The organism is Streptomyces sp. CA-111067 (genome assembly GCF_050956065.1).
Lineage (GTDB): Bacteria > Actinomycetota > Actinomycetes > Streptomycetales > Streptomycetaceae > Actinacidiphila.
Map to the genome: position 1 here is coordinate 5,549,753 of NZ_CP192103.1, position 55,589 is coordinate 5,605,341.

59 protein-coding genes and 1 pseudogene (1 of these 60 cut by a window edge) are annotated in these 55,589 nt (G+C 69.5%); 49 read left to right on the forward strand and 11 right to left on the reverse strand.

The features are described 5' to 3' along the window. Window positions 1-278: 278 nt before the first annotated feature. The 11 genes from rplJ to ACQPW6_RS24470 all read left to right on the forward strand — a co-directional run bounded on the left by rplJ (window position 279) and on the right by ACQPW6_RS24470 (window position 17,184). Complete coding sequence (gene rplJ / locus ACQPW6_RS24420; protein WP_433891816.1) at window positions 279-815, forward strand: 50S ribosomal protein L10; 537 nt, start codon at window positions 279-281, stop codon at window positions 813-815. 109 nt (window positions 816-924) lie between these two features. Next, the gene (rplL, locus tag ACQPW6_RS24425; protein WP_433891817.1) at window positions 925-1,308 is read left to right on the forward strand and encodes a 50S ribosomal protein L7/L12; all 384 of its coding nucleotides are present in this window, start codon (window positions 925-927) and stop codon (window positions 1,306-1,308) included. Window positions 1,309-1,940: 632 nt separating this feature from the next. Beyond that, a complete protein-coding gene (gene rpoB / locus ACQPW6_RS24430) occupies window positions 1,941-5,426 on the forward strand; it encodes a DNA-directed RNA polymerase subunit beta (RefSeq protein ID WP_433891818.1) in 3,486 nt (1,161 codons plus the stop codon). 124 nt (window positions 5,427-5,550) lie between these two features. Continuing rightward, entirely contained in the window at window positions 5,551-9,450 is a 3,900-nt protein-coding gene (locus tag ACQPW6_RS24435; RefSeq protein ID WP_433891819.1) for a DNA-directed RNA polymerase subunit beta', read from the forward strand. Window positions 9,451-9,524: 74 nt separating this feature from the next. Next, entirely contained in the window at window positions 9,525-10,022 is a 498-nt protein-coding gene (locus tag ACQPW6_RS24440; protein WP_433891820.1) for a DUF1707 and DUF4190 domain-containing protein, read from the forward strand. A gap of 247 nt (window positions 10,023-10,269) precedes the next feature. Next, window positions 10,270-10,641, forward strand: a complete 372-nt coding sequence (gene rpsL / locus ACQPW6_RS24445) for a 30S ribosomal protein S12 (protein ID WP_014144289.1) — start codon at window positions 10,270-10,272, stop codon at window positions 10,639-10,641. 2 nt (window positions 10,642-10,643) lie between these two features. Next, on the forward strand, window positions 10,644-11,114 hold the full coding sequence (rpsG, locus tag ACQPW6_RS24450; protein ID WP_037912356.1) for a 30S ribosomal protein S7: 471 nt from the start codon (window positions 10,644-10,646) through the stop codon (window positions 11,112-11,114). A 39-nt stretch (window positions 11,115-11,153) separates the two neighbouring features. Next, window positions 11,154-13,283: an elongation factor G gene (fusA, locus tag ACQPW6_RS24455; RefSeq protein WP_433891821.1), complete on the forward strand. Its 2,130-nt coding sequence runs from the start codon at window positions 11,154-11,156 to the stop codon at window positions 13,281-13,283. A gap of 82 nt (window positions 13,284-13,365) precedes the next feature. Further along, on the forward strand, window positions 13,366-14,559 hold the full coding sequence (tuf, locus tag ACQPW6_RS24460) for an elongation factor Tu (protein ID WP_433891822.1): 1,194 nt from the start codon (window positions 13,366-13,368) through the stop codon (window positions 14,557-14,559). A 307-nt stretch (window positions 14,560-14,866) separates the two neighbouring features. After that, window positions 14,867-16,084 carry an MFS transporter gene (locus ACQPW6_RS24465; RefSeq protein WP_433891823.1) on the forward strand — a complete coding sequence of 406 codons (1,218 nt, stop codon included), beginning with the start codon at window positions 14,867-14,869 and terminating at the stop codon, window positions 16,082-16,084. Then, window positions 16,081-17,184 (forward strand): TolB family protein, encoded by a 1,104-nt coding sequence (locus ACQPW6_RS24470; RefSeq protein WP_433891824.1) that lies wholly within the window; start codon window positions 16,081-16,083, stop codon window positions 17,182-17,184. Before ACQPW6_RS24465 ends, ACQPW6_RS24470 begins: the two co-directional genes overlap by 4 nt. 16 nt (window positions 17,185-17,200) lie before the next feature. Here the strand turns inward: ACQPW6_RS24470 and ACQPW6_RS24475 are convergent, their stop codons facing one another. The 3 genes from ACQPW6_RS24475 to ACQPW6_RS24485 all read right to left on the reverse strand — a co-directional run bounded on the left by ACQPW6_RS24475 (window position 17,201) and on the right by ACQPW6_RS24485 (window position 21,612). Then, a complete protein-coding gene (locus tag ACQPW6_RS24475; RefSeq protein ID WP_433891825.1) occupies window positions 17,201-18,802 on the reverse strand; it encodes a N,N-dimethylformamidase beta subunit family domain-containing protein in 1,602 nt (533 codons plus the stop codon). Window positions 18,803-18,892: 90 nt separating this feature from the next. Further along, on the reverse strand, window positions 18,893-20,911 hold the full coding sequence (locus tag ACQPW6_RS24480) for a DUF6297 family protein (RefSeq protein ID WP_433891826.1): 2,019 nt from the start codon (window positions 20,909-20,911) through the stop codon (window positions 18,893-18,895). Continuing rightward, window positions 20,908-21,612: an ABC transporter ATP-binding protein gene (locus ACQPW6_RS24485; protein WP_433891827.1), complete on the reverse strand. Its 705-nt coding sequence runs from the start codon at window positions 21,610-21,612 to the stop codon at window positions 20,908-20,910. Before ACQPW6_RS24485 ends, ACQPW6_RS24480 begins: the two co-directional genes overlap by 4 nt. A gap of 463 nt (window positions 21,613-22,075) precedes the next feature. Between ACQPW6_RS24485 and rpsJ the strand changes: the two genes are divergently transcribed. The 31 genes and pseudogenes from rpsJ to rplQ all read left to right on the forward strand — a co-directional run bounded on the left by rpsJ (window position 22,076) and on the right by rplQ (window position 39,204). Beyond that, window positions 22,076-22,384: a 30S ribosomal protein S10 gene (gene rpsJ, locus ACQPW6_RS24490; protein WP_014144312.1), complete on the forward strand. Its 309-nt coding sequence runs from the start codon at window positions 22,076-22,078 to the stop codon at window positions 22,382-22,384. Window positions 22,385-22,398: 14 nt separating this feature from the next. Beyond that, the gene (gene rplC, locus ACQPW6_RS24495) at window positions 22,399-23,043 is read left to right on the forward strand and encodes a 50S ribosomal protein L3 (RefSeq protein ID WP_433891828.1); all 645 of its coding nucleotides are present in this window, start codon (window positions 22,399-22,401) and stop codon (window positions 23,041-23,043) included. Window positions 23,044-23,048: 5 nt separating this feature from the next. After that, window positions 23,049-23,711 carry a 50S ribosomal protein L4 gene (gene rplD, locus ACQPW6_RS24500; RefSeq protein WP_433891830.1) on the forward strand — a complete coding sequence of 221 codons (663 nt, stop codon included), beginning with the start codon at window positions 23,049-23,051 and terminating at the stop codon, window positions 23,709-23,711. Window positions 23,712-23,758: 47 nt separating this feature from the next. Then, window positions 23,759-24,061: pseudogene (gene rplW, locus ACQPW6_RS24505) on the forward strand (50S ribosomal protein L23); the annotation flags it as partial. A 47-nt stretch (window positions 24,062-24,108) separates the two neighbouring features. Then, complete coding sequence (gene rplB, locus ACQPW6_RS24510; RefSeq protein WP_433891831.1) at window positions 24,109-24,945, forward strand: 50S ribosomal protein L2; 837 nt, start codon at window positions 24,109-24,111, stop codon at window positions 24,943-24,945. Between the two features lie 12 nt (window positions 24,946-24,957). Next, complete coding sequence (gene rpsS, locus ACQPW6_RS24515) at window positions 24,958-25,239, forward strand: 30S ribosomal protein S19 (protein ID WP_365377388.1); 282 nt, start codon at window positions 24,958-24,960, stop codon at window positions 25,237-25,239. A gap of 50 nt (window positions 25,240-25,289) precedes the next feature. After that, window positions 25,290-25,637: a 50S ribosomal protein L22 gene (rplV, locus tag ACQPW6_RS24520; protein WP_433891832.1), complete on the forward strand. Its 348-nt coding sequence runs from the start codon at window positions 25,290-25,292 to the stop codon at window positions 25,635-25,637. Further along, window positions 25,637-26,485 carry a 30S ribosomal protein S3 gene (gene rpsC, locus ACQPW6_RS24525; RefSeq protein WP_433891833.1) on the forward strand — a complete coding sequence of 283 codons (849 nt, stop codon included), beginning with the start codon at window positions 25,637-25,639 and terminating at the stop codon, window positions 26,483-26,485. Before rplV ends, rpsC begins: the two co-directional genes overlap by 1 nt. Before the next feature lie 5 nt (window positions 26,486-26,490). After that, window positions 26,491-26,910, forward strand: coding sequence for a 50S ribosomal protein L16 (gene rplP / locus ACQPW6_RS24530; protein WP_433891834.1), 420 nt, complete (start codon window positions 26,491-26,493; stop codon window positions 26,908-26,910). Then, a complete protein-coding gene (gene rpmC / locus ACQPW6_RS24535) occupies window positions 26,910-27,143 on the forward strand; it encodes a 50S ribosomal protein L29 (RefSeq protein WP_433891835.1) in 234 nt (77 codons plus the stop codon). The genes rplP and rpmC overlap by 1 nt, the downstream gene beginning before the upstream one ends. Further along, window positions 27,143-27,430, forward strand: coding sequence for a 30S ribosomal protein S17 (gene rpsQ / locus ACQPW6_RS24540; RefSeq protein WP_433891836.1), 288 nt, complete (start codon window positions 27,143-27,145; stop codon window positions 27,428-27,430). Before rpmC ends, rpsQ begins: the two co-directional genes overlap by 1 nt. Before the next feature lie 121 nt (window positions 27,431-27,551). After that, entirely contained in the window at window positions 27,552-27,920 is a 369-nt protein-coding gene (gene rplN, locus ACQPW6_RS24545; RefSeq protein ID WP_103886911.1) for a 50S ribosomal protein L14, read from the forward strand. Window positions 27,921-27,923: 3 nt separating this feature from the next. Then, a complete protein-coding gene (gene rplX / locus ACQPW6_RS24550; RefSeq protein WP_433891837.1) occupies window positions 27,924-28,247 on the forward strand; it encodes a 50S ribosomal protein L24 in 324 nt (107 codons plus the stop codon). Further along, entirely contained in the window at window positions 28,247-28,819 is a 573-nt protein-coding gene (gene rplE / locus ACQPW6_RS24555) for a 50S ribosomal protein L5 (RefSeq protein ID WP_433891838.1), read from the forward strand. Before rplX ends, rplE begins: the two co-directional genes overlap by 1 nt. 2 nt (window positions 28,820-28,821) lie before the next feature. Next, window positions 28,822-29,007: a type Z 30S ribosomal protein S14 gene (locus tag ACQPW6_RS24560; RefSeq protein WP_030890724.1), complete on the forward strand. Its 186-nt coding sequence runs from the start codon at window positions 28,822-28,824 to the stop codon at window positions 29,005-29,007. A 143-nt stretch (window positions 29,008-29,150) separates the two neighbouring features. Beyond that, window positions 29,151-29,549 (forward strand): 30S ribosomal protein S8, encoded by a 399-nt coding sequence (gene rpsH / locus ACQPW6_RS24565; RefSeq protein WP_033177924.1) that lies wholly within the window; start codon window positions 29,151-29,153, stop codon window positions 29,547-29,549. A 21-nt stretch (window positions 29,550-29,570) separates the two neighbouring features. After that, a complete protein-coding gene (gene rplF, locus ACQPW6_RS24570) occupies window positions 29,571-30,110 on the forward strand; it encodes a 50S ribosomal protein L6 (protein WP_433891839.1) in 540 nt (179 codons plus the stop codon). Between the two features lie 2 nt (window positions 30,111-30,112). Further along, window positions 30,113-30,496 (forward strand): 50S ribosomal protein L18, encoded by a 384-nt coding sequence (gene rplR / locus ACQPW6_RS24575; protein ID WP_433891840.1) that lies wholly within the window; start codon window positions 30,113-30,115, stop codon window positions 30,494-30,496. Between the two features lie 41 nt (window positions 30,497-30,537). Continuing rightward, window positions 30,538-31,143, forward strand: a complete 606-nt coding sequence (gene rpsE / locus ACQPW6_RS24580) for a 30S ribosomal protein S5 (RefSeq protein ID WP_093713222.1) — start codon at window positions 30,538-30,540, stop codon at window positions 31,141-31,143. Beyond that, on the forward strand, window positions 31,143-31,325 hold the full coding sequence (gene rpmD / locus ACQPW6_RS24585; protein ID WP_030890715.1) for a 50S ribosomal protein L30: 183 nt from the start codon (window positions 31,143-31,145) through the stop codon (window positions 31,323-31,325). Before rpsE ends, rpmD begins: the two co-directional genes overlap by 1 nt. A gap of 1 nt (window position 31,326) precedes the next feature. Beyond that, a complete protein-coding gene (gene rplO, locus ACQPW6_RS24590; RefSeq protein WP_433891841.1) occupies window positions 31,327-31,779 on the forward strand; it encodes a 50S ribosomal protein L15 in 453 nt (150 codons plus the stop codon). A 267-nt stretch (window positions 31,780-32,046) separates the two neighbouring features. After that, window positions 32,047-33,363: a preprotein translocase subunit SecY gene (gene secY, locus ACQPW6_RS24595; protein WP_433891842.1), complete on the forward strand. Its 1,317-nt coding sequence runs from the start codon at window positions 32,047-32,049 to the stop codon at window positions 33,361-33,363. Next, window positions 33,363-34,040 carry an adenylate kinase gene (locus ACQPW6_RS24600; RefSeq protein WP_433891843.1) on the forward strand — a complete coding sequence of 226 codons (678 nt, stop codon included), beginning with the start codon at window positions 33,363-33,365 and terminating at the stop codon, window positions 34,038-34,040. The genes secY and ACQPW6_RS24600 overlap by 1 nt, the downstream gene beginning before the upstream one ends. Before the next feature lie 151 nt (window positions 34,041-34,191). After that, window positions 34,192-35,028: a type I methionyl aminopeptidase gene (gene map, locus ACQPW6_RS24605; RefSeq protein ID WP_433891844.1), complete on the forward strand. Its 837-nt coding sequence runs from the start codon at window positions 34,192-34,194 to the stop codon at window positions 35,026-35,028. Between the two features lie 175 nt (window positions 35,029-35,203). Further along, on the forward strand, window positions 35,204-35,425 hold the full coding sequence (gene infA / locus ACQPW6_RS24610; protein WP_003956442.1) for a translation initiation factor IF-1: 222 nt from the start codon (window positions 35,204-35,206) through the stop codon (window positions 35,423-35,425). A gap of 29 nt (window positions 35,426-35,454) precedes the next feature. Then, a complete protein-coding gene (gene rpmJ / locus ACQPW6_RS24615; protein WP_003956441.1) occupies window positions 35,455-35,568 on the forward strand; it encodes a 50S ribosomal protein L36 in 114 nt (37 codons plus the stop codon). Window positions 35,569-35,768: 200 nt separating this feature from the next. After that, on the forward strand, window positions 35,769-36,149 hold the full coding sequence (gene rpsM / locus ACQPW6_RS24620; RefSeq protein ID WP_433891845.1) for a 30S ribosomal protein S13: 381 nt from the start codon (window positions 35,769-35,771) through the stop codon (window positions 36,147-36,149). A 66-nt stretch (window positions 36,150-36,215) separates the two neighbouring features. Next, on the forward strand, window positions 36,216-36,620 hold the full coding sequence (gene rpsK / locus ACQPW6_RS24625; RefSeq protein ID WP_006376016.1) for a 30S ribosomal protein S11: 405 nt from the start codon (window positions 36,216-36,218) through the stop codon (window positions 36,618-36,620). Between the two features lie 26 nt (window positions 36,621-36,646). After that, complete coding sequence (gene rpsD, locus ACQPW6_RS24630; protein WP_433891846.1) at window positions 36,647-37,273, forward strand: 30S ribosomal protein S4; 627 nt, start codon at window positions 36,647-36,649, stop codon at window positions 37,271-37,273. 115 nt (window positions 37,274-37,388) lie between these two features. Further along, window positions 37,389-38,411: a DNA-directed RNA polymerase subunit alpha gene (locus ACQPW6_RS24635; RefSeq protein ID WP_433891847.1), complete on the forward strand. Its 1,023-nt coding sequence runs from the start codon at window positions 37,389-37,391 to the stop codon at window positions 38,409-38,411. 259 nt (window positions 38,412-38,670) lie between these two features. Further along, complete coding sequence (rplQ, locus tag ACQPW6_RS24640; RefSeq protein ID WP_433891848.1) at window positions 38,671-39,204, forward strand: 50S ribosomal protein L17; 534 nt, start codon at window positions 38,671-38,673, stop codon at window positions 39,202-39,204. 60 nt (window positions 39,205-39,264) lie between these two features. Here rplQ and ACQPW6_RS24645 read toward each other — a convergent pair whose 3' ends face one another. Genes ACQPW6_RS24645 through ACQPW6_RS24655 form a run of 3 tightly spaced genes read right to left on the reverse strand, consistent with a single transcriptional unit; the run spans window position 39,265 to window position 42,498 of the window. Beyond that, window positions 39,265-40,233, reverse strand: a complete 969-nt coding sequence (locus ACQPW6_RS24645) for a hypothetical protein (protein ID WP_433891849.1) — start codon at window positions 40,231-40,233, stop codon at window positions 39,265-39,267. Further along, the gene (locus tag ACQPW6_RS24650) at window positions 40,214-41,311 is read right to left on the reverse strand and encodes a DUF3696 domain-containing protein (protein WP_433891850.1); all 1,098 of its coding nucleotides are present in this window, start codon (window positions 41,309-41,311) and stop codon (window positions 40,214-40,216) included. Before ACQPW6_RS24650 ends, ACQPW6_RS24645 begins: the two co-directional genes overlap by 20 nt. Then, a complete protein-coding gene (locus ACQPW6_RS24655) occupies window positions 41,308-42,498 on the reverse strand; it encodes a DUF262 domain-containing protein (protein ID WP_433891851.1) in 1,191 nt (396 codons plus the stop codon). The genes ACQPW6_RS24650 and ACQPW6_RS24655 overlap by 4 nt, the downstream gene beginning before the upstream one ends. 76 nt (window positions 42,499-42,574) lie before the next feature. Between ACQPW6_RS24655 and truA the strand changes: the two genes are divergently transcribed. Then, complete coding sequence (truA, locus tag ACQPW6_RS24660) at window positions 42,575-43,432, forward strand: tRNA pseudouridine(38-40) synthase TruA (protein ID WP_433891852.1); 858 nt, start codon at window positions 42,575-42,577, stop codon at window positions 43,430-43,432. 14 nt (window positions 43,433-43,446) lie between these two features. Here the strand turns inward: truA and ACQPW6_RS24665 are convergent, their stop codons facing one another. Then, entirely contained in the window at window positions 43,447-45,585 is a 2,139-nt protein-coding gene (locus tag ACQPW6_RS24665) for a hypothetical protein (protein ID WP_433891853.1), read from the reverse strand. A gap of 87 nt (window positions 45,586-45,672) precedes the next feature. Between ACQPW6_RS24665 and ACQPW6_RS24670 the strand changes: the two genes are divergently transcribed. The 4 genes from ACQPW6_RS24670 to glmM all read left to right on the forward strand — a co-directional run bounded on the left by ACQPW6_RS24670 (window position 45,673) and on the right by glmM (window position 50,115). Then, window positions 45,673-47,295: an ABC-F family ATP-binding cassette domain-containing protein gene (locus ACQPW6_RS24670; protein WP_433891854.1), complete on the forward strand. Its 1,623-nt coding sequence runs from the start codon at window positions 45,673-45,675 to the stop codon at window positions 47,293-47,295. A 266-nt stretch (window positions 47,296-47,561) separates the two neighbouring features. Then, a complete protein-coding gene (gene rplM / locus ACQPW6_RS24675) occupies window positions 47,562-48,005 on the forward strand; it encodes a 50S ribosomal protein L13 (protein ID WP_433891855.1) in 444 nt (147 codons plus the stop codon). Window positions 48,006-48,044: 39 nt separating this feature from the next. Continuing rightward, window positions 48,045-48,560: a 30S ribosomal protein S9 gene (rpsI, locus tag ACQPW6_RS24680; protein WP_433891856.1), complete on the forward strand. Its 516-nt coding sequence runs from the start codon at window positions 48,045-48,047 to the stop codon at window positions 48,558-48,560. Between the two features lie 196 nt (window positions 48,561-48,756). Continuing rightward, a complete protein-coding gene (gene glmM, locus ACQPW6_RS24685; protein ID WP_433891857.1) occupies window positions 48,757-50,115 on the forward strand; it encodes a phosphoglucosamine mutase in 1,359 nt (452 codons plus the stop codon). Here the strand turns inward: glmM and ACQPW6_RS24690 are convergent. Beyond that, on the reverse strand, window positions 50,096-51,103 hold the full coding sequence (locus tag ACQPW6_RS24690) for a DUF389 domain-containing protein (protein ID WP_433891858.1): 1,008 nt from the start codon (window positions 51,101-51,103) through the stop codon (window positions 50,096-50,098). The two genes, glmM and ACQPW6_RS24690, sit on opposite strands and share 20 nt — an antisense overlap. Before the next feature lie 62 nt (window positions 51,104-51,165). Next, window positions 51,166-52,116 (reverse strand): type I pantothenate kinase, encoded by a 951-nt coding sequence (coaA, locus tag ACQPW6_RS24695; protein ID WP_433894642.1) that lies wholly within the window; start codon window positions 52,114-52,116, stop codon window positions 51,166-51,168. Window positions 52,117-52,287: 171 nt separating this feature from the next. Here coaA and ACQPW6_RS24700 point away from each other — a divergent pair, with 171 nt between their 5' ends. Then, entirely contained in the window at window positions 52,288-52,656 is a 369-nt protein-coding gene (locus ACQPW6_RS24700; RefSeq protein WP_433891859.1) for a holo-ACP synthase, read from the forward strand. Window positions 52,657-53,065: 409 nt separating this feature from the next. Beyond that, window positions 53,066-54,526 (forward strand): NAD(P)H-hydrate dehydratase, encoded by a 1,461-nt coding sequence (locus tag ACQPW6_RS24705; protein WP_433891860.1) that lies wholly within the window; start codon window positions 53,066-53,068, stop codon window positions 54,524-54,526. Between the two features lie 343 nt (window positions 54,527-54,869). Here ACQPW6_RS24705 and ACQPW6_RS24710 read toward each other — a convergent pair whose 3' ends face one another. Continuing rightward, a complete protein-coding gene (locus ACQPW6_RS24710) occupies window positions 54,870-55,328 on the reverse strand; it encodes a MarR family winged helix-turn-helix transcriptional regulator (RefSeq protein WP_433891861.1) in 459 nt (152 codons plus the stop codon). Next, window positions 55,325-55,589 carry the 3' portion of an EVE domain-containing protein gene (locus ACQPW6_RS24715; RefSeq protein WP_433891862.1) on the reverse strand. Its footprint extends 158 nt past the window's final position, so only the last 265 of its 423 coding nucleotides appear in the window; the start codon falls outside the window, past its right edge — the gene reads right to left on this strand; the stop codon is at window positions 55,325-55,327. Before ACQPW6_RS24715 ends, ACQPW6_RS24710 begins: the two co-directional genes overlap by 4 nt.

The following is a 55,589-nucleotide window of genomic DNA, read 5'->3' on the forward strand; positions in this document are numbered from 1 at the left end:
AGGCGATTTGGCAGCCGGGGCACCCCTCCCGTACTCTCGTCGAGAAGCCAAAGACCGCTGGTCGTTGCCGTGCCCGGAAACGGGTTCGGTGGCCGAAGGATCCGCTAGCTGCGGACGACCCGCGCAGGTGATCGTGGATGAACTCCGGATGCCGGGAGCCTTACGCCGGTGCCGTCGAGTCACGCCCCGTGCGCCTGCGCCGGGGCGTTCGTTTTTCGCCAAGCCAAGTCCCCTTCATTCCGTGCGGTCCGCAATCACCCGGAAGGAGGCCGAGACTCATGGCGAGGCCCGACAAGGCTGCCGCGGTGGCCGAGTTGACGGACCAGTTCCGCTCCTCGAACGCCGCGATGCTGACCGAGTACCGCGGTCTCACCGTGGCGCAGCTCAAGACGCTGCGCCGTTCGCTCGGTGAGAACGTCCAGTACGCCGTGGTGAAGAACACGCTGACCAAGATCGCGGCCAACGAGGCCGGGATCAGCACGCTCGACGACCTGTTCGCGGGTCCGTCGGCTGTCGCCTTCGTGACCGGTGACCCGGTCCAGGCGGCGAAGGGTCTGCGCGACTTCGCCAAGGACAACCCCGACCTCATCATCAAGGGCGGTGTCCTTGACGGTAAGGCGCTGTCCGCCGATGAGATCAAGAAGCTCGCGGACCTCGAGTCCCGTGAGGTTCTGCTCGCCAAGCTGGCGGGCGCCATGAAGGCCAAGCAGTCCCAGGCTGCCGCGCTCTTCCAGGCGCTGCCCTCGAAGTTCGTCCGCACCGCGGAGGCGCTTCGGGCCAAGAAGGAAGCCGACGAGCAGGGCGGTGCCGAGTAATTCGGCTCGCACTTTGACCGCCGCCGCCGGCGTCGGTCGGCGCGGGCCACGTACGCCCGCCGACACGTAGACACACGGCACCAGCCGGATTAGTGGAAGGACCGCCATCATGGCGAAGCTCAGCCAGGACGAGCTGCTTGAGCAGTTCGAGTCCCTCACCCTCATCGAGCTCTCCGAGTTCGTGAAGGCGTTCGAGGCGAAGTTCGACGTCACCGCCGCCGCCCCGGTCGCCGTCGCCGGCGGTGCCGGCCCGGCCGCCGTCGCGGACGCCCCGGAGGAGCAGGACGAGTTCGACGTCATCCTCACGGGTGCCGGCGACAAGAAGATCCAGGTCATCAAGGTCGTGCGTGAGCTGACCTCGCTGGGTCTGAAGGAAGCCAAGGACCTGGTGGACGGCGCCCCCAAGCCCGTCCTGGAGAAGGTCACGAAGGAGGCCGCCGAGAAGGCCAAGGAGTCCCTCGCGGCCGCCGGCGCCGGCGTCGAGGTCAAGTAACACCTCGCCCGAGCACCACGAGCACCACAGCACCACCCAGCTCCACAGCAGTACCCCCCCGGGATCACTCCCGGACAGCTCCACCTGCCGCAGGCGGTCACCCTTTCGGGTGGCCGCCTGCTGCCGTTCCCGCCCCGACGCGCGCCGTTTCCCCGCCCGTGGCCGCCTCGCCGGATAAGGTGATCCCTCCTGCTCCAGCCGGGCCCCCGGGCCGCGCCGGACGGGGCGCTGTACGGATCTCCGCGAGGCTGGGGCCTTGACGTATGGCACGCGGCGCGCAATTCTCAGGACGCGTCGCGAGTTCGATCCGGGTCGGATGTGTGGATCGGCGGGGATGCGGGAATGCATGGCAATGCACAGCGCAGCAGGGCGCGGGTCAGGTTCCGAGGCTGGACCCGCACGACGGGCGAGGGGGCGATGATTCGGTACTCCGAATCTCTGCTCTGGACATCAGTGTGCCGAGTGGCTACACTGACCCTTTGCGCTGCCTGTTAGCTGCTGCCTGGCCCGTCACCAGGAGCATGCCCACGTCTGAGCACTGCTGAAGAGGCCCGTCATCAGGGTCTTCTTCGCCCGCTCAGGGGCGGACCGGTACGCGCGTAGTGAGTCCGAGCCCTCGGAAGGACCCCCTCTTGGCCGCCTCGCGCAACGCCTCGACTGCCAATTCGAACAACGGCGCCAGCACCGCACCGCTGCGCATCTCATTCGCGAAGATCCGTGAACCCCTCGAAGTTCCGAACCTCCTCGCGCTCCAGACCGAGAGCTTTGACTGGCTGCTCGGCAACGCCGCGTGGAAGGCCCGCGTCGAGGCGGCCCTGGAGAGTGGGCAGAACGTCCCCAGGAAGTCCGGTCTGGAGGAGATCTTCGAGGAGATCTCCCCGATCGAGGACTTCTCCGGGTCGATGTCGCTCACTTTCCGTGACCACCGATTCGAGCCTCCGAAGAACTCGCTCGACGAGTGCAAGGAGCGGGACTTCACCTACGGCGCCCCGCTCTTCGTCACCGCCGAGTTCACCAACAACGAGACCGGCGAGATCAAGTCCCAGACGGTCTTCATGGGCGACTTCCCGCTGATGACCAGCAAGGGCACCTTCTGCATCAACGGCACCGAGCGTGTCGTCGTGTCGCAGCTGGTCCGCTCGCCCGGTGTCTACTTCGACAGCCAGATCGACAAGACCTCCGACAAGGACATCTTCTCCTCCAAGATCATCCCGTCCCGGGGTGCCTGGCTGGAGATGGAGATCGACAAGCGCGACATGGTCGGTGTCCGCATCGACCGCAAGCGCAAGCAGTCGGTCACCGTGCTGCTCAAGGCACTCGGCTGGAGCACCGAGCAGATCCTCGAGGAGTTCGGCGAGTACGAGTCGATGCGCGCCACCCTGGAGAAGGACCACACCCAGGGTCAGGACGACGCGCTGCTGGACATCTACCGCAAGCTGCGTCCGGGCGAGCCGCCGACCAAGGAGGCCGCCCAGACCCTGCTGGAGAACCTCTACTTCAACCCCAAGCGCTACGACCTGGCCAAGGTCGGCCGCTACAAGGTCAACAAGAAGCTGGGCAGCGACGCCCCGCTGGACGCCGGGGTGCTCACCACCGACGACATCCTGGCCACCATCAAGTACCTGGTGAAGCTGCACGCCGGCGAGACCGAGACCCAGGGTGCCAGCGGCGCGACGATGGTCGTCGAGGTCGACGACATCGACCACTTCGGCAACCGCCGCCTGCGCAACGTCGGCGAGCTGATCCAGAACCAGGTGCGTACCGGCCTGGCCCGGATGGAGCGCGTCGTCCGCGAGCGGATGACCACCCAGGACGTCGAGGCGATCACGCCGCAGACCCTGATCAACATCCGGCCGGTCGTCGCCTCCATCAAGGAGTTCTTCGGCACCAGCCAGCTGTCGCAGTTCATGGACCAGACGAACCCGCTGTCGGGCCTGACCCACAAGCGCCGGCTGAACTCGCTGGGCCCCGGTGGTCTGTCCCGTGAGCGGGCCGGCTTCGAGGTCCGTGACGTGCACCCCTCGCACTACGGCCGGATGTGCCCGATCGAGACCCCCGAGGGTCCCAACATCGGTCTGATCGGCTCGCTGGCCTCCTACGGCCGGATCAACGCGTTCGGCTTCGTCGAGACCCCGTACCGCAAGGTCGTCGACGGCGTCGTCACCGACGACGTGGACTACCTGACCGCCGACGAGGAGGACCGCTTCGTCATCGCGCAGGCCAACGCGCCGCTGACCGAGGACCTGCGGTACGCCGAGTCCCGCGTGCTGGTCCGCCGCCGCGGCGGGGAGATCGACTACATCCCCGGCGACGACGTGGACTACATGGACGTCTCGCCGCGCCAGATGGTGTCGGTCGCCACCGCGATGATCCCGTTCCTGGAGCACGACGACGCCAACCGCGCGCTCATGGGATCGAACATGATGCGGCAGGCCGTACCGCTGATCAAGTCCGAGGCGCCGCTGGTCGGCACCGGCATGGAGTACCGCTGCGCGGTCGACGCCGGTGACGTGATCAAGGCCGAGAAGGACGGCGTGGTCCAGGAGGTCTCCGCCGACTACGTCACGGTGACCAACGACGACGGCACGTACACCACCTACCGGGTGGCCAAGTTCTCCCGCTCCAACCAGGGCACCTCCTTCAACCAGAAGGTCGTCGTCAACGAGGGCGACCGGGTGATCGTCAACCAGGTGCTGGTGGACGGGCCGTCCACCGACGAGGGCGAGATGGCCCTCGGCAAGAACCTCCTGGTGGCGTTCATGCCCTGGGAGGGCCACAACTACGAAGACGCGATCATCCTCAGCCAGCGGCTGGTCCAGGACGACGTCCTCTCCTCGATCCACATCGAGGAGCACGAGGTCGACGCCCGGGACACCAAGCTGGGCCCGGAGGAGATCACCCGGGACATCCCCAACGTCTCCGAGGAGGTCCTCGCCGACCTCGACGAGCGCGGGATCATCCGGATCGGCGCCGACGTGGTGGCCGGCGACATCCTGGTCGGCAAGGTCACGCCCAAGGGCGAGACCGAGCTGACCCCGGAGGAGCGGCTGCTGCGCGCGATCTTCGGCGAGAAGGCCCGTGAGGTCCGCGACACCTCGCTGAAGGTGCCGCACGGCGAGGTCGGCAAGGTCATCGGCGTCCGCGTCTTCGACCGCGAGGAGGGCGACGAGCTGCCGCCCGGTGTCAACCAGCTGGTGCGCGTGTACGTGGCGCAGAAGCGGAAGATCACCGACGGCGACAAGCTGGCCGGCCGGCACGGCAACAAGGGCGTCATCTCCAAGATCCTGCCCGTCGAGGACATGCCGTTCCTTGAGGACGGCACCGCGGTGGACATCATCCTGAACCCGCTCGGCGTGCCGTCCCGGATGAACCCGGGACAGGTACTGGAGATCCACCTCGGCTGGCTGGCCAAACAGGGCTGGGACGTCTCCGGTATCGGTGAGGAGTGGGCGCGCCGGCTCCAGGCGATCGACGCGGACGTGGTGGCACCCGACACCAACGTGGCCACCCCGGTCTTCGACGGCGCCCGCGAGGACGAGATCGCCGGACTCTTCGAGTCCACGATCCCCAACCGCGACGGCGACCGGATGGTGCTGCCGTCCGGCAAGGCCCGGATGTTCGACGGCCGCTCCGGCGAGCCGTTCCCGGAGCCGATCTCGGTCGGCTACATGTACATCCTCAAGCTGCACCACCTGGTGGACGACAAGCTGCACGCCCGGTCCACCGGTCCGTACTCGATGATCACCCAGCAGCCGCTGGGCGGTAAGGCGCAGTTCGGCGGACAGCGATTCGGCGAGATGGAGGTGTGGGCGCTGGAGGCGTACGGCGCCGCTTACGCCCTCCAGGAGCTGCTGACCATCAAGTCCGACGACGTTCTCGGCCGGGTGAAGGTCTACGAGGCCATCGTCAAGGGCGAGAACATCCCCGAGCCGGGCATCCCCGAGTCCTTCAAGGTGCTCATCAAGGAGATGCAGTCGCTCTGCCTCAACGTGGAGGTGCTGTCCTCGGACGGCATGTCCATCGAGATGCGCGACACCGACGAGGACGTCTTCCGCGCCGCGGAAGAGCTCGGAATCGACCTGTCCCGGCGTGAGCCGAGCAGCGTCGAAGAGGTCTGACGGGCCGGCCGCCCGGTCCCTGCTTGACCGGGCGGCCTCTCCCAGGACCGTTCAGACCATGTGTGACACTCGACCCCGGCAGCGTGTTGTGCCGGGTAGAACCCGAAGGCGGGATTGACGACAAGTGCTCGACGTCAACTTCTTCGACGAGCTGCGGATCGGCCTTGCCACCGCGGACGACATCCGGACCTGGTCCCACGGCGAGGTAAAGAAGCCGGAGACCATCAACTACCGCACCCTCAAGCCGGAAAAGGACGGGCTCTTCTGCGAGAAGATCTTCGGCCCCACCCGGGACTGGGAGTGCTACTGCGGCAAGTACAAGCGTGTCCGCTTCAAGGGCATCATCTGCGAGCGCTGCGGCGTCGAGGTCACTCGCGCCAAGGTGCGCCGTGAGCGGATGGGCCACATCGAGCTGGCCGCGCCTGTCACGCACATCTGGTACTTCAAGGGCGTTCCCTCGCGCCTGGGCTACCTGCTGGACCTCGCCCCGAAGGACCTGGAGAAGGTCATCTACTTCGCGGCGTACATGATCACCTGGGTCGACGACGAGCGCCGCACCCGCGATCTGCCGTCGCTGGAGGCCCAGGTCTCCGTCGAGCGCCAGCAGGTCGAGCAGCGCCGCGACTCCGATGTCGAGAACCGGCAGAAGAAGCTGGAAGCCGACCTGGCCGAGCTGGAGAACGAAGGCGCCAAGGCCGACGTCCGCCGCAAGGTCCGTGAGGGCGCCGAGCGCGAGATGAAGCAGCTGCGCGACCGCGCGCAGCGCGAGATCGACCGGCTCGACGAGGTCTGGGCCCGGTTCAAGAACCTCAAGGTGCAGGACCTGGAGGGCGACGAGCTGCTGTACCGCGAGCTGCGGGACCGGTTCGGCACGTACTTCCAGGGCTCGATGGGTGCCGCGGCGCTGCAGAAGCGCCTGGAGTCCTTCGACCTGGACCAGGAGGCCGAGCGCCTCCGCGAGATCATCCGCACCGGCAAGGGCCAGAAGAAGACCCGGGCGCTCAAGCGCCTCAAGGTCGTCTCGGCGTTCCTGCAGACCACCAACAAGCCCAACGGCATGGTGCTCGACTGCGTCCCGGTGATCCCGCCGGACCTGCGTCCGATGGTGCAGCTGGACGGTGGCCGCTTCGCGACCTCCGACCTCAACGACCTGTACCGCCGGGTGATCAACCGCAACAACCGGCTGAAGCGTCTGCTCGACCTCGGCGCGCCCGAGATCATCGTGAACAACGAGAAGCGGATGCTCCAGGAGGCCGTCGACGCGCTCTTCGACAACGGCCGCCGCGGCCGCCCGGTCACGGGCCCCGGCAACCGTCCGCTGAAGTCGCTGTCCGACATGCTCAAGGGCAAGCAGGGCCGGTTCCGGCAGAACCTGCTCGGCAAGCGCGTCGACTACTCCGCCCGTTCGGTGATCGTCGTCGGCCCGCAGCTCAAGCTGCACCAGTGCGGCCTGCCCAAGGCCATGGCGCTGGAGCTCTTCAAGCCGTTCGTGATGAAGCGCCTGGTGGACCTGAACCACGCGCAGAACATCAAGTCGGCCAAGCGCATGGTCGAGCGCGGCCGTACGGTCGTGTACGACGTGCTGGAAGAGGTCATCGCCGAGCACCCGGTGCTGCTGAACCGCGCACCGACCCTGCACCGGCTGGGCATCCAGGCGTTCGAGCCGCAGCTGGTCGAGGGCAAGGCCATCCAGATCCACCCGCTGGTCTGCACCGCGTTCAACGCGGACTTCGACGGCGACCAGATGGCCGTGCACCTTCCGCTGTCCGCGGAGGCGCAGGCCGAGGCCCGCATCCTGATGCTGTCCTCGAACAACATCCTCAAGCCGGCCGACGGCCGTCCGGTCACCATGCCCACCCAGGACATGGTGCTCGGCCTGTTCTTCCTGACCACGGACTCCGAGGAGCGCGAGGTCAAGGGCGAGGGCCGGGCGTTCGGCGCCACCGCCGAGGCGGTCATGGCGTTCGACAACCGCGAGCTGTCGATGCAGTCGCTGGTGGACATCCGGTTCCCGGTGGGCACCGTCCCGCCGCGCGGCTGGACCCCGCCGGAGACCGGTGAGGGCGAGGAGCCGTACCAGCTGGGCGACACCTTCCGGCTGCGTACGACGCTGGGCCGCGCGCTCTTCAACGAGCTGCTGCCCGAGGACTACCCGTTCGTGGACTACGCGGTCGGCAAGAAGCAGCTCTCCGAGATCGTCAACGACCTCGCCGAGCGGTACCCGAAGGTCATCGTGGCGGCGACGCTCGACAACCTGAAGGCGGCCGGCTTCCACTGGGCGACCCGTTCCGGCGTCACCGTCTCGGTGACCGACATCGTCGTGCCCGAGGCCAAGAAGGCCATCGTCAAGGGCTACGAGGAGCTGGACGAGAAGGTCCAGAAGCAGTACGAGCGCGGTCTGATCACCAAGGACGAGCGCACGCAGGAGCTCATCGCGATCTGGACCAAGGCGACCAACGAGGTCGCCGTGGCGATGAACGCGAACTTCCCGAAGACCAACCCCATCTTCATGATGGTGGACTCCGGGGCCCGCGGAAACATGATGCAGATGCGGCAGATCGCCGGTATGCGCGGTCTGGTGTCGAACGCCAAGAACGAGACCATCCCGCGTCCGATCAAGGCGTCCTTCCGTGAGGGCCTGTCCGTGCTGGAGTACTTCATCTCCACCCACGGTGCCCGTAAGGGTCTGGCCGACACCGCGCTGCGTACCGCCGACTCGGGTTACCTGACCCGTCGTCTGGTGGACGTCTCGCAGGACGTCATCATCCGCGAGGAGGACTGCGGCACCGAGCGCGGTCTGAAGCTGCGGATCGCCGAGCGCGCCGCGGACGGCACGCTGCGCAAGACGGACGACGTCGAGACCAGCGTGTACGCGCGGATGCTCGCCGAGGACGTCGTGGTGGACGGCAAGGTCATCGCGCCGGCCAACGTGGACCTCGGCGACGTGCTGATCGACCAGCTCGTGCGGCACGGCGTCGAAGAGGTCAAGACCCGCTCGATCCTCACCTGCGAGTCGGCCGTGGGCACCTGTGCCTACTGCTACGGCCGCTCGCTGGCCACCGGCAAGCTGGTGGACATCGGCGAGGCCGTCGGCATCATCGCGGCCCAGTCGATCGGTGAGCCCGGCACCCAGCTGACGATGCGTACCTTCCACACCGGTGGTGTGGCCGGTGACGACATCACCCAGGGTCTGCCGCGTGTGGTCGAGCTCTTCGAGGCGCGGGTGCCCAAGGGTGTCGCGCCGATCTCCGAGGCCCAGGGCCGGGTGCGGATCGAGGAGACCGAGAAGACCAAGAAGCTGGTCGTCACCCCGGACGACGGTGCCGAGGAGATCGCCTACCCGATCTCCAAGCGCGCCAAGCTCCTGGTGGGCGAGGGCGACGCGGTCTCGGTCGGCCAGAAGCTGACCTTCGGTGCCACCAACCCGCACGACGTGCTGCGGATCCTCGGCCAGCGCCAGGTGCAGATCCACCTGGTGCAGGAAGTGCAGAAGGTCTACAACTCGCAGGGCGTGTCGATCCACGACAAGCACATCGAGATCATCATCCGGCAGATGCTGCGCCGGGTGACGATCATCGAGTCCGGCGACGCGGAGCTGCTGCCCGGTGAGCTGGTCGAGCGCGGCCGGTTCGAGACCGAGAACCGCCGTGTGGTGTCCGAGGGCGGTCACCCGGCCTCGGGTCGTCCGCAGCTGATGGGTATCACCAAGGCGTCGCTGGCGACCGAGTCCTGGCTGTCGGCGGCCTCCTTCCAGGAGACCACCAGGGTGCTGACCGACGCGGCGATCCACGCCAAGTCGGACTCGCTGCTGGGCCTGAAGGAGAACGTCATCATCGGCAAGCTGATCCCGGCGGGTACGGGCCTGGCCCGCTACCGCAACATCCGGGTGGAGCCGACCGAGGAGGCGAAGGCCGCGATGTACTCGGCCGTCGGCTACGACGACATCGACTACAGCCCGTTCGGCACCGGCTCCGGCCAGGCCGTACCGCTGGAGGACTACGACTACGGCCCGTACAACGGCTGATAGCAACGTCCCAAGCTCGTCACACAGGGCGGCTGTTCCCCTCGGGAACGGCCGCCCTGCGGCATGATGGAAGCATGCTGGCCGGGGATGCTGACAGGGAGCGCGCGGTGAACGTCCTGAAGGACGCCTTCACCGAGGGGCGGCTCACGCAGGGGGAGTACGAGGACCGGATGGGCCGCGCCTACCAGGCGCGCACCTACGGTGAGCTCGACGTGCTGACCGGTGACATTCCGCACGCGCCGGTGCCGCGGACCTTCCAGCCGGCGCCGCCGCCGGTGCCGTTCCCGATGCAGCCGCCGTTCCCGCAGCCCTTTCAGCCGCCGTTCCGGCCGCCGACGAACAACGGCAACGCGATCGCCTCGCTGGTGTGCGGCATCCTGGGCACGATGACGTTCGGCGTCACCTCGATCCCGGCGGTGATACTCGGCCATGTGGCCAAGTCGCAGATCCGGCGCAGCGGCGAGCAGGGCGAGGGAATGGCCACCGGTGGTCTGGTGTTGGGCTATCTGACGCTTGCCGGGGTCATCGGATTCATCGTGCTGATCGTGGGCGTGGCTTCGTCCGGCGGGTGAAAGCTGCCCGTATGCATTTGTTTTGACCGTAGCCGATGCGGTAGGTACGCTCTGACCTTGTGCCTGGGGTGTGCCCGGGTCCTCGCGCGTGCCTTGTGACCGCGTGGGGGCACCGAGGCCGCGTCACCCGACATACGCACCTCCCGTTCAACGCGCGGGTACGTGCGGGGTCCGCGACACACCCGACCGCGTGGGTCGGTCCCCAGGTTAGATTTATCGAGATCGGCACACAGAAACCGGAGAAACGGTGCCTACGATCCAGCAGCTGGTCAGGAAAGGCCGGCAGGACAAGGTCGAGAAGAACAAGACGCCCGCGCTGAAGGGTTCCCCGCAGCGCCGCGGCGTCTGCACGCGTGTCTACACGACCACCCCGAAGAAGCCGAACTCGGCGCTGCGCAAGGTCGCCCGTGTGCGCCTCACCAGCGGCATCGAGGTCACGGCCTACATTCCTGGAGAGGGCCACAACCTCCAGGAGCACTCCATCGTGCTGGTGCGCGGTGGTCGTGTGAAGGACCTTCCGGGTGTTCGCTACAAGATCATCCGCGGTTCACTCGACACGCAGGGCGTCAAGAACCGTAAGCAGGCTCGCAGCCGCTACGGCGCCAAGAAGGAGAAGTAAGCATGCCTCGTAAGGGCCCCGCCCCGAAGCGCCCGGTCATCATCGACCCGGTTTACGGCTCCCCGCTGGTGACGTCCCTCGTCAACAAGATCCTCCTGCACGGAAAGCGCTCGACCGCTGAGCGCATCGTGTACGGCGCCCTTGAGGGCCTTCGCGAGAAGTCGGGCAACGACCCGGTCATCGCACTGAAGCGCGCGCTGGAGAACATCAAGCCGACCCTCGAGGTCAAGTCCCGCCGCGTCGGCGGCGCGACCTACCAGGTCCCGGTCGAGGTCCGTCCGGGCCGGCAGAACACGCTGGCGCTGCGCTGGCTGGTCGGCTACTCCCGCGCCCGCCGGGAGAAGACCATGACCGAGCGGCTGATGAACGAGATCCTCGACGCCAGCAACGGCCTCGGCGCCTCCGTGAAGCGCCGCGAGGACACGCACAAGATGGCCGAGTCCAACAAGGCCTTCGCGCACTACCGCTGGTAGTCACCACCCACATCGAGACCGAGAGAAGACTGAGCCACTATGGCCACCACTTCGCTTGACCTGGCCAGGGTCCGCAACATCGGGATCATGGCCCACATCGACGCGGGCAAGACGACGACCACCGAGCGGATCCTGTTCTACACCGGTGTCTCCTACAAGATCGGTGAGGTCCACGACGGCGCAGCCACCATGGACTGGATGGAGCAGGAGCAGGAGCGCGGTATCACCATCACGTCCGCCGCGACGACCTGCCACTGGCCGCTCGACGACGTCGACCACACCATCAACATCATCGACACCCCCGGCCACGTGGACTTCACCGTGGAGGTGGAGCGTTCGCTCCGCGTCCTCGACGGTGCCGTCACCGTGTTCGACGGTGTCGCCGGTGTGGAGCCGCAGTCCGAGACGGTCTGGCGGCAGGCCGACCGCTACGGCGTTCCGCGTATCTGCTTCGTCAACAAGCTCGACCGCACCGGCGCCGAGTTCCACCGCTGCGTCGACATGATCGTGGACCGCCTCGGTGCGGTGCCGCTGGTCATGCAGCTGCCGATCGGCGCCGAGGCCGACTTCAAGGGCGTCGTCGACCTCGTCCAGATGAAGGCCCTGGTCTGGTCGCTCGAAGCGACCAAGGGCGAGATGTACGACGTCGTGGACATCCCGGACACGCACGTGGAAGCGGCCGACGAGTGGCACGGCAAGCTGCTCGAAGCCGTCGCCGAGCACGACGACGAGATGATGGAGCTGTACCTGGAGGGCCAGGAGCCCAGCCAGGACCAGCTGATGGCGGCCATCCGCCGGATCACCCTGGCGTCCAAGGGCACCAAGGACTCCGTCACCGTCACCCCCGTGTTCTGCGGCACCGCGTTCAAGAACAAGGGCGTGCAGCCGCTGCTCGACGCGGTCGTGCGCTACCTCCCGTCCCCGCTGGACGTCGAGGCCATCGAGGGCCACGCCGTCGGCAACGCGGACGAGATCATCCAGCGCCGGCCGTCGGACGACGAGCCCTTCTCCGGCCTGGCGTTCAAGATCATGAGCGACCCGCACCTGGGCAAGCTCACCTTCGTCCGGGTCTACTCGGGCCGCCTGCAGTCGGGTTCAGCGGTGCTGAACTCGGTCAAGGGCAAGAAGGAGCGCATCGGCAAGATCTACCGCATGCACGCCAACAAGCGTGAGGAGATCGAGTCGGTGGGCGCCGGCGACATCATCGCCGTCATGGGCCTGAAGCAGACCACCACCGGTGAGACGCTGTGTGACGACAAGAACCCGGTGATCCTGGAGTCCATGGACTTCCCGGCGCCGGTGATCCAGGTCGCCATCGAGCCCAAGTCCAAGGGCGACCAGGAGAAGCTGGGTGTCGCCATCCAGCGGCTCTCGGAGGAGGACCCCTCCTTCCAGGTCCACTCGGACGAGGAGACCGGCCAGACCATCATCGGCGGCATGGGCGAACTGCACCTCGAGGTGCTGGTGGACCGGATGCGGCGCGAGTTCAGGGTCGAGGCCAACGTCGGCAAGCCGCAGGTCGCGTACCGCGAGACCATCCGCAAGACGGTCGAGCGCATCGACTACACCCACAAGAAGCAGACCGGTGGTACCGGTCAGTTCGCCAAGGTGCAGATCATGATGGAGCCGCTGGAAGGCGGCGACGCGACCTACGAGTTCGTCAACAAGGTCACCGGTGGCCGTATCCCCAGGGAGTACATCCCGTCGGTGGACGCGGGCGCGCAGGAGGCCATGAAGTTCGGCATCCTGGCCGGCTACGAGATGGTGGGCGTTCGCATCACCCTTCTCGACGGCGGCTACCACGAGGTGGACTCCTCCGAGCTGGCGTTCAAGATCGCCGGTTCGCAGGCGTTCAAGGAGGGTGCCCGCAAGGCCAGCCCCGTGCTCCTCGAACCGATGATGGCCGTCGAGGTCACCACGCCCGAGGACTACATGGGCGATGTGATCGGCGACCTCAACTCCCGCCGTGGCCAGATCCAGGCCATGGAGGAGCGCAGCGGTGCCCGGGTCGTCAAGGGCCTGGTTCCGCTGTCCGAGATGTTCGGCTACGTCGGTGACCTGCGGTCCAAGACCTCGGGCCGGGCCAGCTACTCCATGCAGTTCGACTCCTACGCCGAGGTTCCGCGGAACGTCGCCGAGGAGATCATCGCGAAGGCCAAGGGCGAATAACTCGCTTTAGGCTTGAAATCCAGCAAAGATCACCTGGCGCCGATGAACCAAGGCGTACAGATCCACTCCCAGGAGGACCCCAGTGGCGAAGGCGAAGTTCGAGCGGACTAAGCCGCACGTCAACATCGGCACCATCGGTCACATCGACCACGGTAAGACGACCCTTACCGCGGCGATCACCAAGGTGCTGCATGACGCGTACCCGGACCTGAACGAGGCCTCGGCCTTCGACCAGATCGACAAGGCTCCTGAGGAGCGCCAGCGCGGTATCACCATCTCCATCGCGCACGTCGAGTACCAGACCGAGTCGCGTCACTACGCCCACGTCGACTGCCCCGGTCACGCGGACTACATCAAGAACATGATCACCGGTGCCGCCCAGATGGACGGCGCGATCCTGGTGGTCGCCGCGACCGACGGCCCGATGCCGCAGACCAAGGAGCACGTGCTCCTGGCCCGCCAGGTCGGCGTGCCGTACATCGTCGTCGCGCTGAACAAGGCCGACATGGTGGACGACGAGGAGATCCTCGAGCTCGTCGAGCTCGAGGTCCGCGAGCTGCTCTCCGAGTACGAGTTCCCGGGTGACGACCTGCCGGTCGTGCGGGTCTCGGCGCTCAAGGCGCTCGAGGGCGACAAGGAGTGGGGCGAGAAGCTGCTCGGCCTGATGGCCGCGGTGGACGAGGCGATCCCCACCCCCGTCCGTGACGTCGAGAAGCCGTTCCTGATGCCGATCGAGGACGTCTTCACGATCACCGGTCGTGGCACCGTCGTCACCGGTCGTATCGAGCGTGGCATCCTCAAGGTCAACGAGACCGTGGACATCATCGGCATCAAGACCGAGAAGACCACCACCACGGTCACCGGCATCGAGATGTTCCGCAAGCTGCTCGACGAGGGCCAGGCCGGTGAGAACGTCGGTCTGCTGCTTCGTGGCATCAAGCGCGAGGACGTCGAGCGCGGCCAGGTCATCATCAAGCCGGGCACGGTCACGCCGCACACCGAGTTCGAGGCGCAGGCGTACATCCTGTCGAAGGACGAGGGTGGCCGTCACACGCCGTTCTTCAACAACTACCGCCCGCAGTTCTACTTCCGTACCACGGACGTGACCGGCGTCGTGACCCTCCCCGAGGGCACCGAGATGGTCATGCCGGGCGACAACACGGCGATGAGCGTGCAGCTCATCCAGCCGATCGCCATGGAAGAGGGCCTGAAGTTCGCCATCCGTGAGGGTGGTCGCACGGTGGGCGCGGGTCAGGTCACCAAGATCAACAAGTAGTCACCTGCGGCTGGCACAGCGCGTCAGAGGTGCCCCGGTTCTGCCATCCCCGGCAGTCCGGGGCACCTTTGCGTTTCCGGCTCCGCCTGAGGTAGGCCCGTTTTTCGGCTTGCGGTCCGCTCTGGCTGGTCGCGCAGTTCCCCGCGCCCCTGAAAAGCGCTCCGCTCGCGCCCACGGGGAACCTCGGTGGAGTCGGGGGGCTCTTAACGGGCGGGGGATGGGAAGGGGCCGCGCGGTGTATTTGGTGGAACGAGCCGGGAGCGGGGGGAAGGGCGTTGGGCGGGGTGGGCGGGTCGCGGGGAACGTGGTGGCGCTCGGGGTCACCAGCCTGATCACGGACATCTCCGCCGAGATGGTGACCGCGGTGCTGCCCGTCTACCTGGTCGCCGGCCTGGGCATCAGCATGATCCAGTTCGGCTTTCTCGACGGCGCCTACTCCGGCTCCACCGCCCTCCTCCGCCTCGTCGGCGGCTACCTCGCCGACCGCTTCACCGCCCGCAAAGCCGTCGCCGCGGCCGGCTACCTCGCCTCCGCCGTCACCAAGCTGGGCTTCCCGCTCGTCGGCGCCTCCGTCCCCGGCATCGGCGCGATGATGGCCGTCGACCGCGCGGGCAAGGGCATCAGGACGGCCCCGCGCGACGCGCTGATCTCGCTGTCCACCCCGCCCGAGTCCCAGGGCCGCGCCTTCGGACTGCACCGGGCGATGGACACCGTCGGTGCGTTCATCGGCCCGGTGGTCGCGTTCGCGCTGATGTCCCTGCTCAGCACGGACCTGGGCACCGCCTACGACGCCGTGTTCGTGGTGAGCTTCTGCGTCGGCGGGGTCGGCGTGGCCGCCCTCGCGCTGTTCGTCCGGGACCCGTTCGTCCGCCGCCGCACCGAGCGGTCCGCGGTCTCGCTGCGGTCCGGGCTGCGGCTGCTGGCCGCCGCCCCGTTCCGCCGGGCCTGCGCCGGCGCCTGCCTGCTGGGCCTGGCCACCGTCTCCGACGCGTTCGTCTACCTCTGCCTCCAGCAGCGCACCGACCTGGCCGTGGCGTACTTCCCGCTGCTGCCGCTCGGCACCACCGGGGTGTACCTGCTGACCGCGGTGCCGCTGGGCACGCTGGCCGACCGGGCCGGACGGTTCGGCCGCTGGCGGGTGTTCCTGGCCGGGCACGGCTGCCTGCTGGCCGGCTACCTGCTGCTCGGCGGCGCCTCCAATCTGCGCGGGCTGACGCTGATCGCGACCGTGCTGGTGCTGCACGGCCTGTTCTACGCGGCCACCGACGGCGTGCTGATGGCGCACGCGGCCCCGCTGATGCCCGAACACCTGCGCAGCAGCGGGATGTCGGTACTCCAGACCACCCAGACGCTGGGCCGCTCGCTGTCCTCGGTGGTGTTCGGCGCCGCCTGGATGCGGTGGGGGCCGGCCGGCACCGTGCACGGGTTCACCGTCGCGCTGGTCGTCGCGGTCGCGGTGTGCGCGGTGGTGCTGCGGCCCGGCCGTACGAAGGCGGCGCCCGCCACGACGGCGGTGACGGCGTGACCGGGCTGCGCGCCCGGCTGGCGGTCTTCGCGGTGGTGGTCGCCGTCCTGGCCACGGTCGCCGTCTCGTACACCGGTTACGCGCTGCACCGCGACCGGGCCAGGATCGCGGCCGGCGAGCGGGTCCGCCCGGCCGTCGGCGCGGTACGGCTGACCGGCGGCGGCCCCCGGCTGGTGTTCCGGGACACCGCGCTCGGCCCCGGCTTCGGGCACCTGGCCTCGGTGGGGCTGTCCGGCGGCCGGCACCGCGGTCGTACGGCCGGGGTGCGTACGGCCGGGGTGCGTACGGCCGGCGCGGGTACGGCCGGCTTCCGTACGGAGGGCCCGCGCGCGGTGGACTCCCGCTCCTGCGAGCGCTCCTACGCCGCCGCCGGCCGGCTGCTGTGCCTGGCGGGCTCCGGCGGCCTCATCCTGCGGCACTACGCCGACCTGTACGACGCCGGCGGCCACCGCTTGAAGCGGATCCGGCTGCCCGGGCTGCCCAGCCGCGCCCGGCTGTCCGCGGACGGCAGGATGGCGGCCTGGACGGCGTTCGTCTACGGCGACTCGTACACCTCGATCGGCTTCTCCACCCGTACCGGCATCCTCGACACCAGCACCGGCCGCTACGTGGCCTCGCTGGAGCAGTTCACCACCTACCGCGACGGCCGGGTCTTCGCACCCACCGACCGCAACTTCTGGGGGGTGTCCTTCCTGCCGGACGACAACACCTTCTACGCCACCCTCGGCAGCGCCTCCCAGGGCGGCACGTTCCTGGTCCGCGGCGACTTCAGGGCGGGCCGGATGACGGTGCTGACCCGCAACGTCGAGTGCCCGTCGCTCTCGCCCGACGGCACCCGGCTGGCCTTCAAGAAGAAGGTGTCGGACGACCCGTCCCGCCCGTGGCGGCTCTACGTCCTGGACCTCGCCACCCTGCGCGAGACCCCACTCGCCGACACCCGCAGCATCGACGACCAGGCCGACTGGCTCGACAACCGGACGGTCGGCTACGCGCTGCCGCACGGCGGCGGCACCTTCGACATCTGGCAGCAGCCCGCCGACGGGCACGGCCGGCCCCGGCTGCTGCTGCGCGGCGCGGACTCGCCGAGCGTCATCGGCTAGCGCGGGCTGGCCCAGGCTAGTGGGTGTATTGCAGCGGGCCGGGCCGGCCGACGTACTGGGCGTAGTTGTCGGTGGCCGGGTGGGCGCGGCCGGCCGGGCCCGCGGCGAAGGCGCGCAGGATGTTCTCGGTGGCGCGGCGGGCGAAGTCGCCTGAGGTGGTGGGCACCGGGCGCTGGCCGTGGTTGCGGCAGCCGGTGGTGCCGTACACCGCGCAGCTCCAGTTCATCGTCCCCGAACTGAACACGCCCGCCCCGGACTTGACCGTGTAGTACGCGGACTGCGAGCGGGTGTGCCAGCCGTGGCAGGTCAGCGGGGAGCTGGCGACCACCTGGATCGGCCGGGGGACCGGCACGCCCGAGGTCAGCCGGTCGGTCTCCACGCCGACCAGGCCGGGGTAGCGGCTGCCCGCGGTGGCGCCGGTGCCGCGGAAGATCCACGAGCCGGGGTCGGTCACCACGTAGGGGGCGTACACCGGGTTGCACTCGTAGTAGACCCCGGTCAGTACGCTCTCCGGCCGCGGGTCGGGCGGCAGCCGCCACTGCTGGGTGGTCTGGGTGGGGTCCTTGAGGATCATCGGGTCCTCGGCGGCGTCCTTGTAGACCACCACGACCCGGTCCGGGCCGAGCGCGGACGGTTCGAGCCGGATGTGCCGGTAGGCGTTGTTGGACGAGAAGAAGGCGACGTTCGTGCCGGCGTCGCGCAGCGCGAGGGTGCGGTCGCGCATGCCCAGCGACCAGTACTCGTCGTGGCCGCCGAAGACCAGGGCACTGGCGCGGGTGAACGCGGCGGGGTGCGCGTCCAGGTCGAGGTCGGTCTCGTAGGCCAGCGGGAGGCCCATCCGCTCGGCGACGCTCAGCATCGGCAGCTCGTACCAGTTGAAGTACGAGCCGCCCTTGTTGTACGGGCGGTCGAAGCTCGCCTTGCGGGAGCGCTGGGCGTAGCCGGCGACGGTGCCCAGCTTGCTGCCGTAGACGTTGGTGCCGATGCCCCAGGTGTTGTACGCGGCCCAGGTGGTGACCGCGTTCACGAAGACGGTGCGGCCGGCGGCGCTGGGGGAGCGGACGGTGATCGTCACCCAGCGGTCGTGGCCCTGGTCGGAGATCAGCTTGAGGAGGTAGTCGCCGGGCGGCCACCCCTTGGTGCTGACGACGGCGGACGGCCGCCAGGGCGCGGTGACCTCGTAGATCCCCGGTACGACCTTGGGCCCGGCCTGCCGCTGCCCGTGGAACTGCCCCGAGGCCCAGACCTGGCGGCCCTGCTTGCCGCCGTACCAGCCCATCCGGAACGCCTCGACGTGGAACCCGGCGGCAGTCGTCGACACATAGAGCGTGAACGACTGCCCCGGCAGCACGCTCACCCGGTTCGCGTACCCCTCGATGGCGTTGGTGCGCCCCGGATCGCGCAGCCGCCAGTCGCTGGTCCCCGGCAGGGCGTTCTCCCGGGCGACGGACCACTGGCGCGCACTGATGTTCTTGCCGACGAGGTGCGGTGTCGCGTCCACGGGCAGCCGCGCACTGGTCCGCGCGGCACTGAACGAGCACCCCGTGCCCCCGGCGAGCACCACGAGCAGCCCCGCGATCCCCCCGGCGACCCGCCGCCCCCACTTCCCCTTAGGCACCTGTTCTCCCCCCGTTCACCCGGTCTGACGGTGGTGAAGGCTTCCGGGTTGCCTGGGGGTGGCGTCGGGCTGCGCCGCGCAGAGCGGGCGTCAGGAATGGCGGATCAGGCGGTCCGCGGAGAACGTGGTCATCAGCGTCAGCAGCGCCGAGAGGGCGAACGCCGCCAGGGCCGTCTGGGCCACCGCGCCGGCGGTCAGCGGGTGGTTCAGGACCGAGGTGAGGGCGAAGGTCAGGCCGCCCACCGAGATCAGCGGGCCGGCCGCGTACCAGGCCATGAAGAGGAAGGGGCCCGGGCCGCCCATCGGGGTGGCGCCGCCGATGAAGAGCAGCTGCGTGCGGGCCGGGCCGCGGCACGCGCCGAAGAGGGCGGCCGTCGTGAAGGGGGCAGCGCACAGCGGCATCAGGAGGAGGGTCCACGGGGCCCCGTGCACCGCGAACGGGATCGCGGCGAGCACCCCGAGCGCCGCGCCGAGCACCAGCGGCACCACGCCGTGCTGGAGCATCAGCGTCCGGAAGCGGAACGGCGACCACGCCGACCTGCGCACATCGTCGGTCTCCAGCCGCGCCGGCTCCGCGAGCGCGCCGACCGCGAAGTAGCCGAACAGCAGGCCGAGCAGCAGCCCCACCGGGCGGCGCTCCCCGCCGAGGTCCACGCCCAGGGCCGCCGTGCCGGCCGCGCAGGCCGTCCAAACCGCCGCCTTGCCGAGCCGGCCGGGCGTCCGCAGCAGGGTGAGCAGGTCGCGCCACACCACGACGAGGTACTTGCCGTACCGGCCGGCCCTCGGCGGCGGCAGCCGCAGCCGGTGCGCGGGCAGGTCGCCGCCCGCGTCCACCATCGCGAGCTTCACCGTGCGCAGCTCCATCGAGTACATCGCCGCCGACACGGTGCTCGCGGTGGCCGCGCGGGCCCGCAGCTGGGTGGTCGGCACCCGGCCGGCGTCCCGGTGGCCGTGCCAGGCCGCTGCCGCGGTGGCCAGGACGAGGAGGGCGATCGCGGCCGGCCAGCCGGGCACGGAACCGCCGGCGGCCCGCACCTCGGGCTGCGCGGCCCAGCCCCACGGGCCGGACCACAGCTCGATCCGCTCCAGGACCGGCACCCGGTGGCCCGCCCCGGCCAGGACGGTCTGGGCGCCGAGCGCGGCCAGCAGCAGCACGACCGGCGCGCTGAACCGCCGTACCGTACGGGTCAGTTCCGGCCGCCGTTCGACGACCATGCCGAGCGCGACGGCCAGCGCCGGCAGGCAGAGCGCGGCGGGCACGGCGGCGAGCAGCGCGGCGCCGATCGACGCGAGCCCGGTCACCCGCAGGACGACGGCGCCGGCCACGCCGACGAGCACGCCGGGTACCAGCGCGATCCCGGCCGACTGCCAGTACCGGGGCCGCAGCACCGCGGCCCGCCGCACGGGCTGGGCGAGCAGCCAGCCGACGGACGGCCCGGGCAGCACGACGGGACCGCGCCACAGGGCGTCCCGGGCGGCGAGCAGGGCGACGGCCGCCGTCACCGTGCAGAAGAGGGCGGGAATCGAGCGCTGGAGGTCCACGGCGGCGTTGCCGTAGTGCGCGCCGTGTTCGAGCTCGCGCAGGAAGTGGACGACGAGGCCGCTGCCGTAGCCGATGACGGCGAGGAGGGCGCAGTAGATGAGGACGGCGGTGTCGCGGCGCTGCTGGCGCTGGTGAGCCTTGCGCTTGGCGCGCAGCCAGCCCAGGGTTTCCGCGGTGCGGTCGTCGTCCTCCTCGGTCCAGCCGGGGTCGTCCTGGCCCTCGGGGCCGTCGCGGCCCCCGGGGCCGTCAGGCAGCTGGTCAGGTTCCGGTCCGTCGTGGCTGGTCGCGCAGTTCCCCGCGCCCCTTTCGGGGCCGTCAGGTTGCTGGTCGTCCTCGGGCTCGTCGTGGCTTGTCGCGCCCGCGCGGTGGCAGCCGCAGATCGAATGCAGCCCCGCGCCCCTTTGGGGCCCGGCCGGCGGCTGGTCGGGTTCCGGTCCATCGTGGCTGGTCGCGCCCGCGCGGTGGCAGCCGCAGATCGGATGCAGCCCCGCGCCCCTATCGGGGCGCACCTCCGGCAGCTCCGCGCGTTCGCCGGCCGGCGGCTCTCCGGCGTCCGTCTCGTTCACGGGCGGAGGCCCAACTCGCGGAGGACCTTCCGGGTCGGGCCCTGGGCGATCACCTCGCCGTCCTCCAGGGCGATCATCCGGTCGGACACCGCCTCGGCCAGGTCCACCTGGTGGGTGGCGAGGAGGACGGCGACGCCGTCGGCCTTCTCGGCTATGAGGAGGTCGGCCAGGCGCTTGCGGGCGTCGGGGTCCAGGCGCTGTTCGGGCTCGTCGAGGACCAGCAGGTCGCGGGGGCGGACCAGCGCCGAGGCCAGCAGCAGCGACTGCATCTGGCCGGAGGACAGCGAGCCCGGGAGGGCGTTGGCGTGGTCCGACAGCCGGCGGTCGGCGAGCACCTGGTCGATCCAGCCGGCCGCGTCGTCAACGGCGTGTGCCACGGTCACCAGTTCGAGGTGTTCGCGCACGGTGAGGTCGGGGTAGCAGGCGACGGTGTCGCCGACCACCGCGACCCTGGCCCGTACCTCCGGGTCGTCCTCGGAGACCGGGCGGCCGGCGAAGAGCGCCTGGCCGCTGCTGGGGGCGTCCCGGCCGCTGGCGATCCGCAGCAGCGTGGACTTGCCGGAGCCGTTGTGCCCGAACAGCGCGGTGCACTGCCCGGCGGCCAGGCTGAGGTCCAGCGGGTGCAGCGCCTGCCGGGTGCCGTACGTACGGCTGACCTTGCGCAGCCGCAGCAGAGCGCTGCCGCTGGTGCTGGCCTTCATACGGCTGCCTCCGAACGCCGGTGGGTCACTCGCAGACCCTAACCCCGCAGCGGCCGGGTCCCGGCGGCCCCGGGTCGCCGGCTCGGGTTTGGCCGTACCCGGCGCCCGGGTAAGCTACCCGGCTCGATTGGCCACGGGCCTGTCCGGTATGGCAAACTACTCAAGTTGCTCGGTCGAGCGCCGATGCTGCGCGCCTCCCGTCGGGGGGACCGGAAGCGAGTCCCACGGTACTCGTCGTCCTATCTGCCTTAGCGGGCAGCACTGGGGCGGACGTACGGGAATCTTCCGGGAAAGCGTATGCGCGGCTCCGACCAGGCATCCGGTGGGTTTTATCTCCCACGCAACCCTCTGATCAGGGATTTCCGCATGCGGAAAATCATGGCCAGCGGCGCGACACGCCCGACCGCGTGGGTCGGCGAGCGGATGCCAGAGCGTATCCATAGACAAGGACTACGGAGTAGCCATGGCGGGACAGAAGATCCGCATCCGGCTCAAGGCCTATGACCACGAGGTCATCGACTCCTCGGCGAAGAAGATCGTCGAGACGGTGACCCGTACCGGTGCACAGGTCGCGGGCCCGGTGCCGCTGCCCACTGAGAAGAACGTGTACTGCGTCATCAAGTCGCCGCACAAGTACAAGGACTCGCGCGAGCACTTCGAGATGCGCACGCACAAGCGCCTGATCGACATCCTCGACCCGACGCCCAAGACCGTTGACTCGTTGATGCGCCTGGACCTTCCGGCCGGCGTCGACATCGAGATCAAGCTCTGAGAGGCGCGGAGAAGATGACCAAGCAGATCAAGGGCATCCTGGGCGAGAAGCTCGGCATGACCCAGGTCTGGGACGAGAACAACCGCGTCGTCCCAGTCACCGTCGTCAAGGCCGGCCCGAACGTCGTGACCCAGGTCCGTACGAACGACGCCGACGGCTACGAGTCGGTCCAGATCGCCTTCGGCGAGATCGACCCGCGCAAGGTGAACAAGCCCCTCAAGGGCCACTTCGCCAAGGCCGACGTCACCCCGCGCCGCCACCTCGTGGAGCTGCGCACCGCCGACGCCGCCGAGTACACCCTCGGCCAGGAGATCACCGCCGAGGTGTTCGAGGCGGGTCTCAAGGTGGACGTGACCGGCAAGAGCAAGGGCAAGGGCTTCGCCGGTGTCATGAAGCGTCACAACTTCAAGGGCCTCGGCGCCGGCCACGGTGTCCAGCGCAAGCACCGCTCTCCCGGTTCCATCGGTGGCTGCGCCACCCCTGGGCGTGTCTTCAAGGGCATGCGCATGGCGGGCCGGATGGGCAACGAGCGGGTCACCACCCAGAACCTGACCGTCCACGCCGTTGACGCGGAGAAGGGACTGCTGCTCATCAAGGGCGCGATCCCGGGTCCGAACGGCGGCCTCGTCCTGGTCCGCACCGCGGCCAAGGGGGCCTGAAGGATATGAGCACCATTAACCTCCTGTCGCCGTCGGGCGACACCGCCGGGACCGTAGAGCTCCCGGCCGAGATCTTCGACGCCAAGGTCAGCATCCCGCTGATCCACCAGGTCGTCGTCGCGCAGCTGGCCGCCGCCCGTCAGGGCACGCACAAGGTCAAGACGCGTGGCGAGGTCCGCGGTGGTGGCCGCAAGCCGTACCGCCAGAAGGGCACCGGCCGGGCCCGCCAGGGTTCGACCCGCGCCCCGCAGTTCGCCGGCGGTGGCGTCGTGCACGGCCCGCACCCGCGTGACTACTCGCAGCGGACCCCGAAGAAGATGGTCAAGGCCGCCCTGCGCGGTGCGCTGACCGACCGGGCCCGCCACGAGCGCATCCACGTCGTCTCGGACCTGATCGAGGGCGAGACGCCTTCCACCAAGGCCGCCAGGACGCTGCTCGGCAAGATCAGTGAGCGCAAGAACGTGCTGCTGGTCATCGAGCGCGCCGACGAGGCCGGGTGGCTGTCCGCCCGCAACCTGCCCCAGGTGCACATCCTGGAGGCCGGCCAGCTGAACACGTACGACGTGCTCGTCTCCGACGACGTGGTCTTCACCAAGAGCGCTTTCGACCGCTTCACCGGTGCGGACGCCGGTGTCGAAGAGGTCGAGCTCGAAGGGAGCGACGCCTGATGAGCGACACGACCGAGACCGTCGAGGCCACGGCCGCGGTGATCACCAGCAAGACGTTCACGGACCCCCGTGACCTTCTGATCAAGCCGGTGGTCTCCGAGAAGAGCTACGCGCTGCTCGACGAGAACAAGTACACCTTCGTCGTCGATCCGCGTGCGAACAAGACCCAGATCAAGCAGGCCGTCGAGGCGGTCTTCTCGGTCAAGGTCACCGGGGTGAACACGATCAACCGGCAGGGCAAGCGCAAGCGCACCCGCACCGGTTTCGGCAAGCGCGCCAACACCAAGCGCGCCATCGTGACCCTTGCCGAGGGCGACCGAATCGACATCTTCGGCGGTCCGGTCTCCTAACGGGGGCCGGAGCGTTCAGAAGTCCGGATCTTTCCGAGGACTGAGAAATGGGTATCCGCAAGTACAAGCCGACGACTCCGGGCCGTCGTGGCTCCAGCGTCGCCGACTTTGTCGAGATCACGCGGTCCACGCCGGAGAAGTCGCTGGTCCGCCCGCTGCACAGCAAGGGCGGCCGTAACAACGCCGGTCGTGTGACCGTTCGCCACCAGGGTGGTGGCCACAAGCGCGCCTACCGAGTGATCGACTTCCGTCGGCACGACAAGGACGGCGTGCCCGCCAAGGTCGCGCACATCGAGTACGACCCCAACCGCACCGCGCGCATCGCACTGCTGCACTACGCCGACGGTGAGAAGCGCTACATCCTCGCCCCGGCCCGCCTCTCGCAGGGCGACCGGATCGAGAACGGCCCCAACGCCGACATCAAGCCGGGCAACAACCTGCCGCTGCGCAACATCCCGGTGGGTACCACGATCCACGCGATCGAGCTGCGGCCCGGCGGCGGCGCGAAGATCTCCCGCTCCGCGGGCGCTTCGGTGCAGCTGCTGGCGAAGGAGGGCACCATGGCCACCCTTCGCATGCCGTCCGGCGAGGTCCGGATGGTGGACGTGCGCTGCCGCGCCACCATCGGCGAGGTCGGCAACGCCGAGCAGTCGAACATCAACTGGGGCAAGGCCGGCCGTATGCGGTGGAAGGGCGTTCGCCCGACCGTCCGCGGTGTCGCCATGAACCCGGTCGACCACCCGCACGGCGGTGGTGAGGGCAAGACCTCCGGTGGTCGCCACCCGGTCTCGCCCTGGGGTCAGAAGGAAGGTCGTACGCGCTCGCCGAAGAAGGCATCGAGCAAGTACATCGTCCGCCGCCGCAAGACGAACAAGAAGCGCTAGGAGCGGGTTCAGATGCCGCGCAGTCTCAAGAAGGGGCCCTTCGTCGACGACCACCTGAGCAAGAAGGTGGACGTACAGAACGAGGCAGGCACCAAGAACGTCATCAAGACCTGGTCCCGCCGCTCGATGATCATCCCGGCCATGCTCGGCCACACGATCGCGGTGCACGACGGCCGTAAGCACGTCCCGGTGTTTGTCACTGAGTCGATGGTCGGCCACAAGCTCGGCGAATTCGCGCCGACCCGTACCTTCCGCGGCCACGAGAAGGACGACCGCAAGTCGCGTCGTCGCTGATCGGCGGGAGAGCCGTACCAATGACCAAGTCAGACACGGAAGGGACAACCATGGAAGCCAGGGCCCAGGCGCGGTACATCCGCGTCACGCCCATGAAGGCCCGCCGCGTGGTGGACCTCATCCGTGGCATGGATGCCACGGAGGCTCAGGCGGTCCTGCGTTTCACCCCGCAGGCCGCGAGCGTGCCGGTCGGCAAGGTGCTCGACAGCGCCATCGCCAACGCCGCGCACAACTACGACCACACCGACGCCCAGACGCTGTTCGTCAGCGAGGCGTACGTGGACGAGGGCCCGACCCTCAAGCGGTTCCGGCCGCGCGCCCAGGGGCGTGCCTACCGGATCCGTAAGCGGACCAGTCACATCACCGTGGTCCTCGCCAGCAAGGAAGGGACCCGGTAATGGGCCAGAAGGTTAACCCGTACGGGTTCCGGCTCGGCATCACCACGGACTTCAAGTCCCGGTGGTACGCCGACAAGCTGTACAAGGACTACGTCAAGGAAGACGTCGCCATCCGCAAGATGATGACGCAGGGCATGGAGCGGGCCGGCATCTCCAAGGTGGAGATCGAGCGCACCCGCGACCGCGTCCGCGTCGACATCCACACCGCCCGGCCGGGCATCGTCATCGGCCGCCGCGGCGCGGAGGCCGACCGCATCCGCGGTGACCTGGAGAAGCTGACCGGCAAGCAGGTCCAGCTGAACATCCTCGAGGTCAAGAACCCCGAGATGGACGCTCAGCTGGTGGCCCAGGCCGTCGCCGAGCAGCTGTCCTCGCGTGTCTCCTTCCGCCGTGCCATGCGCAAGAGCATGCAGGGCACGCTGAAGGCCGGCGCCAAGGGCATCAAGATCCAGTGCGGCGGACGCCTCGGCGGCGCCGAGATGTCCCGCTCGGAGTTCTACCGCGAGGGCCGGGTCCCGCTGCACACCCTGCGCGCGAACGTGGACTACGGCTTCTTCGAGGCCAAGACCACCTTCGGCCGCATCGGCGTGAAGGTGTGGATCTACAAGGGCGACGTCAAGAACATCGCCGAGGTCCGCGCCGACAACGCCGCCGCCCGCGCCGGGAACCGTCCGGCCCGCGGCGGTGGCAACGAGCGTCCGCAGCGCCGCGGTGGCGAGCGCGGCGGCCGCGGCCGTCGTCCGCAGACCGACGGAGCACCGGCACCGGCCGCCAAGGCCGAGGCGACCGCTTCCGTCGAGGCCCCGGCCGCGGCTCCGGCCGCCGAGACCCCCGGAACGGAAGGCTAAGTACCATGCTGATCCCCCGCAGGGTCAAGCACCGCAAGCAGCACCACCCCACTCGGCGCGGTATGGCCAAGGGCGGCACCGAGCTCGCGTTCGGCGAGTACGGCCTCCAGGCGATGACCCCCGCCTACGTGACCAACCGGCAGATCGAGTCCGCTCGTATCTCCATCACCCGGCACATCAAGCGTGGCGGCAAGGTCTGGATCAACATCTACCCGGACCGCCCGCTGACCAAGAAGCCGGCCGAGACCCGCATGGGTTCCGGTAAGGGTTCGCCGGAGTGGTGGATCGCGAACGTCAAGCCCGGTCGGGTGATGTTCGAGCTGTCCTTCCCGAACGAGAAGGTTGCCCGCGAGGCGCTCACCCGCGCCGCGCACAAGCTTCCGATGAAGTGCCGCATCGTGCGGCGCGAGGCAGGTGAGTCGTGATGGCGGCCGGTACCAAGGCGACCGAGCTGCGCCAGCTCGGCGACGAGGAGCTCGTCGGCAAGCTGCGTGAGGCCAAGGAAGAGCTGTTCAACCTCCGCTTCCAGGGCGCCACCGGACAGCTTGAGAACAACAGCCGGCTCAAGACGGTCCGCAAGGACATCGCCCGGATCTACACCCTCATGCGTGAGCGCGAGCTGGGCATCGAGACGGTGGAGAGCGTGGAGAGCGCCTGATGAGCGAGACGAATGTGACTGACAAGACTGCTGAGCAGCGCGGCTTCCGCAAGACCCGTGAGGGCCTTGTGGTCAGCGACAAGATGGACAAGACCGTTGTGGTCGCCGTCGAGGACCGCGTGAAGCACGCCCTGTACGGCAAGGTCATCCGCCGTACGAACAAGCTCAAGGCGCACGACGAGCAGAACGCGGCCGGCATCGGCGACCGGGTCCTCCTGATGGAGACCCGCCCGACCTCGGCCACCAAGCGCTGGCGCGTCGTGGAGATCCTCGAGAAGGCCAAGTAGTACAGCAGGCCGGAACCAGAAATCCCTGAGGGCACCCCCTCAGGACCGTTCCGTCAGGCTCGGCGGTGGGCGCACGCGATGCGCCCCCGCCGGGAACCGACGCGACAAACAGGAGATAGACGTGATCCAGCAGGAGTCGCGACTTCGTGTCGCCGACAACACTGGTGCCAAGGAGATCCTTTGCATCCGTGTTCTCGGTGGCTCGGGTCGCCGCTACGCGGGAATCGGTGACGTCATCGTCGCCACCGTCAAGGACGCGATCCCCGGTGGCAACGTGAAGAAGGGCGAGGTCGTCAAGGCCGTCATCGTCCGTACCGTCAAGGAGCGCCGTCGTGCCGACGGCTCGTACATCCGGTTCGACGAGAACGCCGCCGTGCTGCTCAAGAACGACGGCGACCCCCGCGGCACCCGTATCTTCGGCCCGGTGGGCCGTGAGCTGCGCGAGAAGAAGTTCATGAAGATCGTCTCGCTCGCGCCGGAGGTGCTGTAACCGATGAAGATCAAGAAGGGCGACCTGGTCCAGGTCATCACCGGTAAGGACAAGGGCAAGCAGGGCAAGGTCATCGTGGCCTACCCCACGCAGGACCGAGTCCTCGTCGAGGGTGTCAACCGGGTCAAGAAGCACACCAAGGCCGGCCAGACCGACCGCGGTTCCAAGACCGGCGGCATCATCACCACCGAGGCCCCCGTCCACATCAGCAACGTTCAGCTCGTTGTGGAGAAGGACGGCAAGAAGGTCGTGACCCGCGTCGGCTACCGCTTCGACGACGAGGGCAACAAGATCCGCGTTGCCAAGCGGACCGGTGAGGACATCTGATGACTACTGCCGCCGCTACGACGCACGCGTCGCCGCGTCTGAAGACGCGCTACCGCGAGGAGATCACCGGCAAGCTGCGTGAGGAGTTCTCCTACGAGAACGTCATGCAGATCCCCGGCCTCACCAAGATCGTGGTCAACATGGGTGTGGGCGACGCCGCCCGCGACTCCAAGCTGATCGAGGGCGCGATCCGCGACCTCGCCACGATCACCGGCCAGAAGCCGCAGGTCACCAAGGCCCGCAAGTCCATCGCGCAGTTCAAGCTGCGTGAGGGTCAGCCGATCGGCGCGCACGTCACGCTGCGCGGCGACCGGATGTGGGAGTTCCTGGACCGGCTGCTGTCGCTCGCGCTGCCGCGTATCCGCGACTTCCGCGGTCTTTCGCCCAAGCAGTTCGACGGCCGGGGCAACTACACCTTCGGTCTCACGGAGCAGGTCATGTTCCACGAGATCGACCAGGACAAGATCGACCGGGTCCGGGGCATGGACATCACCGTGGTGACCACGGCGACCAACGACGACGAGGGTCGTGCCCTCCTTCGTCACCTCGGCTTCCCGTTCAAGGAGAACTGACCGTGGCGAAGAAGGCTCTGATCGCTAAGGCCGCTCGCAAGCCCAAGTTCGCTGTGCGCGCCTACAACCGCTGCCAGCGCTGCGGCCGGCCGCATTCCGTCTACCGCAAGTTCGGCCTGTGCCGTGTGTGCCTTCGTGAGATGGCCCACCGCGGCGAGCTGCCGGGCGTGACCAAGAGCTCCTGGTAATCCCACCCGGGATCAACCAGGTACTCTCGGTAAGTATTGACTTACTACGCCGTAGGTCCACCGCACCGCACCCGTCCCCGGGATCCCGGGGGAGAAGGACGGAGCATCAGGAAACCCCGGCGAGAGAGGCCCAGGGCCAACTCATGACCATGACCGACCCCATCGCAGACATGCTCACCCGTCTGCGTAACGCCAACTCGGCGTACCACGACGATGTGACGATGCCTTTCAGCAAGATCAAGTCGCACATCGCGGAGATCCTCCAGCAGGAGGGTTACATCACCGGCTGGAAGGTCGAGGACGCCGAGGTCGGCAAGAACCTCGTCCTCGAGCTCAAGTTCGGTCCGGAGCGCCAGCGTTCGATCGCCGGCATCAAGCGGATCAGCAAGCCGGGCCTTCGGGTCTACGCAAAGTCCACCAACCTGCCGAAGGTGCTCGGCGGCCTGGGCGTGGCGATCATCTCCACGTCGCACGGGCTGCTCACCGGCCAGCAGGCGCAGAAGAAGGGCGTGGGTGGGGAAGTCCTCGCCTACGTCTGGTAACCGGGAAAGCGAGGTATAGCAATGTCGCGAATCGGCAAGCTGCCCATCTCGGTTCCCGCCGGAGTGGACGTCACCATCGACGGCCGCACGGTTGCGGTGAAGGGCCCCAAGGGCTCCCTCTCGCACACCGTCGCCGCGCCCATCGATGTCGCTAAGGGCGAGGACGGCGTGCTGCTGGTCACCCGCCCCAACGACGAGCGTGTCTCGAAGGCCCTGCACGGCCTGTCCCGCACGCTGGTGGCGAACATGATCACCGGCGTGACCACGGGCTACAGCAAGTCGCTGGAGATCAGCGGCGTCGGCTACCGGGTCCAGGCGAAGGGCTCCAACCTGGAGTTCGCGCTGGGCTACAGCCACCCCATTCTCGTCGAGGCGCCTGACGGCATCTCCTTCAAGGTCGAGTCCCCGGTCAAGTTCTCGGTCGAGGGCATCGACAAGCAGAAGGTCGGCGAAGTGGCGGCCAACATCCGCAAGCTGCGGAAGCCCGACCCGTACAAGGCCAAGGGCGTCAAGTACGCCGGCGAGGTCATCCGCCGCAAGGTCGGAAAGGCTGGTAAGTAGCCATGGCATACGGTGTGAAGATCGCCAAGGGCAAGGCGTACAAGGGTGCCGCGATCAAGCGGCGCCACATCCGGGTACGCAAGCGCATCTCGGGTACGTCGGAGCGCCCGCGCCTGGTGGTGACGCGGTCCAACCGCGGCATCGTGGCGCAGGTCATCGACGACCTGGCCGGCCACACGGTCGCGTCAGCGTCAACCCTCGACGCGTCCATCCGCGGCGGCGAAGGCGACAAGAGCGCCAAGGCCAAGCAGGTCGGCCAGTTGGTGGCCGAGCGTGCGAAGGCCAAGGGTGTCGAGGCAGTCGTGTTCGACCGTGGCGGCAACCAGTACGCGGGGCGCATCGCCGCCCTCGCGGACGCCGCCCGCGAAGCCGGTCTGAAGTTCTGACCGGTTCCGTAGCTAGTGGATAACGAAGAGAGGTAATTCCAATGGCTGGACCCCAGCGCCGCGGAAGCGGTGCCGGTGGCGGCGAGCGACGGGACCGTAAGGACCGGCGGGACGGCGGCCAGCAGGCCGAGAAGACCGCTTATGTCGAGCGTGTCGTCGCGATCAATCGCGTCGCCAAGGTTGTGAAGGGTGGTCGTCGCTTCAGCTTCACCGCGCTGGTCGTGGTGGGCGATGGTGACGGCACCGTCGGTGTCGGCTACGGCAAGGCCAAGGAGGTGCCGGCCGCCATCGCCAAGGGTGTGGAGGAGGCCAAGAAGCACTTCTTCAAGGTCCCCCGTATCCAGGGCACCATCCCGCACCCGATCCAGGGTGAGAAGGCCGCGGGCGTCGTGCTGCTCAAGCCGGCTTCGCCCGGTACCGGCGTGATCGCCGGTGGCCCGGTGCGCGCCGTCCTGGAGTGCGCCGGCATCCACGACGTGCTGTCCAAGAGCCTCGGCTCGGACAACGCGATCAACATCGTGCACGCCACCGTGGCGGCGCTCCAGGGCCTTCAGCGGCCCGAGGAGATCGCGGCCCGCCGTGGCCTGCCGATCGAGGACGTCGCGCCCGCCGCCCTGCTGCGTGCGCGTGCCGGGGTGGGTGCGTAATGGCCCGCCTCAAGGTCACGCAGACCAAGTCCTACATCGGCAGCAAGCAGAACCACCGTGACACCCTGCGTTCGCTCGGCCTGAAGCGGCTGAACGACGTGGTGGTCAAGGAGGACCGTCCGGAGATCCGGGGCATGGTCCAGACCGTCCGCCACCTCGTCACGGTCGAGGAGGTCGACTGACATGGGTGACAGCCCCATCAAGATCCACAACCTCCGTCCGGCCCCGGGCGCCAAGACCGCCAAGACCCGTGTGGGTCGCGGCGAGGCGTCCAAGGGCAAGACGGCCGGTCGTGGCACCAAGGGCACCAAGGCCCGCTACCAGGTGCCGGCACGCTTCGAGGGCGGGCAGATGCCCCTCCACATGAGGCTGCCGAAGCTCAAGGGCTTCAAGAACCCGTTCCGCACCGAGTACCAGGTCGTCAACCTGGACAAGCTCGCTGTCCTCTACCCCGAGGGCGGCGAGGTCACGGTGGCCGATCTGGTCGCCAAGGGTGCGGTGCGCAAGAACCAGCTCGTCAAGGTGCTCGGCACCGGCGAGGTCTCGGTGGCGCTGACGGTGACCGTTGACGCGGTCTCCGGCTCCGCCAAGGAGAAGATCGCCGCCGCCGGCGGTTCCGTGACCGAGCTGGTCTGAGACCGATGCCACATCCGACCGGGGGCGCCCCAGCCAAGGGGCGCCCCCGGTTGGCTCGTTCATGGAACTTTCATGCCCTGACGCGTCGTTCCTAGTGGGCGACGCCGCCGGTAAGGTGGCGCTCGCTGTTATCCTCCGCAAGGCCTTTGCGTTTTCGCGGATGTGACACGCGTCGTCGCCACACCACCAGTCGCAAGCTCAGTCAGAAGCTCTCTTCGAAACCCCCGGACCGTCCTTCCGCCCTGCGCGGGGGGTGCAGGAGGCACCGTGCTCACCGCGTTCGCACGGGCGTTCAGGACGCCCGACCTGCGCAAGAAGCTGTTGTTCACGCTGAGTATCGTGGTGATCTACCGCCTCGGAACGCATATCCCCGTGCCGGGGATCGACTACAGCGTGGTCAACCAGTGCATCAAGGACACGAAGGGCAACAACAGCCTCTTCGGCCTGGTGAACATGTTCAGCGGCGGGGCGCTGCTCCAGCTGACCATCTTCGCGCTGGGGATCATGCCGTACATCACGGCCAGCATCATCCTCCAGCTGCTCACCGTGGTCATTCCGCGGCTCGAGGCGCTGAAGAAGGAAGGCCAGGCGGGCACCGCCAAGATCACCCAGTACACCCGGTACCTGACGGTGGCGCTGGCGATCCTGCAGGGCACCGGCCTGGTGGCCACCGCCCGCTCCGGCAGCCTGTTCTCCACCTGCCAGGCGAACGACCAGATCGTGCCGAACCAGTCGATCTTCACGACCATCACCATGGTGGTCACGATGACGGCCGGCACCGTGGCGATCATGTGGCTGGGCGAGCTGATCACCGACCGCGGCATCGGCAACGGCATGTCGATCCTGATGTTCGTCGGTATCGCCGCCACCTTCCCGAGCTCGCTGTGGGCGATCAAGGTCTCCGGCAAGCTGGCCGGCGGCTGGATCGAGTTCTTCGCGGTGATCGCGGTCGGCCTGGCGATCGTGGGCCTGGTGGTCTTCGTCGAACAGGCGCAACGCCGGATCCCGGTGCAGTACGCGAAGCGGATGATCGGCCGCCGCTCCTACGGCGGCACGTCAACGTACATCCCGCTGAAGGTCAACCAGGCGGGTGTGATCCCGGTCATCTTCGCGTCCTCGCTGCTCTACATCCCGGCGCTGATCGTCCAGTTCTCCGGCTCCACCGCGGGCTGGGCCCAGTGGATCAGCCGCAACATGACCAAGGGCGACCACCCGGTGTACATGGCGGCCTACTTCCTGCTCATCGTCTTCTTCGCGTTCTTCTACGTCGCCATCTCGTTTAACCCCGAGGAAGTGGCGGATAATATGAAGAAGTACGGTGGGTTCATCCCGGGTATCCGGGCAGGCCGGCCCACCGCCGAGTACCTGAGTTACGTGCTGAACCGCATCACGTGGCCGGGCTCGCTGTACCTGGGGCTCATCGCTCTCGTCCCGACGGTCGCCATCGCGATCTTCAACGGCAGCAACGGCAGCTTCCCGCTGGGCGGCACCAGCATCCTGATCATCGTGGGTGTCGGCCTGGAGACCGTGAAGCAGATCGAGAGCCAGCTCCAGCAGCGTAACTACGAAGGGTTCCTCCGCTGATGCGAATCGTCCTGGTCGGGCCGCCCGGCGCCGGCAAGGGGACGCAGGCCGCGTTCCTCGCCAAGAACCTGTCGATTCCGCACATCTCCACGGGCGACCTGTTCCGCGCCAACATCACCAGCGGCACCGACCTGGGCAAGCAGGCCAAGGCGTACATGGACGCCGGAAACCTGGTGCCTGACGAGGTGACCATCGGGATGGCCGAGGACCGGCTGGACCAGGCGGACGCCGCCGAGGGCTTTCTGCTGGACGGATTCCCGCGCAACGAGTTCCAGGCGCGGGCGCTGGACGCGTACCTGACCTCGCACGGCATCGCGCTGGACGGCGTGCTCGACCTCGAGGTCCCCGAGGACGAGGTGGTCAAGCGGATCGCCGGCCGCCGGATCTGCCGCAACAACAGCGCGCACGTCTTCCACATCGACTACAAGCAGCCGAAGACCGAGGGCGTCTGCGACGAGTGCGGCGGCGAGCTGTACCAGCGGGTGGACGACACCGAGGCCACCGTCCGCAACCGCATCGAGGTCTACCACCGCGAGACCGAGCCGATCATCGACTACTACAAGCGGCAGGACCTTGTGGTGACGATCTCGGCGCTCGGCCCGGTGGCGGACGTCACCCGGCGGGCGATGGAAGCGCTGGAGGACCGGCGCGACGAGGACGGCGAAGGCGCCGCGTAGCGCCCCCGAACCGCGCGACAGCACAGTCAGCACGCGCTACGGCCGTGGTGCCCCGACGGGCACCACGGCCGTATCGTTGAACGGATACCCGAAGACACCGAAGACACCGAAGACACCGAAGCCGACGAAAGACAAGGAAGGCGTCAGCCGCATGGTGGAGATCAAGACGCCCGAGCAGATCGCCAAGATGCGCGAGGCCGGCCTGGTCGTCGCGGCGATCCACGAGGCCACCCGCGAGGCGGCGGTGGCCGGCAGCAGCACCAAGGACCTGGACGAGGTCGCCGCCAAGGTGATCGCCGACCACGGCGCCAAGCCGAACTTCCTGGGCTACGGCGGCTTCCCCGGCTCGATCTGCACCTCGGTCAACGACGTGGTGGTGCACGGCATCCCGGACCGGGCCACCGTGCTGAAGGACGGCGACATCATCTCGATCGACGCCGGCGCGATCGTGGACGGCTGGCACGGCGACGCGGCCTTCACCTGCTTCGTCGGCACCGGCCACGCCCCCGAGCTGGTCGAGCTGAGCCGGGTCACCGAGGAGTCCATGTGGGCCGGCATCGCCGCGTTCCGCAAGGGCCACCGGCTTGAGGACATCTCGCAGGCCATCGAGTCGTACATCCGCCGCCAGCCGCGCCCGTCCTCCGGCAAGTACGGCATCGTCGAGGACTACGGCGGCCACGGCATCGGCACCGAGATGCACATGGACCCGCACCTGCTGAACTACGTCACCAAGAAGCGCGGCCGGGGCATCAAGCTGATCCCCGGGGTGTGCCTGGCGATCGAGCCGATGGTGACGCTCGGCACCCCGCGCACGCATGTGATGCCGGACGAGTGGACGGTCCGCACCGACGACGGTTCGTGGGCCGCGCACTGGGAGCACTCGATCGCGCTGACCGACGCGGGGCCGCTGGTGCTCACCGCCCGTGACTGCGGCCGGGCCAAGCTCGCCGAGTACGGCGTGACGGCCGCACCCGACCCGCTGGCCTGAACCGTCCGGCCGATGGCGCGATCGCCGGTGCCGTCGCCGCTTAATGATCTTGAATGACGGGCATACATGCCGGATTCGTCTTTCCGGGTGCCGTGCCGTAGACTGACACGTCGGCTGTCGCGTGTCTTCCGGCATGCCCGCAGCCGACCAAGGTAGCCGATCCCGAAAGCAGGACATGGCCAAAAAGCAAGGCGCCATCGAAATCGAGGGCACCGTGATCGAGTCTCTGCCGAACGCGATGTTCAAGGTGGAGCTGCAGAACGGTCACAAGGTCCTCGCGCACATCAGCGGCAAGATGCGGATGCACTACATCCGTATCCTCCCCGATGACCGGGTCGTGGTGGAGCTGTCTCCCTACGACCTGACGCGCGGACGGATCGTCTACCGCTACAAGTAGATCTCAAGACCCGGAGAACCTGACATCCCATGAAGGTCAAGCCGAGCGTCAAGAAGATCTGCGACAAGTGCAAGGTGATCCGGCGTCACGGCCGGGTCATGGTCATCTGCGACAACCTGCGCCACAAGCAGCGCCAGGGCTGACGTACGCCGACCACCCGCACTCGCAGAACTTCGCGCGACGCGACACACGTGTATACGCAGCACCCGTCCCCTGCTGAAGGGGACGACACCTCCGGCGGAGGCCGGAGACCCGGTTCGTACCACTGCTCCCCGACCGGGAGCGGTCGGCGGGCGGGAACCGGTGCTGTGGAAGACCTCCGAACTCACCAGGAGCCCAGAAAATGGCACGCCTTTCAGGCGTTGACCTCCCGCGCGAGAAGCGCGTCGAGGTCGCACTGACCTACGTCTTCGGCATCGGGCGGACCCGTGCGCAGGAGACCCTGAAGAACACCGGTGTGAACCCCGACACCCGGGTGCGCGACCTCGCCGAGGAAGACCTCGTCAAGATCGCCCGCTGGGTGGACGAGAACTACATGACCGAGGGTGACCTCCGTCGTTCGGTGCAGGCCGACATCCGCCGCAAGGTGGAGATCGGCTGCTACCAGGGTCTGCGTCACCGTCGTGGCCTGCCGGTCCACGGTCAGCGCACCCACACCAACGCCCGCACCCGCAAGGGCCCGCGTCGCGCCATCGCCGGTAAGAAGAAGCCGGGCAAGAAGTAGTCCTGAGCCAGACCCCCAACGGTCTTCGCCGCAGGACCGACCACCTCCACCGGGAGAATTCGACACATGCCTCCTAAGGGCCGTCAGGGCGCAGCCAAGAAGGTGCGCCGCAAGGAAAAGAAGAACGTCGCTCACGGGCACGCCCACATCAAGAGCACGTTCAACAACACCATCGTCTCGATCACCGACCCCGCGGGTAACGTGATCTCCTGGGCCTCCGCCGGTCACGTCGGCTTCAAGGGCTCGCGCAAGTCCACTCCCTTCGCCGCGCAGATGGCCGCCGAGTCGGCCGCCCGTCGCGCGCAGGAGCACGGCATGCGCAAGGTGGACGTCTTCGTGAAGGGCCCCGGCTCCGGCCGGGAGACCGCGATCCGCTCGCTCCAGGCCACCGGCCTGGAGGTCGGCTCGATCCAGGACGTCACCCCGACCCCGCACAACGGCTGCCGCCCGCCGAAGCGCCGCCGCGTCTGACCAGCTGATACAGGAGACACGAAAACATGGCGCGATACACCGGGGCCGACTGCAAGCGTTGCCGTCGGGAGAAGCAGAAGCTCTTCCTCAAGGGAGCTAAGTGCGAGAGCGCGAAGTGCCCGATCGAGATCCGTCCTTACCCCCCGGGTGAGCACGGACGCGGGCGCACCAAGGACAGCGAGTACCTGCTCCAGCTTCGTGAGAAGCAGAAGTGCGCTCGCATCTACGGTGTCCTCGAGAAGCAGTTCGTGAACTACTACAAGGAAGCGAACCAGAAGTCCGGCAAGACCGGTGAGAACCTGCTTCGCATCCTTGAGACCCGCCTCGACAACGTGGTCTACCGGGCCGGCTTCGCCAAGTCCCGCGACCACGCCCGTCAGCTGGTCCGGCACGGACACATCACCGTCAACGGCACCAAGACCGACATCCCGTCGGCCCGCGTCGCCGTGAACGACATCATCGAGGTCCGCGAGCGCTCTCGTAACCTGACTCCGTTCGCGGTGGCGCAGGGCGAGGCCGGCGACAAGACCGTGCCCGCGTGGCTCGAGTCGAACGCCGGCAAGCTGCGGATCCTCGTGCACAGCCTGCCCGAGCGCCAGGTGATCGACACCCAGGTGCAGGAGCAGCTGATCGTCGAGCTCTACTCGAAGTAAGCCCGGGTAGCGGTTCGCGGAACGGGCGGTATGACGGGAAACCGGCGTACCGCCCGTACCCTCGTAGTACAGGGGGCGTCAAATAGCGGGCGCCCACGACTGAAGGAATCACCCCATGCTGATCGCTCAGCGTCCGTCGTTGACCGAAGAGGTCGTTGACGAGTTCCGCTCCCGGTTCGTGATCGAGCCGCTGGAGCCGGGCTTCGGCTACACCCTCGGCAACTCCCTCCGCCGTACCCTCCTGTCCTCCATTCCCGGTGCCGCAGTCACCAGCATCCGGGTGGACGGCGTCCTGCACGAGTTCACCACCGTGCCCGGCGTCAAGGAGGACGTGACCGACGTCATCCTCAACATCAAGCAGCTGGTCGTCTCCTCGGAGCACGACGAGCCGGTCGTGATGTACCTGCGCAAGCAGGGCCCGGGTGCCGTCACCGCCGCCGACATCGCGCCGCCGGCCGGTGTCGAGGTGCACAACCCCGACCTGGTGCTCGCCACGCTGAACGCCAAGGGCAAGCTGGAGATGGAGCTGACCGTCGAGCGCGGTCGCGGCTACGTCTCCGCGGTGCAGAACAAGCAGCAGGGCCAGGAGATCGGCCGGATCCCGGTCGACTCCATCTACAGCCCGGTGCTCAAGGTCACCTACAAGGTCGAGGCGACCCGTGTCGAGCAGCGCACCGACTTCGACAAGCTGATCGTCGACGTCGAGACCAAGCAGGCCATGCGGCCGCGTGACGCCATGGCGTCGGCCGGCAAGACCCTGGTCGAGCTGTTCGGCCTGGCCCGCGAGCTCAACGTCGACGCCGAGGGCATCGACATGGGCCCCTCGCCGACGGACGCGGCCCTGGCCGCGGACCTGGCGCTGCCGATCGAGGAGCTCGAGCTCACGGTCCGCTCGTACAACTGCCTCAAGCGCGAGGGCATCCACTCGGTGGGCGAGCTGGTGGCCCGCTCCGAGGCGGACCTGCTCGACATCCGCAACTTCGGCGCGAAGTCGATCGACGAGGTCAAGGCGAAGCTCGCCGGCATGGGCCTGGCCCTCAAGGACAGCCCCCCCGGATTCGACCCCACGGCCGCGGCCGACGCCTTCGGCGCCGACGACGACGTGGACGCGGGCTTCGTGGAGACCGAGCAGTATTAAACCGAGGACATGCGCCCCGTCAGGGGCGCGAGGAACTGCGCGAGCAACCCGCCACCGGCCGGTGGTCCGGATGCGACCGCAACAGCCCCTTCGGGCCGGTGACGACCCGCGGGTGCGCTGTGGCTGAGCGCGCAGTTCCTCGCGCCCCTGTCGGGGCCACCGGGGCGCAAGCCCCGAAACCATATGCCCGCGCGCAGCCGCTCGCGGGGTCCTGACATCGGTACCTGGTACGGCCGGTGCAGTCAGAAGGAGAAAGATCATGCCGCAGCCCGCCAAGGGTGCCCGTCTGGGCGGCAGCGCCGCGCACGAGAAGCTGCTTCTCGCGAACCTCGCGAAGGCACTCTTCGAGCACGGTCACATCAAGACCACCGAGGCCAAGGCGCGCCGGCTGCGCCCGGTCGCGGAGCGCCTGATCACCAAGGCGAAGAAGGGCGACATGCACAACCGTCGCCAGGTGCTGCAGACCATCACGGACAAGGGCATCGTGCACCAGCTCTTCGCCGAGATCGGCCCGCGCTACGCCGACCGCCCGGGTGGCTACACCCGGATCACCAAGATCGGCCCGCGCCGCGGCGACAACGCGCCGATGGCGATCATCGAGCTGGTCGAGGCGCTGACCGTCGAGCAGACCGCGGTCCGCGAGGCCGAGGCCGCGACCAAGCGCACCGCCAAGGACAAGGCGGGCGACGAGGCCCTGGCCGACGTCAAGAAGGACGACACGAAGGACGCCGCCCCGACCGAGGACGCCGCTCCGGCGGACGCCGAGGCGGACGAGGAGTCCAAGGACGCCTGAGCGTCCTGATGCCCACGGGCGGGCCCGCACCCCTGCGAGGGGGTGCGGGCCCGCCCACGTTCAGATGGTCAGGTGCTCTGTGAAGATGCCGACCAGAATCCGGCCGCCGAGACGCTGATCAGGCAGTGAGAAGTGCACGCGGTTGCGGGTGGGGTGCTGCTTGGCGTGCCATTCACATCGGTACGTCTCCCCGTCGTGCTCGACGTCCCGTTCCTTCATCGCCGCCTCGTTCGCGTGCGTCTTCGGGCCCTCCGGGGAGAGCGTGACGCCATGCCCCCCGAGCGCCGCCTGCACCTGTTTCGGGATGCCCGCGCCTGCCGTCATCGCCGTGGGGAAGTGGTCATTCGTCGCCGCCAGCACCCGGACCACCCATGGGCGCAGATCCCGGTAGTGGCCCTGGAACTTGCCGAAGGAGAGCGAATCGGCCAGCACGAGCGCGGGGAAGGCCGTCGCCGCCAGTGTCCTGAAGCGGGTTTCGTCGACATCCTCGCGGTCGAAGAGCGCTCGCCAGAAATCGGGCAGTTCGCTGCCGTCGCGGAGGAAGAAGACCGTCGCCGTACCGTCGTCCGATTCCACCGGCTGCCAGCCGGAGGATGTGGCCGCGGTGGGGAAGAGGAGGCAGGCGGTAGTGGTGCCCTGGAGGGACCGGCGCAGGGCGTGTCCCGCTGCCGACGGCCACGGATGGTGCGCGCCTGCCACGTGCACGCCATCAGGCGTCAGCTCCGCTTCGTCGTCGTCCCAGAGGCGGCATCGGTCCATGAGCAGGCTCAGGCGCCGTTTGGCATCCGGTGAGGCCGTCTCCGAAGCTGGGCCGCGCTGGTAGAGGAACACATGCAGTGGTTCGCCTGCACGGCACGGGTGCTCGACCCAGGCGGTCCACGCGGCTACCTCGTGCTGGGTCTGCAGGTCCTCCAGCGCGTCGCTGAAGTCGTCGAGCAGGTCCGACAGGGCGGAGCTGGAGTGACCGCTGAAGTCCAGGCTCGTATGGTCGACGACCAGCCGGTACGGCTCACCTGCGGCGCCGGGCACGGGCCAGCCTTCCCAGGTCGTCCTCGATCTGGTCGAAGAAGCCGGACGGCCACGATGACAGGTCGCCCCGGGCGCCAACATCGATGGCCGTCGCCCCCGCCTCCTCGAAGAAGTGGATGACCACATCGGATGGCGGCAGCAGCTCATCGGCGACCGCCGCGAGGCGGACCCCGTTGAGTACATGGTCGCTGTGTGTCTCCACGATCACCTGCACCCCACTGCCAGCCACCCGCGCCAGGAAGCCGCCAAGCCGTGACTGGCCGGCGGGGTGGAGGTGCGCTTCGGGATTCTCTACGATCAGCATGTCTCCGGGGCCGGTCATCAGCCCGGCCACGATGACAGGCAGGGCGTACGACACTCCGAACCCGGTGTTTGCGGGGCGGATGACATCGCCCCCGGGTCCGAGCAGCCGCAGCGCGCTCGCTGCCATTCCGGCGGCCCATTGCGCCTCGATCCGCAGCGGCCGGATGATGTGCGACGCCCAAGCCTCGGTCTGTGTCCGCAGCAGGTTCACCTCGCTGCTGGGAAACATCAGCGGCGCGCGGACGTTGAGTGCCAACCGGGTCACCCGGAGTTCTCTGAGGGCCAGCACCTGGGCGGTGTGCTCCCCGCGGACACCGACGCCGAGGTCGGCGGGCGCCTCGCCGGAGACCTCCAGGATGTCGCGCGGCCCCAGGCGTTCGGCGCCGAGGTAGGTGAAGCCGAAGCCGGTCCGGTCCAGTCCGGGCGGCGCCGCGTCCGGGGCGGCCCGGACGTCCAGGTGCAGGGCGCGCTCGTCGGGGACGCCGAAGCGGTAGTCCCACCGGCGGTCGCCTTCGCGCAGTTCGACGCCGAACTCGGCCGTGGGCGCGTCCGGGTGTAGCAGCTCCTGGGCCTCGCCGAGCGCGAGCCCGTACGGGCCGTTCAGGCGGACGCCGGCCCCCGGCGGCTTCCCCGAGGCCTCCCGGGCGAGCAGGAGGGACTGGACCACGCTGCTCTTGCCCGCCCCGTTGAATCCGGTGAGCACGGTCAGAGGGCGCAGGGCGAGGGCGAGGTCGGAGAAGCATTTGAAGTGCTGCACGCGCAGCGACGTGATCACAGCCCGGCTGCCGCGTCCTCGGCGGCCTTCTCGAAGCGGTAGGCGACCCGCCTGCGGTCGCTGGTCGAGGAGGTGATGGCGTCGAGGTAGTCCAGGTCGAAGGCCATACGCTCGCGAGCTGCCCGCACGATCTCGTTCTTTCGACGGGTGACGTCATCCGCGGTGTACCGCGCCAATGCGATGGACCAGGTCTCGAAGAGTGCGCGATTGATGGGTCTGCGTGACTCGTCGCCGAGCGGCCACTTGCGGAAGGCGTGCTCGCCGAACACTAGTTTCGCGTTGTGCATGGCTCTGCGAAAGTCGACTCGCAAATCGTCCACCCGGGAATCCGAGGCGGACTCGGAATCGTCCAGGATCTGCGTCGTGACCTGGAGAAAGCGATTCATGTCCGGCATGTTCATGTACCCATCCACGCCTTGGAGCCAGAAGGCCGCGAACCGGAGGACGACCTCGCGGTCGTTCATCCTGACGTGGCCGGCGAGTCCGGTCGCTTCATCGAACTCGGGCATCCGCGTCATCACCTTGAGGATCTCCCGGCTGCGGGGCTCGCTCATGGAATGCCTGATCTCCTGCGCGTTGAGCGGGGTGCCGCCGGTGTTGATGCGCAGGAAGATGTCGTACACAGCGTGCGGAGGCGTCGTGGGGTCAATGACATAGACGGTGAGTTGCGCATTGTTCATCCGCCGCTGCCAGGGCGGCGGGAGTTCGGCGAATTTCTTCCCGTTTCCAAATGTCAAGTATTCCATGTTCTCGAGCCTGAACGCGTCCTCGCCGCCGCGAGTGAAATCGTGCAGAGTGGACAGCCGTTGCAAACCGTCCACGACCTTGAACCCGCCGTCCCTGTTCTCGGCGAAGTAGAAAGCCGGCAGAGGGATCTGGAGCAGCACCGACTCCACCAGGCGGGACTTCTGTTCGGGTCTCCACACATAAGCGCGTTGGAAGTCCGGTGCCAGCTCGATCGAACCCTCATCGATCAGGTCGAGGATGTTCCTCAGCGAGAACTGGCTGGTGATTACCCTGATCTGGGGAGATTCCAAGAATTCCGTCGAGTCGGTCTCGTGGTCCTCCGCGGTGACACCTTCCTGCGGATCCTGCTCGACCTCGACATCGGTCCGCAACCCCTCGAAGACATCCTCGATCACCACGGGAGGTTGTGGCTTGGCGGCCTGAGGATCGTCGTTCGTCATGGTCAGATCCTATCGGAGCGGGTGCTGCCCTTCGGCAGGTGAACGGGCCCGTCGGCGGCTCTGGGAGACTGGGCGGATGAGCGAGGAGAACGGCCCCGGTGCCGGGCTGGTGCGGGTGCGGCTCGACCTGTCCTATGACGGGGCCGGGTTCTCCGGGTGGGCCAGGCAGCGGACGCAGCGGACCGTGCAGGGGGAGTTGGAGGCCGCGATCGGGACGGTGCTGCGGCTGGACGACTCCGTGCCCGTCGAGCTGACGGTCGCGGGCCGAACGGACGCCGGCGTGCACGCCCGCGGGCAGGTCGCGCACCTGGACCTGCCGCAGGACGTGTGGGAGGCCGAGGGCGGCAAGCTGCGCCGGCGGCTCGCGGGCCGGCTGCCGTGGGACGTGCGGGTCTGGCAGGTCGCGCCGGCGCCGGCCGGCTTCAACGCCCGGTTCTCGGCGGTCTGGCGGCGGTACGCCTACCGGGTCGGCGACCATCCCGGCGGCGTCGACCCGCTGCTGCGCGGGCACGTGCTGTGGCACGACCGCCCGGTGGACGTGGCCGCCATGAACACCGCTGCCGACCTGCTGCTCGGCGAGCACGACTTCGCCGCGTACTGCAAGAAGCGCGAGGGCGCCACCACCATCCGCACGCTGCTCGACCTGCACTGGGAGCGGACCGCCGACGGCCTCGCCGTCGCCACCGTGCGCGCCGACGCCTTCTGCCACAACATGGTGCGCGCGCTGATCGGCGCGATGATCCTGGTCGGCGACGGGCACCGGCCGGCGGAGTTCCCCGCGGAGGTGCTCGGCGGGCGGGTACGGCACTCCGCCGTCAAGGTGCTGCGCCCGCACGGCCTCACCCTGGAGGAGGTCGGCTACCCGGCAGACGACCAGCTCGCCGCGCGCAATCTCGCCGCGCGCAACAAGCGGACGCTGCCGGGGTGCCTGTAGCGACCGCCCGGCGGTCAGCCGTTCTTGCGGTCGGCCGCCGCCGCGTCCCGGCCGCGCTGGATGATCCGGTCGAAGGCGAAGTCCGACACCTCGTTGGCGGCGGTCTTCGCGACGGTGTCGGACGCGGTGATCGTCTTGTTGGTCTTCAGGCCGGAGATGGCGAAGTACGCGTACCGGCCCGTCTGGTTGGACGTCATCCGGCAGGCGACGGCGTGGCAGAAGTCACGTACGCCGCCGCCGGGCAGCGGGCTCAGGTACTCCGCGACGCGCTTGAGTTTCGCCGCGTGCGCGGTGTCGTCGAACACCGCGATGCCGACGGTCACCGACACGTTGCCCTGCACGTAGGTGGCCCGCACCAGCTTGCGGCAGCCGTTCGCGCTGAGCGCGGAGGCCAGCGCGTCATGCGCGCCGGTGGCGCACTGCGAGGTCAGGGCGGTGTTGCCCTTCAGGTACGTGTGCCCCTTCATCACGAACTGCTTGCCCGGGAAGAGGGAGGCGGCGGTGATCGGCGCGGTGTCCTTCGCGGCGGTGGACAGGTAGTCCAGCGGGTTCGCCGGCGGCGGGGGAGCGACGGAGGAGAACGACGGGGCCGGCGGCAGCTGCTGCTGGGTCGCGGTGCTGCTCGCGCTCGACGAGTCGGCGATCGGCTGGTTGCTGTCGCTCTTGCCGGACATCACGACGGCGGTGGCGACACCGCCGGCGATCACCGCGACGGCCACGATGCCCGCGCTGACCATCAGCACGCGCTTCCGGCGAGCGCCGGACTCCTGCACCTCGGCAAGCGCGCTCCAGTCCGGCGTCCCGGCCTCGCTCCCGAGGCCACCCCGCCCCGCGCTCCCGCCGCCGCCGGCCCGCCGCCCACCCCCGGGCACGGCCCCTTCCCCCCGCACAGCGGGCTTGACGCGCCGGGGCAGCCCCCCGGGCCCGTCAGAAGCGGCCTGCGCGGGCCGCGGCCCGCCGGGGGAGGGGGCGGATTGCTGAGGGGCCCCGGGGCCGGCGCCGGGTGCGCCTTGCTGCCCGAAGGCGGCCGGGGCGCCGGCGGCGCCGGGCTGGTTCTGCTGCGCGGACGGTCCGGTCCCGGGTGCGCCTTGCTGCGCGAAGCCTGCCGGGGCGCCCGCGCCGCCGGATGCTGCCTGCTGTCCGAAGGCCGCCGGGGCGCCGGCTGCGCCGGGCTGGTTCTGCTGCGAGAACTGGCCGGGTGCGGCTTGCTGCGGGGTTCCCGGGGCGCCTTGCTGCGGGAAGCCTGCTGGGGCGGCGCCGGGGTGGGCCTGCTGTTGGGCGAAGCCCCCCGGGGCGTTCTGCTGCGGGAAGGCTGCCGCCGGGGCTCCCTGGTGCGGGGCGGCGCCCGGGGCGCCTTGCTGCGGGTAGTCGCCCTGCTCGTAGGCGGTGGGGCCGGAGGCGGCAGGCGGGCCCTGGGGGGCCTGGTTCGCGGCGCCGGGTATCTGGCCCGGGCCCGCGGTGTGCGGCTGCTGGGGGGCGCCTTGGCCCCCGGCGTGCGGGCCCTGGCCCGCAGGGCCGCCCGCGGGCTGGCCCTGCCAGCCGCCGGGGGCGTTGCCGCCGTCCTGCGGCACCCACGTCTGGCCCGGTCCATCGGGATCCGCCGCGGTGGGCGGCCAGCCCTGGCCGCCGGGGCCGGGGGCGTCGGCGTAACCGCCGCCCGGGGCGCCCTGAACCGCCGCGGGGTCCGCGTAACCGCCGCCCGGGGCGCCCTGAACCGCCGCGGGGTCCGCGTAACCGGCGGCGGGAGACCCGGCGTAGCCCGCCTCGGCGCCTGGCGTCGTCGGAGACCACTGGGTCTGCTCGGCGCCCTCCGACGCGGCGCCGGTGATCGCGCGGTGGCCCTGGTCGAGGGCCGGTGCCGTCGGGGTCGGCGACCACGGCTCGGGGGACGGCCCGGGGCCGTAACCCGCCGCCGCGTCGGCCTGCGGCGACCACGCCGGGCCCGAGGACGGCGCCTGCGGCCCGGGCTGCGGTTCCGGCTGGCGGAACTGGTCGCGCGGGTCTTCTGCCTGGTGAGCGTCCTGTGGCGGACGCGCCTCGTACGCCTGCTGCGTCCGGGAGGGGATCACGCGTCCCTCCAGGACCTCGCGCCCGCCGTCGGGGGCGTTCCTGCGCGGTTCCTGCGGTGGCTGCTGCCCGGACCCATCAGTCATGTCGCGCATCATATTGCCGGTCCGGCCGCACACGTATTCCAGGAAAACAAGTTGGGGCGAATCGAGTCGCCCGGGAGAATTCAAGCCATGGGACATGTCGAAGCAGCGCACATCGAGTACTACCTGCCGGACGGGCGGGCGCTGCTCGGCGACGTCTCGTTCCGGGTGGGCGACGGCGCCGCCGTGGCCCTGGTCGGCCCCAACGGCGCCGGCAAGACCACCTTGCTGCGCCTGATCTCCGGCGAGCTCAAACCGCACGGCGGCGGCGTCACCCTCAGCGGCGGCCTCGGCGTGATGCGGCAGTTCGTCGGCAGCGTCCGCGACGACCGCACCGTACGCGACCTGCTGGTCTCCGTCGCGCACCCGCGGATCCAGGCCGCCGCGAATGCGGTCGACGCGGCCGAGCTCGCGATGATCGCGCAGGACGACGAACCGGCCCAGATGGCGTACGCCCACGCCCTCAGCGAGTGGGCCGAGGCCCGCGGCTACGAGGCGGAGACCCTCTGGGACATGTGCACGATGGCCGCGCTCGGCGTGCCCTACGAGCGGGCGCAGTGGCGCGAGGTCAAGACGCTGTCCGGCGGCGAGCAGAAGCGGCTGGTGCTCGAAGCGCTGCTGCGCGGCCCCGACGAGGTGCTGCTGCTCGACGAGCCGGACAACTATCTGGACGTCCCCGGCAAGCGCTGGCTCGAGGAGCAGCTCGCGCTGACCAAGAAGACCGTGCTGTTCGTCAGCCACGACCGCGAACTGCTCTCCCGCAGCGCGGAGAAGATCGTCAGCCTGGAGACCGGTCCGGCCGGATCCACGGCCTGGGTGCACGGCGGCGGCTTCGACACCTTCCACGCGGCACGCAAGGAGCGCTTCGCCCGCTTCGAGGAGCTGCGCCGCCGCTGGGAGGAGGAGCACACCAAGCTCAAGGCGATGGTGCTGCGGCTGCGCCAGCAGGCGGCCAACAGCCCGGACATGGCCTCCCGCTACCACGCGGCGCAGACCCGGCTGAAGCGGTTCGAGGACGCGGGCGCGCCCGAGGAGCCGCCGCGCGAGCAGGACATCAGGATGCGGCTGGTCGGCGGCCGTACCGGGGTGCGCGCGGTGACCTGCGAGCAGCTGGAGCTGACCGGCCTGATGCAGCCGTTCGACCTGGAGGTCTTCTACGGCGAGCGGGTCGCGGTGCTCGGCTCCAACGGCTCGGGCAAGTCGCACTTCCTGCGGCTGCTCGCGGGCGACACCTCGGTGGCGCACACCGGCACGTACCGGCTCGGCGCCCGGGTGGTGCCCGGGCACTTCGCGCAGACGCACGCGCACCCCGAGCTCATGGGCCGGACCCTGGTGGACATCCTGTGGACCGAGCACTCGCGGGACCGCGGCCGGGCGATGTCGGTGCTGCGCCGCTACGAGCTGGAACGGCAGGGCGACCAGTCGTTCGACAAGCTGTCCGGCGGGCAGCAGGCGCGGTTCCAGATCCTGCTGATGGAGCTGGAGGGCACCACCGCGCTACTGCTCGACGAGCCGACCGACAACCTGGACCTGGAGAGCGCGGAGGCGTTGCAGGAGGGCCTGGAGTCGTACGACGGCACGGTGCTCGCGGTCACCCACGACCGCTGGTTCGCCCGCAGCTTCGACCGCTACCTGGTCTTCGGCTCGGACGGCGTCGTCCGCGAGACCCCGGAGCCGGTCTGGGACGAGCGCCGGGTCCAGCGCCCCCGCTGACAGGGTCGGGCGCCGCTGACGCGTTTTGACCCGTCGGGGGGCGCACGGGTATTCTCATGGTTCGTTATGCGTATTGGCTTGCTCTATCTCACGTGAGGGGCCCTTACGCCGGTCCACCGGGCCGATGACCAGCGGCGGGCAGACGGGTTGCGTCCCCGGCTGCCGCCAAGGCTGTCGATCGTTCGGGTGGCCTTGTACAGGACCCGTCCCCTGTGCCCTCACGGGTCCGGGGCGACCCCATCACTGAAGAAGCGAAGGCTACGACCGTGCGTACGTACAGCCCCAAGCCCGGCGATGTCACCCGCCAGTGGCACGTCATCGACGCGCAGGACGTTGTCCTGGGCAGGCTGGCCAGCCAGGCCGCCAATCTCCTGCGGGGCAAGCACAAGCCCATCTACGCGCCGCACGTTGACACCGGTGACTTCGTCATCATCATCAACGCCGACAAGGTGCACCTTTCCGGCAACAAGAAGACCCAGAAGCTGGCCTACCGGCACTCCGGCTACCCCGGCGGTCTGCGCTCCGTGCGCTACGACGAGCTGCTCGCCAAGAACCCGGAGAAGGCCATCGAGAAGGCCATCAAGGGCATGATCCCCAAGAACAGCCTGGGCCGTCAGATGATCTCCAAGCTCAAGGTCTACTCGGGCGACCAGCACCCGCACGCTGCCCAGCAGCCGGTGCCGTTCGAGATCACCCAGGTCGCGCAGTAGTCCCGGCCACCAGCTACCAGAAAGAATCTGAGGAGAATCGTGGCTGAGACCACTGCCGAGACCCCCGTCGAGGCCGAAGAGACCTACGACGAGGTCACCACTTTCGAGTCGGACGCCGTCGAGTCGGAGTTCACCTCCGAGTCCATGGCCTCCCGCTTCGGCGACCCGCAGCCGGCCGCCGGCACCGGCCGCCGCAAGCAGTCCATCGCCCGGGTCCGGATCGTTCCGGGCAGCGGAAAGTGGAAGATCAACGGCCGCACCCTTGAGGGCTACTTCCCCAACAAGGTGCACCAGCAGGAAGTCAACGAGCCCTTCAAGGTGCTCGAACTGGACAACCGGTACGACGTCGTGGCCCGCATCAGCGGTGGCGGCATCTCCGGCCAGGCCGGTGCGCTGCGCCTGGGCGTCGCCCGCGCGCTCAACGAGGCCGACGTGGACAACAACCGCGCCGCGCTGAAGAAGGCGGGCTTCCTGCGCCGCGACGACCGCGCGGTCGAGCGCAAGAAGGCCGGTCTGAAGAAGGCCCGCAAGGCGCCGCAGTTCAGCAAGCGCTAAGTCGCCTCCGGCGCGGGAACCCATGCCGCGTCGGGCGCATCGAACGCCTCGGAGGCAGTCTTTGCCTCCGAGGCGTTCGCATTACTCGGAATCGGCGTAAATGTGTGTTGATGTGATTCCGAGCGCCACCGGCACAGCGGATGTCGCGGGTCGGGACGGCCGCACGACCGCCGCACGGAACATCGGAGGAAACACTGTGGGACGACTCTTCGGCACCGACGGGGTGCGTGGCATGGCCAATGCCGACCTGACCGCCGAGCTGGCGCTCGGCCTGTCGGTCGCCGCGGCGCATGTCCTCGCCGAAGCAGGCAGTTTCGCGGGGCACCGTCCGGTGGCCGTGGTGGGCCGGGACCCGCGGGCCTCCGGCGAGTTCCTGGAGGCGGCCGTCGTGGCCGGCCTGGCCAGCGCGGGCGTGGACGTCCTGCGCGTCGGTGTGCTGCCCACCCCGGCGGTGGCGTATCTCACCGGCGCGCTGGGCGCCGACTTCGGCGTGATGCTCTCGGCCAGCCACAACGCGATGCCGGACAACGGGGTCAAGTTCCTGGCCCGCGGCGGCCACAAGCTGGACGACGTGCTGGAGGACCGGATCGAGTCGGTCTACGCCGAGCACCGCACCGGCGCCCCCTGGAACCGTCCGACCGGCGGCGGCGTGGGCCGCGTCAAGGACTACGACCAGGGCTTCGACCAGTACGTGGCGCACCTGATCGGCGTCCTGCCCAACCGGCTCGACGGCCTGAAGATCGTGCTGGACGAGGCGCACGGCGCGGCCTCCTGGGTGTCGCCCGAGGCGTTCTCCCGGGCCGGCGCCGAGGTCGTCACGATCGGCGCCCAGCCCGACGGGCTGAACATCAACGACGGCTGCGGCTCCACGCACCTGGACCTGCTCAAGGCCGCCGTGGTCGAGCACGGCGCGCACTTCGGCATCGCGCACGACGGCGACGCCGACCGCTGCCTGGCCATCGACGCGACCGGCGAGGAGGTGGACGGCGACCAGATCCTGTCCATCCTGGCGCTCGCGCTGCGCGACCGCGGGGCGCTGCGGGAGAACACCGTCGTCGCCACCGTGATGTCCAACCTCGGCTTCAAGCTGGCGATGGAACGCGAGGGCATCACCTTCGTGGAGACCGCGGTCGGCGACCGGTACGTGCTTGAGGCGATGAAGGAGCACGGCTACGCGCTCGGCGGCGAGCAGTCCGGGCACGTCATCGTGCTCGACCACGCCACCACCGGCGACGGCACCCTGACCGGCCTGCTGGTCGCCGCCCGGGTCGCCGAGACCGGCCGCTCGCTGGCCGAACTGGCCTCCGTGATGAATCGGCTGCCCCAGGTGCTCGTCAACGTGCCCGACGTGGACAAGAGCCGGGTGGACTCCACCCCCGAGCTGCTGGCCGCCGTCGCCGAGGCCGAGGCCGAACTCGGCGGCACCGGACGGGTGCTGCTGCGCCCGTCGGGCACCGAGCCGCTGGTGCGGGTCATGGTGGAGGCCGCCGACATCGACCACGCGCGGGCGGTCGCCGCCCGGCTCGCCGACGTCGTCAAATCGACCCTCGGCTGAACCACGGCCCCCGGGGTGGTCCCTTGCGCCGCCCCCCGGCCTGCGGGCCACCCGCCGTGCCCTTGCGCGTCCGCTGCCTCGCCCAGAGCTGCTTCTGGGCGAGCAGCGTGAGGGTGCCGGCCAGCGCGATGCCGGCCAGGTTCACCACCAGCTGCACGGCCGAGCCCGACGCCTCGTGCCAGTTGGCGTAGGAGATCGCCAGCGCTGCGTTCGCGGCGGCCGGCACCGTCGTCACCGAGATCGCCACGCCCACCAGCGCGCCGGACTTGGCGGAGGTGAGCGAGAGTATGCCGGCGATCCCGGCCAGCATCGCCACCACCAGCGAGTCCCAGGACGGCTGCCAGATGAACTCCGTCGCCGGGTGCGGCGACTCGAACTGGGACCTGCTGAAGAGCCCGAACAGGTCGAGCAGCGCACTGAACGCGCCGGTCAGCAGCGTGGCGATCAGGAAGCCGACCGTCACCGCGACGACCGAGCGGCGGGCCAGCGGCAGGTCGCGGCGCACCAGGCCGGTACAGAAGCCGGCCAGCGGGCCGAACTCGGGGCCGACCACCATCGCGCCGACGATCAGGATCGAGCTGTCCAGCATCACGCCGAAGGCGGCGAGCATGGTGGCGACGGTCAGGAACGCCAGAAAGGTGACCGTGAGGGTGGACTCCTCGTGGGTCTCCTCGACCAGCGATTCCCAGACCACCGCGTCTGCGCCCTCGCCGGGCGCGTCCTCCTCGGCCTGGTCCGCGCTCCGCGACAGCGACACGTCGATCGACTCCACGGCGATCGACCCGGTCTTGTCGATACCCAGCTTGCGCAGTTCCACCAGCAGCGGATCGGCCGCCTCGCGGGCCACGTCACACGTCATCAGGTCGCCCGGCGGGTCGAGCGCGGCGCCGCGCAGCACCGTCAGATGGGTGGCGCCGACCGTTTTGGTGATCAGCGCGGCGACGTCGTCGGAGCGGTCGGGCGGCACGATCAGGCGCAGGTGGAGCACGGACGGTTCCCCCGGTGGTGAAGGCGGTCTTCGGGTGCGGTCTTCGGGTGTGGTCGTGAGGGTCAGAGCTTGCGCAGCGAGAGGCGCTGCACCTTGTGCTGCGGGCCCTTGCGCAGGACGAGCGTGGCCCGGCCGCGGGTCGGGAGCACATTCTGCTCCAGGTTCGGCAGATTGACGGTGCGCCACATCAGCCGGGCGTAGTCCAGCGCCTCCTCCTCCGGGACCTGGGTGTACTTGCGGAAGTACGAGGACGGGTCCTGGAACGCGGTCTCGCGCAGCTTGCGGAACCGGCCGAGGTACCACTGCTCGATGTCCTCGGTGCGGGCGTCCACGTACACGCTGAAGTCGAAGTAGTCGGCGAGCGCGACGCGGGTGCGGCCGTCGCCGCCGGGCAGCGCGGGCTGGAGTACGTTCAGCCCCTCCACGATCAGGATGTCCGGGCGGCGTACGGTCAGCCGCCGGTCCGGCACGATGTCGTAGACCAGGTGCGAGTACACCGGCGCGGTGACCTCGGCGCTGCCCGCCTTGACGTCCGACACGAACCGGGTGAGGGCGCGGCGGTCGTAGGACTCCGGGAACCCCTTGCGGGACATCAGCCCGCGCTTTTCCAGCTCCGCGTTGGGCAGCAGGAACCCGTCGGTGGTGACCAGCTCGACCCGCGGGTGCTCCGGCCACCGCGCGAGCAGCGCCTGCAGCAGCCGCGCGGTGGTGGACTTCCCGACCGCCACGCTCCCCGCCACCCCGATCACGAACGGCGTGCCCGGCTGCGCGCCCTCCCCGAGAAACGTGTTGAGCGCGCCGCGCAGGCCGCTGTGCGCGGCGATGTAGAGGTTGAGCAGCCGGGACAGCGGCAGGTAGACGTCCACGACCTCGTCCAGATCGATGACGTCGCCGAGCCCGCGCAGCTTTTCCACTTCGTCGGCGGTGAGGGGGAGGGGTGTCCGCTCGCGGAGGGCGCTCCACTGGTCGCGGGTGAGATCGACGTAGGGGCTGTTGGCCGTGGCGGCGGTCATGGGCACGGGCCCATTGTGTCGCCGGGGAGGGAGGGGCGGCGCGGCGGGTGTGCTCGGGCCGGCCGGGGCGGGTGCGGCGGGGTGTGGTCGGCCGGGCGGGCCGGGTGCGGCGGGGGCGGGCTCTAGGCTGGGCGGCATGGTGCGATACGCGGGCGCGGCGGTGACAGCAGAATGATCGTCGGAGTCGGCATCGACGTGGCCGAGATCGCCCGCTTCGCCGAGGCCCTGGCCCGCACCCCCGGCATGGCCGAACGCCTCTTCACCCCGTCCGAACTGACCCTCCCCGACGGCGCCCCCCGCGGCACCGCCTCCCTGGCGGCCCGCTTCGCGGCGAAAGAGGCCCTGGCGAAGTCGCTGGGCGCTCCCCCCGGCCTCCACTGGCTCGACGCGGAGATCACGACGTCCTCCTCGGGGCGTCCCCACCTCACCGTCCAGGGCACGGTGGCCGCGCGTGCGACGGAGCTCGGCGTTCGGTCGTGGCACGTGTCGCTGAGCCACGACGCGGGGATCGCGTCCGCGGTGGTGATCGCGGAGGCGTAGCCTCCGGCTCGGCAGCGGGTGCCCTCCGGGCGGGATGGTCGGGGTCGTCCCGGGATCCACCGGGCGGTGGGTGGCTTGTCGCGCAGTTCCCCGCGCCCCTTTGGGGCCCTCCGGGCGGGGTGGTTGCGGCCGTCCCCGGATCTTCCGGCCGGTGGGTGGCTTGTCGCGCAGTTCCCCGCGCCCCTGACGGGCGCCCTTGCAACGCCAGAGGTGAGCGGAGCGCTTTTAAAGGGGCGCGGGGAACTGCGCCACCAGCCACAGCGGACCCGCACCCGACCCACCGGCCGCGCGGGGCACGCGCGGGGTCCGGGCCACCGGGCTGGTGGGGGCCGCGGGGGAGCGTTCGGCGGGCGGGGGTGGGGGGAACGGGGGTACGTTCGGGGTTCGGGTGTGGCGGGAGGAGACGCGGATGCGGGTTGCGCACAGGGTTGACGTCGTGCGAGCGGCCGAAGCCGCGCTCATCTCCCGCAGCCCCGACGGCGCGCTGATGCGCCGGGCAGCCGCCGGCCTCGCGGCCGTGTGCGCCGACGTGCTCGGCGGCAACGGGCAACGCCTCTACGGCGCCCGCGTCGTCGTCCTCACCGGAAGCGGCGACAACGGCGGCGACGCCCTCTACGCCGCCGCCCGCCTCGCCCGCCGCGGCGCCGCCGCCACCGCCGTGCTGCTCAACCCCGACCGCGCGCACGCCGCCGCCCTCGCCGACCTCCGCGCGGCCGGCGGCCGCACCGCCACCCCCGAGGAGGGCCCCGCCCTCCTCGCCCGCGCCGACCTCGTCCTCGACGGCATCATCGGCATCGGCGGCAAAGGCGGCCTCCGCCCGGACGCCGTCCCGCTGGCCGCCGCGGCCCGGGACTCCCGCGCCGCGGTGATCGCCGTCGACCTCCCCAGCGGCGTGGACGCCGACACCGGCGAGGTCACCGGCGACGCCGTGCACGCCGACGTGACCGTCACCTTCGGCACGTACAAGCCCGGCCTGCTGATCGACCCCGCCGCCTCCCTCGTCGGCGTCCCCCGGCTGATCGACATCGGCCTGGCCGCCGACCTCGGCCTGCCCGAACTGGAAGCGCTCCAGCACGCCGACGTCGCCGCCCTGCTGCCCGGCCCGAGCGGCGAGAGCGACAAGTACCGCCGCGGGGTGGTCGGCGTCGTGGCCGGCTCCGAGCAGTACCCGGGGGCGGCCGTGCTGGCCGTGTCGGGCGCGCTGCGCGGCGGCGCCGGGGCCGTACGGTACGTGGGCCGCGGCGGCGGCGCCGTCCTGGCCAGGCACCCCGAGACGCTGGTCTCGACGGGCTCCCCGGCCGACGCCGGCCGGGTCCAGGCGTGGGTGGTCGGGCCCGGCCTCGGCGACTCGGCCGAGGCGCGCTCCGCGGTCGCGCAGGTGCTGGAGTCGGACGTGCCCGTCCTCGTCGACGCGGACGGCCTGCGGCTGCTCACGCCCGAGGCCGTACGGGGCCGGTCCGCGCCGACCGTGCTGACCCCGCACGCCGGGGAGGCGGCCGCGCTGCTCGGCCGGGCCCGCGAGGACGTGGAGGCGCGCAGGCTCGCGGCGGTGCGCGAGCTCGCCGAGACGTTCGGCGCGACGGTGCTGCTCAAGGGGTCCACGACGCTGATCGACGCTCCCGGTCAGGGCGCCGTGCGCGTGAACCCCACGGGAACGGCGTGGCTGGCCACCGCGGGCAGCGGCGACGTCCTGTCCGGCCTGACGGGCTCCCTGCTGGCCACCGGCCTCGCCCCGCGCGACGCGGCCTCCGTGGCCGCCTACCTCCACGGCCTCGCGGCCCGCCACGCGGCGGGGCACCCGGGGGCGCCGATCGCGGCCTTCGACGTCGCCGAGGCGGTCCCGTCCGCCTGGCGCGGCGTTCACGCCTGAGCTTGCGGCTCGCACACCAAGACCACCCACCGGCCGGCGGGTCCCGACCACGACCGGCCCTACTCCGGCCGGTGGGCCAGGTGCGGACCCGCTGTGGCTGGTGGCGCAGTTCCCCGCGCCCCTTTAAAAGCGCTCCGCTCGCCCCAAGCGCCCACGCGGCGGCAGCCGCAGATCAGAGGCAGCCCCGCGCCCGTAAAAGCGCTCCGCTCGCGCCCGGCGTTGCAAGGGCGCCCCGAAGGGGCGCGGGGAACTGCGCGCTCAACCGACCACCGGCCGGTGGATCCCGGGATGACCGCAACCACCCCGCCCGGTGGGGCCCCGGGAGGACCGCACAGCCGGGGAACTATGGGCGCGGCGCCGCGTCGCGCAGGCTGCGCAGGGAGGACGTGAACGCTCCCACCTGCCTGCCCAGGGCGGCGAAAAAAACCGCGTCGCAGGACTCCACCGCCGTCACCGCGCGGTCGGCCAGCGCGCGGCCCTCTTCCGTGAGGGTCAGAGCGCGGGCGCGGGCGTCCGTGGGGTGGGGGAGCCGGTGCAGGAGTGCGCGGGATTCCAGCGCGCGCAACACCTGGGACGTCATCATCGCGTCGGTCGCCGCGTGATCGGCCAGCTGCCGCTGGGTGACCGGGCCGTCGGCCTGGAGCCAGCTCAGGGACGCGAGGAGCACGAACTGCACGTGGGTGAGCCCGTACGGCTTGAGTGCGGCCCGCTGCGCCGCCTGCCAGCGGTTGGTGACCTGCCACAGCAGCAACCCGGGGCTCTCCTCCGCCGATCCGAACCCGGTCGCGAGCCGCTCGCTCAACGGAACGCCCCCGCCCCCATCGCCGCGCCGATCAGCCGCAGGTCGTGCTCGGTGAGCGGCAGCAGGCCCCGGCGCAGCTGGTAGCCCCAGTTCGGGCCGGCGGTCAGGTCGAGCGCGCCGCCGAAGTCGGCGACGGGCACGTCCACGGCGCCGGGCGCGTACTCCACCCGCCGCCGCCACGGTGTGAAGTCGCCCTCGTCGGCCTGCCAGATCTCCTCGTCCGACACCTCGCCGATCGCGGTGAACGCCTGGATCGACTCG

Coding starts and splice junctions, on each gene's coding strand:
- rplD (WP_433891830.1), top strand. CDS start 23,049: ATGAGCACCATTAACCTCCTGTCGCCGTCGGGCGACACCGCCGGGACC.
- rplC (WP_433891828.1), top strand. CDS start 22,399: ATGACCAAGCAGATCAAGGGCATCCTGGGCGAGAAGCTCGGCATGACC.
- infA (WP_003956442.1), top strand. CDS start 35,204: ATGGCCAAAAAGCAAGGCGCCATCGAAATCGAGGGCACCGTGATCGAG.
- rpsH (WP_033177924.1), top strand. CDS start 29,151: ATGACCATGACCGACCCCATCGCAGACATGCTCACCCGTCTGCGTAAC.
- ACQPW6_RS24700 (WP_433891859.1), top strand. CDS start 52,288: ATGATCGTCGGAGTCGGCATCGACGTGGCCGAGATCGCCCGCTTCGCC.
- rplV (WP_433891832.1), top strand. CDS start 25,290: ATGGAAGCCAGGGCCCAGGCGCGGTACATCCGCGTCACGCCCATGAAG.
- rplL (WP_433891817.1), top strand. CDS start 925: ATGGCGAAGCTCAGCCAGGACGAGCTGCTTGAGCAGTTCGAGTCCCTC.
- coaA (WP_433894642.1), bottom strand. CDS start 52,116: ATGACCGCCGCCACGGCCAACAGCCCCTACGTCGATCTCACCCGCGAC.
- rplF (WP_433891839.1), top strand. CDS start 29,571: ATGTCGCGAATCGGCAAGCTGCCCATCTCGGTTCCCGCCGGAGTGGAC.
- ACQPW6_RS24440 (WP_433891820.1), top strand. CDS start 9,525: ATGCTGGCCGGGGATGCTGACAGGGAGCGCGCGGTGAACGTCCTGAAG.
- rplR (WP_433891840.1), top strand. CDS start 30,113: ATGGCATACGGTGTGAAGATCGCCAAGGGCAAGGCGTACAAGGGTGCC.
- ACQPW6_RS24600 (WP_433891843.1), top strand. CDS start 33,363: ATGCGAATCGTCCTGGTCGGGCCGCCCGGCGCCGGCAAGGGGACGCAG.
- ACQPW6_RS24635 (WP_433891847.1), top strand. CDS start 37,389: ATGCTGATCGCTCAGCGTCCGTCGTTGACCGAAGAGGTCGTTGACGAG.
- rpsM (WP_433891845.1), top strand. CDS start 35,769: ATGGCACGCCTTTCAGGCGTTGACCTCCCGCGCGAGAAGCGCGTCGAG.
- rpsD (WP_433891846.1), top strand. CDS start 36,647: ATGGCGCGATACACCGGGGCCGACTGCAAGCGTTGCCGTCGGGAGAAG.
- rplQ (WP_433891848.1), top strand. CDS start 38,671: ATGCCGCAGCCCGCCAAGGGTGCCCGTCTGGGCGGCAGCGCCGCGCAC.
- ACQPW6_RS24655 (WP_433891851.1), bottom strand. CDS start 42,498: ATGACGAACGACGATCCTCAGGCCGCCAAGCCACAACCTCCCGTGGTG.
- truA (WP_433891852.1), top strand. CDS start 42,575: ATGAGCGAGGAGAACGGCCCCGGTGCCGGGCTGGTGCGGGTGCGGCTC.
- rplX (WP_433891837.1), top strand. CDS start 27,924: ATGAAGATCAAGAAGGGCGACCTGGTCCAGGTCATCACCGGTAAGGAC.
- rplP (WP_433891834.1), top strand. CDS start 26,491: ATGCTGATCCCCCGCAGGGTCAAGCACCGCAAGCAGCACCACCCCACT.
- rpsS (WP_365377388.1), top strand. CDS start 24,958: ATGCCGCGCAGTCTCAAGAAGGGGCCCTTCGTCGACGACCACCTGAGC.
- rpsK (WP_006376016.1), top strand. CDS start 36,216: ATGCCTCCTAAGGGCCGTCAGGGCGCAGCCAAGAAGGTGCGCCGCAAG.
- fusA (WP_433891821.1), top strand. CDS start 11,154: ATGGCCACCACTTCGCTTGACCTGGCCAGGGTCCGCAACATCGGGATC.
- rpsQ (WP_433891836.1), top strand. CDS start 27,143: ATGAGCGAGACGAATGTGACTGACAAGACTGCTGAGCAGCGCGGCTTC.
- ACQPW6_RS24670 (WP_433891854.1), top strand. CDS start 45,673: ATGGGACATGTCGAAGCAGCGCACATCGAGTACTACCTGCCGGACGGG.
- ACQPW6_RS24665 (WP_433891853.1), bottom strand. CDS start 45,585: ATGACTGATGGGTCCGGGCAGCAGCCACCGCAGGAACCGCGCAGGAAC.
- rplB (WP_433891831.1), top strand. CDS start 24,109: ATGGGTATCCGCAAGTACAAGCCGACGACTCCGGGCCGTCGTGGCTCC.
- rpmJ (WP_003956441.1), top strand. CDS start 35,455: ATGAAGGTCAAGCCGAGCGTCAAGAAGATCTGCGACAAGTGCAAGGTG.
- rpsC (WP_433891833.1), top strand. CDS start 25,637: ATGGGCCAGAAGGTTAACCCGTACGGGTTCCGGCTCGGCATCACCACG.
- rpmD (WP_030890715.1), top strand. CDS start 31,143: ATGGCCCGCCTCAAGGTCACGCAGACCAAGTCCTACATCGGCAGCAAG.
- rplO (WP_433891841.1), top strand. CDS start 31,327: ATGGGTGACAGCCCCATCAAGATCCACAACCTCCGTCCGGCCCCGGGC.
- ACQPW6_RS24705 (WP_433891860.1), top strand. CDS start 53,066: ATGCGGGTTGCGCACAGGGTTGACGTCGTGCGAGCGGCCGAAGCCGCG.
- rplE (WP_433891838.1), top strand. CDS start 28,247: ATGACTACTGCCGCCGCTACGACGCACGCGTCGCCGCGTCTGAAGACG.
- ACQPW6_RS24485 (WP_433891827.1), bottom strand. CDS start 21,612: ATGAAGGCCAGCACCAGCGGCAGCGCTCTGCTGCGGCTGCGCAAGGTC.
- rpsJ (WP_014144312.1), top strand. CDS start 22,076: ATGGCGGGACAGAAGATCCGCATCCGGCTCAAGGCCTATGACCACGAG.
- rpsG (WP_037912356.1), top strand. CDS start 10,644: ATGCCTCGTAAGGGCCCCGCCCCGAAGCGCCCGGTCATCATCGACCCG.
- rpsE (WP_093713222.1), top strand. CDS start 30,538: ATGGCTGGACCCCAGCGCCGCGGAAGCGGTGCCGGTGGCGGCGAGCGA.
- rplJ (WP_433891816.1), top strand. CDS start 279: ATGGCGAGGCCCGACAAGGCTGCCGCGGTGGCCGAGTTGACGGACCAG.
- map (WP_433891844.1), top strand. CDS start 34,192: ATGGTGGAGATCAAGACGCCCGAGCAGATCGCCAAGATGCGCGAGGCC.
- rpmC (WP_433891835.1), top strand. CDS start 26,910: ATGGCGGCCGGTACCAAGGCGACCGAGCTGCGCCAGCTCGGCGACGAG.